Below are 57158 nucleotides of genomic sequence, written 5' to 3'. Positions count from 1 at the left end.
ATAAAAAAACAAACAGGCGTCGATCTGGTGACGAACACGGCCAAGGATGTTGTCGGTTTCACGACAAAACGCCAGAAGGCGTTGGGCCCCAGATGACGACGGATGGCAGCAGTTTTTGGACGAGCGGATCTGTTCCGCTCATTGAGCCTGAATTTCTCAGCAGCATAATCGCAGCCGCATCCGACATTGCGCTGGTCGTGTCGGCCGAGGGCATGATCCTGTCCGTGCTGTTGAACACACAGGACGACAGCTTTGGCAATCTCAAGCATTGGGAAGGGCGACCGGTCGTCGATTTCCTGACGCAGGAGAGCATCGAGAAGTTCCAGCTGGCCCATGATGCATACATGGCCGGGCAGTTGCCGAAAAAGCCGCTGGAGTTGAACCATTCCGACAATGCTGTCTGGCAGTATCCTGTCCGTTATACCTTTCACCGGTTCGGGCAAGAGAATGCTGTTCTGTTGCTCGGTCGTGACCTGCGCCCGATTGCCGAGACGCAGCAGCAGCTGGTGCAGGCGCAGATCGCGCTTGAGCAGGGGTACGAGGCGCGGCGGGAGTTCGATGCACGGTATCGCGTGGTTATGTCGAATGTCGATGATGCCGTGGTGTTCGTTTCGGTGCAGAGCGGCCGGATCGAAGATGCGAACAAGCAGGCGGCGGCAATGCTCGGGTTGAAGCCCGACGCGTTGACCGGCGTATCACTGGCCAGTCTGTTTTCGGATCGCTCGACGGCCGAGCTGACCGAGAGCCTGATGAATGCCACCCTGTCCGACGATGGCGCGGCTGTGACGGTCATGAGTGCGCGCACGCGGCAGGAGATTGTCCTCAATCCCGTTCTGTTTCGGGCGTCGGGCCAGCGGGTCATGATGTGTCGTCTGGTCAGTGCGAACGCGATCCCGGTTGCCTCGGGGACCAACAATCATCCGGCTGCGCTGTTCAAGGCGACGACGGACGCGGTTGTGTTCATGGATCCGCGCGGCACGACACTGTCCGTCAATGACGCGTTCATTGATCTGGTTGGGGCTACGCATCTATCCGATGTCGTGGGGCAGTCGCTGGCCGAATACCTGGCGCGCGGGCAGATTGATCTGGGTGTCTTGCTTGAGAATGCAGCCCGCAGTGGGCAGATGCGCGTCTATGCCACGCGGATGGTGAACGATCTGGGCGCGCGTGTGCCGGTCGAGGTGTCGGCCACGGCGCTTGAGGACGCCGAGAACCCGGCCGTGGCGCTAATCATCCGCGATGTCAGTCGTATGGAAGGGGTGCGCAAGGCCGACAGTGGCAATGCCAGCATGCCGGAGCCGGGGCGCAATGTGATGGATCTGGTCGGCTCCGCCTCACTGAAAGAGATTGTGGCTGAAACCACGGATGTGGTTGAGAAGATGTGTATTGAGACGGCTGTCAACCTGACCCGCAACAACCGGGTCGCGGCGGCCGAGATGTTGGGCCTGTCGCGGCAGTCGCTTTACGTCAAGCTGCGCAAGTATGGTCTGCTGAGCAAGAACGGGTAGCGACATCGCGCCACCCTTGCGCCGACTCAAAGTGTCAGCCATAGTTGACACATGGATGTCAGCCCTTCTTTACCTGCGCGCCGATTTCCCGAGCCTGCCGCCGCCCTGCGCCTGATCAAACCGATCACGTGGTTCCCGCCGATGTGGGCCTATGTCTGCGGTGTGATTTCGTCCGGGGCGTCGCCCGCGGGCCAGTGGCATCTTGTGCTTTTGGGTGTTCTGCTGGCCGGTCCCATCGTCTGCGGGATGAGCCAGGCCGCCAATGATTGGTGCGACCGGCATGTGGATGCCATCAACGAGCCTGACCGTCCGATCCCGTCGGGCCGCATTCCGGGCCGGTGGGGGCTGTGGATCGCGCTGGCGATGTCCGCCCTGTCCTTGTTCGTCGGCTGGCAGCTGGGCCCTTGGGGCTTTGCCGCGACGATTGCGGGTGTGCTGGCGGCCTGGGCCTATTCCGCCGAACCTGTGCGTTTGAAGCGGTCGGGCTGGTGGGGTCCGGGACTGGTTGGTCTGAGTTACGAGACGTTGCCGTGGATCACGGGGGCTGCCGTGCTGGCCGCCGGTGCGCTGCGGTGGGAGGTTCTGCTGGTGGCGCTGCTTTACGGGCTTGGTGCGCATGGCATTATGACCCTCAATGATTTCAAGGCTTTGGAGGGTGATCGGAAGATGGGTGTGAACTCACTGCCCGTCACCCTTGGTCCGCGCCGCGCGGCACAGGTGGCCTGTGTCGTGATGGCGGTGCCGCAGGCTGTGGTGATCGCTTTGCTGGCGCTTTGGGACCGGCCAGCGCATGCGGCGGGTGTTGCGATTGTCCTGTTGCTGCAGTTCTGGGCCATGACGATCATGTTCCGTGATCCGAAGGCGAAGGCGCCGTGGTACAACGGCACCGGCGTGCTGCTTTATGTCTCCGGGATGATGGTCGCCGCCTTTGCTCTGAGGGGGCTGGCATGACGGCGGGGTGGGGCATGTTGGTGCGGCTGTGCCTGGTGAATGCCGCCATCGGGGGCCTCGCGGCCTTGCCCGTGAACCTGTTCAACCGTTTGATGACGGTCGAGCTGGCCTTGCCTGCGTTGCTGCCCGGTTTGCTGGTGGCGCTGCATTACGGTGTGCAATTGACGCGGCCCGTTTGGGGGCATCGGTCGGATGTAAAGGGTGGGCGGACGCCGTTTATCCTCGGTGGTATCGCGCTGGTGGGTCTGGGTGTTCTGGGCGCGGCTTGGGGCATCCTGCTGGCTGAAACGTCTGTGACTATGGCGCTGACCGTTTGGGTGTTTGCCTATATCGCCATCGGGCTGGGCATTGGGGCTGCGGGTACGTCGTTCCTGGCGTTGCTCGCCTGCGTGACCGGTCCGCGCAAGGGTGCCGCGGCGACACTGGCGTGGCTTTTGCTGATTGCGGGGGCGATCTTTGCTTCGGTGGGCACGGGCATTGCGCTCGAACCCTACAGCCCCGAGCGGCTCGTTTGGGTGGTGGCCGCCGTGTGCTGTATTGCGTTCCTGCTGTGTGTCATCGCGACGATGGGTGTGGAAAGCCATGCGGAGTTCGAGCATGTGGTGGATGACACGCCGCTGGTGGCAGCGTTGAAGCATACATGGGCCGACCCGGTGGCGCGGCGGTTCACTGGATTTGTGTTCCTGTCGATCCTCGCCTTCTACCTGTCCGAACTGATCTTTGAACCCTTTGCCGGGCATGTGCATGGTCTGAGCCCTGAGGACAGCACCAAGCTGTCAGGCGGCAAGGATGGAGCGGCCCTAATGGGTATGATCGGGGCCGGGGTGCTGTCGCATCTGCGGATCGGCAGCTTGCGGTTCTGGGCGGTGACGGGCTGTGTGATTTCGGCGCTTGGGCTGCTCGGCCTTGGGGCCGGGATGCCGCTGGTCCCCTCGACGGTCGCTCTTGGCCTGGGCAACGGACTGTTTGTCGTGGGCGCTGTCGGGTCGATGATGCAGCTTGCGGCGGCGCATGCACGCTCGACCGGCGTGCGCATGGGTGTCTTTGGTGCAGCGCAGGCGATTGCTGCCGGTCTGGCCGGTCTGGTCGCCACCGGCATGCTGGACCTCACCCGCATGATCCTGCCCGATGCGGCGGCTTATGGCACGGTGTTTACGATCGAGGCGGCGCTGTTCCTGTGCGCGGCTATTGTTGCTTCCCGCGTGATGCGGGCGGCGGAGACTTCTGATGCAACCCTGGTTCCGGGAGAATGATCTGATGATGTATGACGTCGTTGTTGTGGGCGGAGGGCCGTCCGGCGCCACCGCTGCCGAAGATCTGGTGCGGTCGGGCCATAACGTCGCCCTGTTGGACCGGGAGGGGCGGATCAAGCCTTGTGGCGGAGCGATCCCGCCGCGGTTGATGCAGGACTTTCACATCGGTGAAGAGCAGTTGCTGACCAAGGTCACAACCGCCCGCATGATCTCGCCCACTGGGCGGCGCGTCGATATTCCGATCGAGAACGGCTATGTCGGGATGGTCGACCGCAAGGACTTTGATCCGTTCCTGCGCCAGCGCGCGGTCGATGCGGGGGCCGCGTATTTCACTGGCACTTTCGTGCGGATTGAGCGGCCAGATGGGCACCCGGTGGTGATCTACCGCGACAAGGCCACGCAAGAGGAACGCGAGCTGCCCTGCAAGCTGGTCATTGGGGCCGATGGTGCCAAGTCTCGCGTCGGACAGGCCGAGGTTGAGGGTGCCGACAAGGTACCGCTGGTCTTTGCCTATCACGAGATCATCAAGGCGCCCGAGGCCACCGATAGCTACGATCCGATGCGCTGCGATGTGATCTATGACGGCGCGATCTCGCCTGACTTTTATGGCTGGGTGTTCCCGCATGGCGGCACGACCAGCGTCGGGATGGGATCGGAGCAATCCTCGGTCAATTTGAAGGAAGCGACGGCGGCCTTGCGCGCGGCCTCGGGTCTGAGCGAGTGCGAGACGCTGCGGAAAGAGGGCGCGCCTATTCCGCTGAAACCCATGGACCGCTGGGACAACGGCAAGGATGTCGTGCTGGCCGGTGATGCGGCCGGTGTAGTTGCGCCATCCTCGGGCGAGGGCATTTACTATGCCATGGTCGGGGGCCGGGTCGCGGCAACGGCCTGTGCGGCGACGCTGGCGAGCGGTCGGGTTAAGGACCTGAAACTCGCCCGCAAGCTGTTCATGCGCGAGCACAAGACGGTGTTTCGTGTGCTGGCGTCCATGCAGAACGCCTACTACCGCAGCGACGACCGGCGCGAACGCTTTGTGTCACTATGTCACGACATTGATGTGCAGCGTCTGACCTTCGAGGCGTATATGAACAAGAAGTTGGTCAAGGCGCGGCCCATGGCGCACCTCAAGATCGGCATCAAGAACCTGGCGCATCTGACCGGGTTGGTGAAGGCGGAACACGTATGAGTATCATGATCCCCGCTTGGGTCGACGGCACGTTGACCCCGGTGGAAAAGCTGGAAGCGCATCAGCGCGGGCTGAAGCACAAGGCCGTGTCCGTCTTTTTGATCCGGGGCACCGAGGTGCTGATGCAGCAGCGCGCGATGGGAAAGTACCATACGCCCGGCCTGTGGGCGAACACGTGCTGCACCCATCCCGATTGGGATGAGGCGCCTTCGGTCTGTGCGGCCCGGCGTCTGAACGAAGAACTTGGGATCACCGGCGTGCCGCTTGAGCATCGTCACCACCTGGAATACCGCGCTGATGTCGGCAATGACCTGATCGAACACGAGGTGGTTGATGTTTATCTGGGCCATGTCCGCGGGACGCTGTCCATTGCGCCGAACCCGGATGAGGTGATGGCCCACGAGTGGGTCGATTATCATGACCTGATGGCGACGGTGCAGCGGCATCCCAAGCGCTTTACGCCGTGGCTGCGTATCTACCTGGCTGAGCATTCCGGCACGATCTTTGGCGCCGATCTGGCGCAGGCCGCGCGCGTGTGATGACCGAGGTCTATCTTGTCTATCTGGCCGCCGTCGCAGTGTTCTTTGCAACACCACCAGATACCAGCCAGCTTTTGATCATTGCAAATTCCATGAGACACGGGCTGCGCCGTAGCCTGTGGGTGGTCGCGGGTGATCTGAGTGCCAACGTGCTGCAAATGACTGCGGCGGCGTTCGGATTGGCCGCCGTGATTGCCACATCTGCCACTGCGTTCAGTGTCATCAAGTGGCTGGGCGTCGCCTATCTGGTCTGGATCGGGTTGAGGATGATGATGTCGCAAGGCACTTCGAGGCGCGGACAGACAGCGGCTGGACGGCCCGCGCGTCTGTTCCGTCTTGGCTTTGTCACGTCGATGACCAACCCCTTTGCTGTCGTGTTCTTTGCCGCGCTCTTTCCGCAGTTCATCGTGGTTGAGGCGCCTGTTCTGCCGCAACTTCTCATTCTCGGGGCGACATATCTGGTTGTAGACGGCGCGACCCTGCTGCTTTGGGGCTGGGCGGGGGACCGGGTGGCCGCGCGGTTGAACGCGTCGCTGGCCACCATCAATCGGATCTGTGGCGGGCTGATGATCGGTGCCGCCGCGCTGCTGGGCATCAAGGACATCACGCCGCAACGTTAACGCTAACGATTGATATGCTGCTACTATGCTTTTAAGACGTCCACGTATTGAACGCGGAGGACGCTGTATTGGCCGACGAAAAAGTCTTTGATCTGTTCGTGATTGGCGGCGGGATCAACGGTGCGGGGATCGCCCGCGATGCGTCTGGCCGGGGCCTGAGTGTCGCAATGGCCGAGGCCGGGGATCTGGGTGGTGCAACCTCTAGCGCGTCGACCAAGCTGTTTCACGGGGGGTTGCGCTATCTTGAGTTCTTTGAATTCGGCCTTGTGAAATCCGCGCTCAAAGAGCGTGAGGTGCTGCTGAAGGCTATGCCGCATATCAGCTGGCCCATGCGCTTTGTCCTGCCCTACGCCCCCGACATGCGGTTCGACAGTGATACGCCGACCTCGCGTCTGCTGCGCGTGACCATGCCCTGGATCGAGAAGGGGCGGCGGCCTGCATGGCTCGTGCGGTTGGGTCTGTTTCTTTATGACAATCTCGGCGGGCGCGAGATCCTGCCCGGGACCAAGACGCTGGATCTGACCAAAGCACCTGAGGGCGAGGGCCTGAAATCGCGTTTCAAGATGGCCTATGAATATAGTGACGCCTGGGTCGAGGATTCCCGGCTGGTGATGCTGAACGCCCGCGATGCGGAGGCGCGTGGTGCGACGATCTTGACGCGCTGTGCCGTAAAGGAAGCTTCGCGCGATGGCGATACCTGGCGGATTGAGACCGAGAAGGGCACGTTCCGCGCCAAGGCTCTGGTGAACGCAGGCGGCCCCTGGGTCGCTGATATTTTGACCGGGGTGATGCGCCAGAACTCGCAACACAACATCCGGCTGGTGCGTGGCTCGCATATCGTGACCAAGAAACTCTATGACCATGACAAGGCGTATTTCTTTCAGGGCACCGATGGGCGCATCATCTTTGCCATTCCATATGAGCAGGATTTCACCCTGATCGGGACCACGGATGCGGAACATACGGATGCGGATACAAAGCCTGCGATCACGAATGAAGAACGAGATTATCTGTGCGCCTTTGCGTCCGAGTATTTTGAAAAGCCTGTGACGGCGGAGGACGTTGTCTGGACCTATTCCGGTGTGCGCCCGCTTTACGACGATGGTGCGTCGTCGGCGACGGCGGCCACGCGCGACTATGTGCTGGCGCTGGATGAGAACGGCCCGCCGGTGCTGAGCGTCTTTGGTGGCAAGATCACCACCTATCGCAAGCTGGCAGAACAGGCGCTGGCCAAGATGGGTTTGGGTGAGGCTTGGACCGCAGGCGTCGCGCTGCCGGGTGGGGATTTCAAGGTGGCTGAGGTCGGGTCGCTGACCATGAAGCTGGCGGCGGATTATCCTTTTCTCGACGAAAAATGGGCCGGTCGCTTGATCCGGGCATACGGCACCGAAGCGTGGGAGGTGCTGGGTGATGCCAAGGCGGCCGATGACCTCGGCCCGGATTTTGGCGCCACATTGACCGGGGCGGAACTCAAATGGATGATGGCCCGCGAATACGCGGTGGCGGGCGATGACGCGCTGTGGCGGCGGACCAAGCTTGGTCTGCGCCTTAGCGCGGAAGAGCGTGGGGCCGTGGATACTTGGATGAAGGAACACGCCGCATGACCCATATTCTAGCCATCGATCAGGGCACCACGTCGTCCCGCGCGATTGTGTTTGACGGGAGCATGCAGCCGGTCGCCTCGGCGCAGGAAGAGTTTAAGCAGCATTTTCCAAACAGCGGCTGGGTCGAACATGAACCTGCGGACCTTTGGGCCACGGTGCAATCAACCTGCAAGGCGGCGATGGAGAAGGCCGGTTTGGGCGCAAGCGACATCGCGGCCATCGGTATCACCAACCAGCGCGAAACGACCGTGATCTGGGATGCAGAGACGGGCGCTCCGCTGCACAATGCCATCGTTTGGCAGGACCGCCGCACGGCCCAGATGTGCGAAGGCCTGCGCGCCGATGGCTATGGAGATCAGGTGACGACCATCACTGGTCTGTTGCTTGATCCCTACTTCTCGGCCACAAAGGTGAAGTGGATCCTTGATCAGAACGAAGGGTCACGCGACCGCGCGAAGGCAGGCAAGCTGCTGTTCGGCACTGTCGATAGCTTCCTGATCTGGCACATGACGGGGCGCGCGGCACATGTCACAGATGCGACGAATGCGGCGCGCACGATGTTGTATGACATCCACAAGGGCGCCTGGAGCCCCGAAATGTGCGCGATGCTCGACATCCCGATGGAGATGTTGCCCGAGGTGCGCGACTGCGCATCAGATTTCGGCGTGACCGACTTGCTGGGGGGCGAGACACCAATTTACGGCGTGGCGGGAGATCAGCAGGCGGCGACAATTGGGCAGGCCTGTTTTGCGCCGGGCATGTTGAAATCCACCTACGGCACCGGATGTTTTGCGCTGCTGAATACCGGGGATGCGCCTGTCACGTCCAACAATCGTTTGCTGACCACAGTCGCCTATCAGCTTGACGGTAAACCGACTTACGCGCTGGAAGGGTCGATTTTCATCGCAGGTGCGGTCGTGCAATGGCTGCGCGACGGGCTGGGTATCATCGCGAGCGCGGCTGAAACGCAAGCACTGGCAGAAAAGGGCAGCGGCAACGTGACCCTTGTGCCTGCGTTCACCGGCCTTGGTGCGCCTTATTGGAACCCTGATTGCCGTGGGGCAACCTTTGGTCTGACGCGTGATACGGGGCCGGCAGATATGGCGCGGGCCGCGCTGGAAAGCATCGGTTTCCAGACCCGCGATCTGTGGGAGGCCATGCGCGCTGACTGGCCGGATGGCGGCGACGCCGTTTTGCGCGTCGATGGCGGGCTGAGCGCCAATGACTGGGCCATGCAGTTTCTCTCGGACATGCTGGGCGCGCCGGTGGATCGTCCTGCGGGTCTTGAGACGACGGCCCTTGGCGCGGCATGGCTGGCTGGGATGCGCGCGGGTATCTACCCCGACATGGAGGGGTTTGCCGGGACCTGGGCGCGCGAGGCGCGGTTCGACCCACAGATGTCTGAAACTGACCGTGACGCCGGTTATGCCCGCTGGCAACGCGCCATCGCTGCAACCCAGGCTGTGTAGAGCAGCAACGCGTAGGCGGTAAGATACGCATTTTTACACGATATGGCTTTTCAAAAATTTACATAAGGATGCTTATCGCGCTCACGCATGCTGCGCTCAACCGCTTGCCTGCGGCCAGCTAGATCGGTCTATCCGGCACAACAAGGCGCGTGTGTCCCTGCACCATGGCGCCCTGCGCGATAAGGGCGCGGTGGTCCTGCCCCCGCAACACGACATCAATATGGTGGGCGCCGGGATCAAGCGGGCCGATGTCGATGACAGGGAAAAAGGCCGAGGCGACTTTCGCCCCATCCACATGGATATGCGCGTGCCCAATCGGTGCGGCTTCGGCCTCAAGGACGCAGATGTCGGTGAACGCGAAATTCCTCGTATCGAGGTACAGCCGATACCGTCCTCCGCCCAATGCATCGGCCCGCACCTGCACGGTTGGTGGGGCGATGATATCGGGCAGGACGAGGAAGACCGTGCGCGGCGGTCCTCCCTTGGCGTTCACGATGGGTGCTGCAATCACCAATGTGCCGAGCATAAGTGCAATGACACAGGGCGCCAGCCCCAGGCGGTTCAGAAATACACGCAACATCAGACAGCCCTCGCCCATTGAATGCCCGGCACACGGTGCGCAATGGGTACTGTGCGGCCTGCCAAAAGCACCACCAGCAACGCGCCGTATAGGTTGGCGTGAAACAGCGGCGTTTCGCCCAAGGTGATGGCCAGAAACGTGATCGCTCCGAGGATCGCCAGCGCCACCGGCCGCACAAGACGCCCCATGATCAGCAAGGCCCCGCATAGGATTTCGACACCAGTCATGATCAGAGCAATGACGGGCATCTGAATCCCGAAGGTTGGCATGTCTCCGCGTTCGAGGATCGCAATCAACAGTGTCGGCTGCATCAGCTTGTAGGCAAAGCCCAGATAGACAAAGCCCGCACCGATCAGGATGTGCGACATGCGCCACAGGATCTGGCGCAGCGGAGCGGCGGTATAGGCCCCGATATCAGTGTTCAGCACATGATCGCATGACAGCCGACCGGCACCCAACGCAACCAGGATCAGCCCAGGCGCCGCAAAATGCGGGGTATAGGACCAAAACGAGGGCCCAAAGATCACCGGACCTGCCAGTGACAGAGCGATCAGAATGACACCACAGGCACGGGTTGCCAGACCCGCGATCAAAAAGACCGCCAGCATCGCTTGCGCGCCGATCAGAATGCTTGCGCCGCTTACATCAGTGAGCTGCATATCCGGCACGAGAAAGGTTGAAACGGTCCACGCTTCGGTGCCGTGGCGCGGCAGACCTCCAAAGGCGGCAAGCAGCGTCATGGCCGCCAACCCAAGGCGCAGCACAAGCGGCCCGACATCTCCGTAGCGCTTCCAAATGGGCTGGATCGCGCGGTCTTCGAGACGGCCAAGCACCGGTTCAAGCCCGAGTGCTGCAAGCGTCAGCGCAAAGCCGACAGTGGCCGCAAGCCCAAGCCAGACCGGGCTGCGGAACAGTTCCGGCACGGGCGCTTGCGACAGCGCCTCGATCTCGGCCGGGCTGAGAAGCCATGCCTCATGGGCGTTGATCGGTGTGGATAGGAAAAAAAGGAGGGGCAGCGCGGCAGCGCACCGCGCCAGAAAAATATGGCGTTTCATTTTAATCTCCTGAGAGAAATCAATAGGTTTGTTCAAAATGCGAAGTGTCAGGGCCCGAAAAATCGGACCGGAAGGTCTTAAAATTGGTTCTTAATAATCGGGACCGCGGAAAATGACGCGTTGTCCTCGTCTTGTGTCACAAACATATGCTGCAGGTGCACAAACCCCAAGTCAGGAACTCCCTACCCCAAGTAGAAGTGGTTGGCGGATTGCCGCGCATGACAAAGGGCGTGCGCCGCCGCACCGAATGACTTGCCGTAACCCTGTCCCGCTGTCAGACTTCACCCAAACCGGAGGGATCCATGGCCCTGAAGACCACCGCCGCCGACATGGTCGCCGCCGCCCGCGCGCGGATCAAAGAGGTGGACACAGCCGATGCGATCAAGATGGTCGATGATCCGGATGTCGTGATCGTCGATATTCGGGATATCCGGGAACGCCAGCGCAGCGGGTACATCCCCGGATCCGTCCACGCGCCGCGCGGCATGATCGAGTTTTGGGTCGACCCGGACAGCCCGTATTTCAAGGACGTTTTCGGTCAGACGGGAAAGACCTATCTGTTTCACTGTGCCTCGGGCTGGCGATCGGCGCTGACCGTGGCCACATTGCAAGACATGGGATTTGATGCGGCCCATCTGCGCGAAGGGTTTTCGACCTGGGAAGCGCAGGGCGGGCCGGTTGAAAAGGAGGACAAGACGTGACCCCAGACATGACGTGCCATCCGATCGTGACGCCTTTCTTTGACGAACGGTCCAACACCATTTCCTACGTCGTGCAGGAGCCCAACGGACGGGCCTGCGCGGTGATCGACGCGGTCATGGATATCGACTACGCCGCCGGAGCGCTGAATTTTGATGGTGCGGACAAGATGATCGCGCATATCCGCGCCAATGACCTGCGGCTTGAGTGGATCATCGAGACCCACGTGCATGCCGATCACTTGTCCGGTGCGCCCTATATTCAGCAGGCGCTGGGGGGCAAGATCGGCATTGGCGCCAAGATCACAGAGGTGCAGGACACCTTCGGCAAGGTCTTTAACGAAGGTACCGAATTTCAGCGTGATGGCAGCCAGTTCGACGCGCTGTTCGAAGATGGCGACAGCTATGAGGTTGGCGCGATGACCTGCTTTGCCATGCATACGCCGGGCCACACGCCCGCCTGCATGGTACATGTGATCGGCGATGCCGCCTTTGTCGGCGACACGCTGTTCATGCCCGACGGCGGCTCGGCCCGCGCGGATTTTCCGGGCGGCGATGCGGGGCAACTTTACGACAGTATCATGCGTGTGCTGGCCCTGCCCGACGCGATGCGGTTGTTCATATGCCACGATTACGGCCCCGGTGGCCGCGCAATCGCGTGGGAAACCACGGTGGCCGAAGAGCGGGAAAAGAACATCCATGTCGGCGCAGGCAAGACACGCGAGGATTTCATCAAGTTCCGTACAGAACGGGACAAACAGCTTGCAATGCCCAGCCTGATCATCCCAGCACTTCAGGTGAACATGCGGGCCGGAGAAATCCCGCGCGACGACGCGGGCGACATGGCGCTGAAGGTGCCGCTTGGCAAACTGTAACGGTCTTTGACGCAAAGCCAGGCTGGAAATCCACGGGATGTCCTGCGTGTTGTGGCTTTCTGCGCCAGAAAGCCCACGGAGTTCGCGTAGAACTCCGTCTAGTCAGCCACCGGAACGTCGATATTGTCGATCAGTCGAACGCCCGCCATGTAAGCGGCGGCAAACAAGCGCGCAGGTTCTGTCGCCCTGTCGATCAAGCGGAGCGTATCTTTGGTTCGCATTTCAAGGTAGTCTATGTCCCCAAACCCGGCGGCTGCCAAACGGCCTTTGGCTTCGGGCAATAGGTCAGCGATGTCTTTACCTTGCCCGAGCGCCTCGGCCATCTCCTCCATCACATCATTCAGCGCGGCGGCGCGGCTGCGTGCCTTGTCCGAAAGCAGAAGATTGCGCGATGACATGGCGAGCCCGTCGATCTCGCGAATGGTGGGGCAGCCCACGACCTCGACCCCAAGGTCCAGATCGCGCGCTAGCCGTCGGACCACCTGTAATTGCTGGAAATCCTTTTCACCGAAAAACGCCAGATCGGCCGAGGTCTGGGTAAAAAGCTTCGTCACCACGGTCGCCACCCCGTCGAAGTGACCGGCTCGGTGCGCGCCGCACAAGACATTGGTCAGACCGTCGACACTGACGGTCGTTGCGAACCCGTCGGGATACATCTGCGGCCCGTCGGGAACATAGATCGCGTCGACGGCAAAGCGTTCCAGCTTGCGCGCATCTTCATGTTCGGTCCGTGGGTAATTCGCGAGATCCTCCGGGTTGTTGAACTGCTTGGGATTCACAAAGATCGTGACGATCACCCGGTCACTCATCTCCTTGGCGCGGGCGACAAGGCTCAGATGGCCATCATGCAGCGCGCCCATGGTCGGCACCACGCCAATGGTTTCGCCCGCCCGCTGCCAGCCGCGCGTCATTTGCCGCAACTCGGCCAAAGTATGCACGATAGGCGCGGTCATGCCTTGGCCCCAGGAACGGCATCCCCAAACACATGCTCCGGCCCCGGAAACCGGCGTGCGCGCACGTCTTCGGCATAGGCGGCGATGGCCGCCTCGCCTTCGTTGCCCAATTCGGCATAGCGTTTCACGAACTTCGCCTTGAACGCAGTGAACAGGCCCAGCATGTCGTCGACCACAAGGATCTGCCCATCGCAGCCTGCCGACGCCCCGATCCCGATGGTCGGGATGTCCACGGCCGCCGTGATGTCGTCGGCGAGGGTTTCCGGCACCTTCTCCAGCACCACGGCAAAGGCGCCGGCTTCGGCCACGGCCTGCGCATCAGCTTTCAACGCATCGCCGGCATCGCCGCGCCCCTGCACCTTGTAGCCACCCAGCGTGTTGATGGACTGCGGCGTCAAACCCACATGGGCCATCACCGGAATGCCGCGCGCGACCAGAAAGGCAATGGTATCGGCCATCGCAACCCCGCCTTCCAGCTTCACAGCCCCTGCGCCCGTCTCGGCCATCAGCCTTGCTGCATTGCGAAACGCCTGTTCCCGGCCTTCTTCGTAGGAGCCGAACGGCATGTCGATCACCAGCATCGCCGAAGACAGCCCCCGCGCAACCGCCTGCCCGTGCATCACCATCATGTCCATGGTCACACCCAGCGTGGATGGCAACCCGTGCAGCACCATGCCTACGCTGTCACCGACGAGGACAAAGTCGCAATGGGCATCCATCATTTGCGCCATCGGCGTCGTGTAGGCCGTGAGGCTGACAATCGGCGTGCCACCCTTCATGGCTCGAATGTCATCGGGCAAGGGGGCGGTCTTGCGGGCGGTGGCGCTCATCCTGGGGCCTTTCGCTGGTCGTGTCGCGGGGGCAGATACCAGCCCTGCGTCCCGTGCGCCACTGTACAAACCGCGCACCACCCTTGCACGACGCCACGTTTGCGGGAAAGCTGTAGTAAATCGCACCCATGGGGAGATGATTATGCTCAACCGACTGATGATGACCGCTGCGACTTTTGTCCTTGCCACAAGTGCCTGGGCCAAAACTGACATCACCGTGGCGATGCAGCTCGAACCCCCGCATCTCGATCCTACTTCGGGGGCGGCGGGCGCCATCGACTCGGTGCTTTATTCCAACGTGTTCGAGGGGCTGACGCGCTTCATGGGTGACGGGTCGGTCGTGCCGGGGCTGGCAGCAAGCTGGGAAATCTCGGATGATGGTCTGACCTACACCTTTGCGCTGCGCGAAGGGGTCACCTTTCACGACGGCACCGCCATGGACGCCGCAGACGTGAAATTCTCCTTCGACCGTATCCTGGCTGACGACAGCGCCAACGCGCAAAAGGCGCTCTATACCACGATCAGTGCGGTCGAGGTGGTCGACCCGCAGACCGTGCGCATGACCTTAAGCGAGCCCAACGGCAACCTGCTTTTCAACCTCGCATGGGGCGATGCGGTCATTGTCGCGCCAGAGAGCATCGAGACCATCAAACAGCAGCCCATCGGCACCGGCCCCTTCAAATTCGATGAATGGACGCAAGGCGACAGCATCCGGATCAGCCAATATGACGGCTACTGGGGCGAGGCCCCCGCGCTGACCGAAGCGACGTTCAAATTCATCTCGGACCCCACCGCTGCCTTTGCCGCCGTCATGGCCGAGGATGTGGACGTGTTCACCGGCTTCCCCGCGCCTGAGAACCTGCCGCAATTCGAAGCTGATCCACGGTTCCAGGTCCTCATCGGAAGCACCGAAGGCGAAACGATCCTGTCCACGAACAACGCGCAGGCCCCTTTTGACGATCTGCGCGTCCGGCAAGCGCTGGCCCACGCCATTGATCGGCAGGCGATCATTGACGGTGCGATGTTCGGTTACGGAACGCCCATCGGCACCCACTTCGCGCCGCACAACCCGGCCTATGTCGACCTGACAGGCGGATCCGATTACGATCCGGAAAAGGCGCGCGCCCTGCTGGCCGAGGCAGGTATGGAAAACGGGTTCGAGACGACACTGCACCTCCCACCCCCCTCCTACGCCCGTCGCGGGGGCGAGATCATCGCCGCTCAACTGGCCGAGGTCGGGATCCAAGCCGAGATCATCAATGTCGAATGGGCGCAATGGCTGGAAACCGTGTTTCGGGGCAAGAATTTCGGCCTGACCATCGTCAGCCATACCGAGCCGATGGACATCGGGATCTATGCCAACCCGGACTATTACTTCCAATACGACAACCCGGCCTTCCAAGAGTTGATAACGACACTCAACAGCACGACAGACCCCGACACGCGCACCAACCTGATGGCCAAGGCGCAAGAAATCATCGCCAATGATGCCGTCAACGGCTACCTCTTCCAGCTGGCGCAACTGTCGGTCGCCAAGGCAGGCGTGCAGGGCCTGTGGACCAATGCGCCGACCCAGGCCACGGACCTCACAGGCGTCAGCTGGGCCGAATAGGCGCAGGGGTCCAAACCTTCCCTGTTTCAAAAAAATCCTCCCCGAAGGGCCGATCTGCCACTCTGTCTTTCCGAGAGGACAACGCGCCACCGTATGACAAAGGACACGGATATGATCATCCACCCCGCAGGCAGCCGCCCCAGCGCACGTGCCAACCCCGACTACTTCACCGGAGACGTCTGGCAGGACCCCATCATTTCTGCCGAGGCACCCGCCCGTTTGCACGCACTTTCGGTGCATTTCGCTCCGGGCGCCCGCACCGCGTGGCACACACATCCGCTGGGTCAGACGCTGCACGTAACGCAGGGGTCAGGGCGTATCTGCCTGCGCGGAGAAAAACCGCAGACGATCCGGGCCGGTGACACAGTCTGGATCCCGCCCGGTGTCGAACATTGGCATGGCGCTGGTCCCGACACCGCAATGACGCACATCGCCATGCAAGAGGCGGAGGATGGGTCCGCGGCCACATGGATCGAACAGGTCAGCGACGCAGACTACGTAGGATAGGGTGGTTGGGGGCCAGCCCCCCGGCTGCGCCTCCCCCCGGAGTTTATCTGGCAAGATGAAGGATCCTTTCGAGGATCTCGTCCCGGATAGGGCCGTTTCGTGGAGTGTCCTGCAGGGTCGTGAACCAGTGGTCGGGCGGGTTCTTGCCCCGCCGGTTGCCGTCAAAGCGCAAGGCGCGCAGCACATCCTCTCCTGCGCCCTCGATACGACCGGGTACGTCATAGCCGTTTAGGGTCGCCCAGACCCCGGTCCAGAGCCTGCCGACAGACCAAGGGTTATAGCCACCCCCGCCCAGCACCAGCAGGCGCGGGGCCATGCCGATCAGGCCGCGCACCACAGCCCAATGCGCGTTGTTCGACAGCGACAGGTGCGCTTGCGGGTCTTCCTCCACTCCGTCGGCGCCGCACTGCAGGACGATGGCATCCGGTTTGAAATCCGCGATGCGCGGCAGGATCACCTGATCACGGATCAACGCCATCTCATCGTCATTCAAACCGCGCGGCACGGGCAGGTTGACGAGCGTGTCGGTGGTCCCCAACGGACCGGTGCGCGGCCACAACCCGTCCTCGTGAACCGAGATCATCATCACGTCAGGGTCATCGGCAAAGGCCACTTCCACCCCGTCCGGGTGATGCGCATCAATGTCCACATAGGCGATGCGATCCGCGCCGTTGCGACGCAGCGACAGGATGGCGAGCACCGGGTCGTTGAGATAGCAAAAGCCACCTGCTCGGTCCGGCATCGCATGATGCGTGCCTCCGGCCGGGTGATAGACAATGCCTCCATCTCGCAGCAGCTCGCCCGCCAGCAGCGATCCGCCTGCTGCCGTGGCAGGGCGACGGTACATTTCGGGAAAAACAGGGTTGTTTGATGAGCCGAGCCCGTGGCGCTGGCGCACGTCGTCCGATACGTATTGCGCAGCCTCGGCGGCGTGCAGGGCCGACAAATAGTCGGGGGTGTGCCAGATGGTCAACGCGTTCGGTTTGGCGCGCGGGCTGGGGACATACACTTCACTCGGCAACCACCCCATCGCCCGGCTGAGGTCGATCACGGTCGAGACACGCGGCACCCGCAGAGGGTGCCACGCGCCATAGGAGGATCCTCGGTAGATCTCCGATCCGATAAACAGAGGGCGGTGCAGCATCGCCCTAACATAGGTGCAACACCCTGCATGACGAGGGGATCACGCCGCCGCGGCCCCCATGCTTTCTGCACGTGACAGCCAGCGCGCGATCTTTTCCGGCTTGGCCAGTTTGACCGACCCGAACAACACGACGTTGCGCGGCTTCACTCCGACAAATTTCATCACCTGGTTGCGCATCACCCGGCGCCCGGGGCTGCGATACAGCAGCGTGTCCAACCAGGTGGGCGTGTCCGCCGTGATGATCGCGTCTCCTGTCCGCCCGTCAAGCAGCTTGTCCCAACCGAGGCCTCGCCCGTGATACTTGTAAGCAAAACCCGACTGCAGACCGGCATCCATCACCGCTTTGGCCTGCGCGGGCATCGCGCCCCACCAATAGGGGTGGACGATCATCACGTGATCGGCCCAGCTTATGTTGTCCTGCCAGACCTGGATGTCGGGCGAGAGGTCCTGCCCCTCGCTGTAGCCAGCCTCCGGCGCCATGTCCGCCAGGTGCATAATCCGCACGTCAGCTCCCTTGGCCCGTGCGCCCTTTGCATAGCGTTCCGCCAGTGCTGCGTTCAGCGATCCAGCCTTGGGATGCGCCACCCAGATAAAAATACGTTTGGTCATTGCTTCGTCTCCATCGCTTGCTTGACACAGTGTCAATTGACAACGTGTCAAGTATGTGCTTCTTGACAGCATGTCAAGCGAAACAATCGACACCCCGACCAAGATCGTTCAGGCCACGCTGGGACTGCTCGAACGACCAAACGCCAAGCTGCCCACGATGACCGACATCGCGCGGGCCACGGGCATCAGCCGACAGGCGGTATATCTGCATTTCCCCAGCCGCACCGATTTGCTGGTCGCCGCCACGCGCTACCAGGATCAGCAAAACCAGGTAGATGCCGCCCTCGCCCCCAGCCGTGGCGCGCGGTCAGGTGCCGAACGGCTCGACGCCTTTGTCACCGCCTGGGGCAACTATATCCCCAAGATCTACGGTGTGGCGCGGGCCATCATGGCAGTCACGGACACAGATGCCGAAGCCGCCGCGGCCTGGAACACCCGCATGCAGGATATGCGCGAGGGCTGCGCTGCCGCTGTCAACGCGCTGGCCGAAGACGGGTCTCTGCCCCCCAACACCGACATCGAACAGGCAACCGACCTTCTGTGGACGCTGCTGTCAGTGCGCAATTGGGAGAATCTGACCCAAACCTGCGGCTGGTCGCAAGACTGCTACATCTCAACCATCCGGGGCCTCGCCATGGCCACGATCGCCCGCGATCTGGGCGCGCTCACGGACGTGCTTGCCTGCACGGAACCGCCCGCCTAGCCTGCGGGCAATATGCTGCGCTACACCTTCAAACGGCTCCTGTCTCTGATCGTCAGCCTCGCCATCGCGTCGCTGGTCATCTTCGCAGTGATCGAGGTGGCGCCTGGCGATCCGGCCTCTTTCATGCTGGGGATCAACGCGGCGGAAGACACGCTTGCCGCCCTGCGCGCTGAACTGGGGCTCGATCAACCGAAATGGCAGCGGTACCTCGCTTGGGTCGGGGGGATGATGCAGGGCGATTTCGGCACCTCCTATCAGTACCGCACACCAGTGTCGGAGATGATTGCCGACCGGCTCTGGGTGTCGCTACCACTTGCACTCTATGCGCTGACGCTGTCGACGCTCATCGCATTTCCGGCAGGCATCTACGCCGCGTCGCGCCGGGGCAAGGCGGGCGATGTCAGCGTGATGGGCGCCACGCAAATAGGCGTCGCAATCCCGAATTTCTGGTTCGCAATGATCCTGGTGCTGATCTTTGCCATCAATCTGCGCTGGTTCAGCGCGGGTGGCTTTACCGGTTGGGACGAAGGGGTCTGGGCGGCCATGAAATCCCTCACCCTGCCCGCCATCGCTCTTGCCTTGCCACAAGCGGCGATCCTCGCCCGCGTCATGCGATCCGCCCTGCTGGATGTGCTGGACGAGGATTTCATGCGCACAGCGCGGGCCAAGGGGCTAAGCCGCGCGCAGGCCCTGCGCCGCCACGGGCTGCGCAACGCCATGATCCCGGTGCTGACGATCCTGGGCCTGCAATTCTCGTTCCTGCTTGCCGGGGGCATCATCATCGAACAGGTGTTCTACCTCCCCGGTCTTGGGCGGCTGATTTTTCAAAGCATCTCAGCCCGCGACCTTATCGTGGTGGAGTCGGTCACGATGCTCCTCGTCTTTGCCGTGATCACGGTCAATTTCCTGGTCGATCTGGCATACGCTGCCGTCGACCCACGGCTGAGGGCGCGCACTTGAACCGGACGCTGATCATCGGTGGGATACTATCCGCCCTGATGCTGGTCGCCGCGCTCGCGTCCTTTGTCTGGACCCCCTTCGACCACAGCGCGATGAACATCCCCGAACGGCTGCAAACGCCCAACGGCACGCACTGGTTCGGCACCGATCACTTCGGCCGAGACCTCTTTTCGATGATCATGGTGGGCGCGCGCACGTCCATCGCAGTGGCCTGCGTCGCCGTGGGCATCGGCATCGGGCTCGGCGTACCCTTGGGCCTGTGGGCCGCGGCGCGACAAGGTGGTTGGGTGGACGAGGTGATCATGCGCGGCAACGACCTGATCTTTGCCTTCCCGAGCCTCGTGATCGCCATCCTGATCACCGCCATCTTCGGCGCAGGCGCGATCAACGCGATCATCGCCATCGGCATCTTCAACATCCCCGTCTTCGCCCGTGTCACGCGCGGCGGCGCCCTGCCGCTCTGGGCGCGCGAGTTCATCCTTGCCGCGCGCGTGGCAGGCAAGGGCGCGGCGCGGATCAGCGTCGAACACATCCTGCCCAATATCGCGAACCTGCTGATTGTGCAGGCAACGATCCAATTCAGCCTCGGTATTCTGGCCGAAGCAGCGCTGTCCTATGTCGGCCTTGGCGCGCAGCCCCCGACGCCAAGCTGGGGCCGGATGCTGGCCGATGCACAAACGCTGGTCAGCATCGCACCGCACATGGCGCTGGTGCCGGGCTTCGCGATCATCCTGACGGTGCTGGGCTTGAACCTGCTCGGCGACGGGCTGCGCGACGCGCTTGATCCGAAACTGCGGGTGACGCGGGTATGAGCCTGCTCGACATCCGGAACCTGTCGCTCTCCATCACGGGCACGCTTATCCTGCAGGATGTATCGCTGACGCTTGAGGCAGGCGAGGTGGTGGCCGTCACCGGTGAAAGCGGCTCGGGCAAGTCGATGACGGCGCTGGCGGTCATGCAACTGCTGCCAAGCGGAGCGGAGGCGACTGGCCGGATCACCCTGGACGGCCATGACCTCCTGATGCTGGACGAGGCGACGCTCTGCACTCTACGCGGCGATCTGGTCGGCATGGTGTTCCAGGAGCCGATGACTGCGCTGAATCCGGTGCAGACCATCGGTGCGCAAGTCTCTGAAACCGTCAGACTACACCGCCCGGACCTCGACTCGCTGAAACGAGCACGTGACGTGCTGGACCGTGTTGGCCTGCAAGCGATCCCCCTCACCCGCTACCCGCACGAACTGTCCGGTGGCCAGCGCCAGCGGGTTGTCATCGCTATCGCAATCGCCTGTGGGCCAAAGCTGCTGATCGCGGACGAGCCGACAACTGCGCTGGATGTCACCACCCAAGCGCAAATCCTCGATCTGCTCAAACAACTCGCCGCCGAGGATGGCATGGGCCTTCTGATGATCACCCACGACCTCGCCGTCGTCGCCGAGATAGCGGATCGGATCACCGTCATGCGCGGCGGCAAGGTCGTCGAGGCGGGCGACACGCCCGCCTTACTGGCGGCCCCAAAACACCCCTACACCCAAGCCCTGCTCGCAGCCTCCAACCACCGCGTCGATCTGCCAGACAGTAACAAAGACACACCGCTGTTGCAGGTCAAGAATGTGGTGCGCGACTACACCCTGCCCCGCACGCGCCTGTTTGCCCCCGCGGGGACACATCGGGCGGTGGATCACGTCAGCTTTGACATCCGGCGCGGCGAGCGGGTCGGTCTGGTGGGCGAAAGCGGCTGCGGCAAGTCCACCCTGACGCGCGCCATCCTCGGGCTGGAGCCGGTGCAGGGCGGCTCCATCACCCTGGACGGCACACCCGTCACCGACTCATCCGTGCGCCGCAAGATGCAGGTTGTGTTTCAGGATCCCTACGGCAGTTTCAACCCTCGTCACCTGGTGGCCCGGCTGATTTCCGAACCCTTCCACCTGCTGGATACGCCGCCCAAGGATCGTGATGCGCGCATCGCAGCCGCCCTCAACGATGTCGGCTTGTCGCCCGAAGATGCGCAGAAGTACCCGCACCAATTCTCCGGTGGGCAGCGCCAACGGCTCGCCATTGCGCGCGCGCTGATCATCCGGCCAGAACTGGTGATCTTTGACGAGGCGGTGAGTGCGCTCGACGTGTCGGTGCGCGCGCAAATCCTCGACCTGATCGCCGATCTGTGTCGCCAATACGACCTGACCTATCTCTTTATATCTCACGACCTGAGCGTGGTTCGCACGATCACCGACCGCGTGATGGTGATGCAGCGCGGCAGGATCGTGGAACAAGGCGAGACGGAAGCCGTTTTTGGCGCGGCACAACACCCCTACACCCGCCAACTGATCGATGCCGCTCCCACCTTACCGGAGGCCATCACATGACACTCGCCCACCTGTCCATAGATGCTCAGAACCCGCAGCATGTCGCGGGCATTCTCGCAAGGATCATGGACGGTGACGCCCTGCCGTTCACACCCTGCCCCGATGCCTTCATTGCTTTTGATGCCGCAGATGGTGGCACTGCAATCGAAGTGTATCCCCAGGGAACGGAGGTGCAGTGCGGCGCCGATCAGATCACCTTTGTCCAAGGCAGGTCCGACGCACGTCCAGTGGCAACGCATGTGTGCCTGACCTCACGCCTTTTAAAATAACAGCTCCTCGACATCGGGGCCGAGAACGGCTGGACGGCACGCATCTGCAATCGGGGACCGTTTGACTGCGTCGAGATATGGCTGGAAAACCGCGTGCTGATCGAGGCCCTCGACCCCGGGATGACGGCGGATTACCGTCGCAACATGAGCGCGCAGAAATGGCGTTCCATGTTCGGCTTGCCAAAGGAGTAGATGACCATGACCGCCCCGCTCTGGTTCGATCCGGCCTGCATGTTGATCCGCGGCGCGTGGCGGACGGCTGCTGACACCTTGCAACTGATCAATCCCTCTGATGGCACAGACTTGGCGAATATCGCGCGCGGCGGTGCCGCCGACATCGACGCCGCGGTTGTCGCTGCTCACGACGCGCGGGCCGGAGCATGGGGTCGCATGACCGCCACTGAACGGGGCCGTATACTGACCGAAATCGGACGCAAAGTGTTGGAGCGCGTCGAAGACCTCGCCACGCTCGAAGCGATGGACGTCGGCAAACCGCTCAGCCAAGCCCGTGCCGACGCCATGGCGCTCGCCCGCTACATGGAATTCTACGGCGGCGCAGCAGATAAGGTGATGGGCGAGACGATCCCCTATCTCGACGGCTACACTGTCTACACCCTGCGCGAACCACACGGCGTTACCGGCCATATCGTGCCGTGGAACTACCCCATGCAAATCATCGGGCGTAGCGTCGGTGCATCGCTTGCCATGGGCAATGCTTGCGTGCTGAAACCGGCGGAGGAGGCATGCCTGACCGCCCTGGCCTTTGCCCATATCGCGGCGGACGCAGGCTTGCCTGACGGCGCGCTGAACGTGGTGCCGGGGCTGGGGTCAGAGGCCGGCGCGGCCCTCGCTGCGCATCCCGGCGTGCAGCATATCAGTTTCACCGGATCGGTTCGCACGGGCGCTTTGGTGCAACAGGCGGCGGGCGCAAATGTAGTGCCGGTGACGCTGGAACTGGGCGGAAAGTCCCCGCAACTTGTGTTTGACGACGCGGACATCGACGCGGCCCTGCCCTTCCTCGTGAACGCAGGCATTCAGAACGCCGGGCAGACCTGCTCTGCCTCCTCACGGATCCTCGTGCAGCGGGGCGCTTATGGAGAAGTACGTGACCGTATGGCCGCCGAATATGCGGACCTGACCGTTGGACCTGCGCTGGACGACTTGCGGGTCGGCCCGCTGATCTCAAAACGCCAGCAAGAGATCGTCCAAGGCTTTCTTACCCAAGGCTCGGACCTGACCATCGCCGCCCAGGGTCACCCGCAGAACGCGCCCGAAACTGGCGCTTACGTCCTGCCGACGCTCTTCGACAACGTCCCGCCGGACCACGCCCTCGCCCGCGACGAAATCTTCGGCCCGGTCCAGGTGCTGATCCCCTTCGACACCGAAGAAGACGCATTGCGTATCGCCAACGGCACCGACTACGGGCTGGTGGCCAGCGTCTGGACCCGCGAAGGCGCGCGGCAAATGCGGCTGTCCAAGGGGCTGCGCGCGGGCCAGGTCTTTATCAACAACTACGGCGCGGGCGGCGGGGTCGAACTGCCCTTTGGCGGCGTTGGCAAGTCCGGCCATGGCCGCGAAAAGGGGTTCCAGGCGCTTTACGGCTTTTCCACGCTCAAAACGGTGGCAACGCACCATGGATGACGACCTGAACACAATGGACCGCACCGCACTGGTGGCCGACGTCAAACGCCTGCGCGCGGGCATACGTTCCCATCGCGACAGTTCCGGCCATGACCTGTGCTGATTTCACCCCGACCTGTGGGGCCTCCTGCCGGAAACGAACGCAGCGGACATCGCCGTACCCCCCTGGGATCAGTTCATGCGCGGCTGCATCGCCTATCGGCGCAGTCTTGACTGCCAAGCGCCGGACGCACCGATACATGACGCAGAATACGATGAGGGCACGGAATGATCTTCGAAAACCGATTTCACGGGCGCAAGGCCGTCGTTACAGGCGGCGCCGCAGGGCTTGGTCACGGCATTGCGCAACGGATCACGGCCGAGGGCGGCACGGTCGAGGTCTGGGACATCAATGCCGAAGCACTTGCCGCGCTCGACATGGGCACGCGTCTGATCGACGTGACCAACGCAGAGGCGGTTGCCAATGCCATGGCGGAGGCCGATCCCGACATCCTCGTCTGCTCTGCCGGGATCACCGGGCCCAACACGACCACCTGGGACTATCCCATCGACGACTGGCTGAAAGTCCACAATCTCAACCTCAACGCCGTCTTTTACTGCAACCGCGCCGCCGCCCCGATCATGCGGGACAAGGGCTGGGGCCGGATAGTCAACATCGCCTCCATCGCCGGGAAAGAGGGGAACCCGAATGCGCCGGCCTATTCCGCCTCCAAGGCAGGTGTGATCGGCCTGACGAAATCGCTGGGCAAGGAACTGGCAACCAGCGGTGTGACTTGCAACGCCATCGCCCCGGCGGCGGTACGCACGGCAATCTTCGACCAGATGACCCAAGAACACATCGACTTCATGCAATCCAAGATCCCCATGGGCCGCTTCGGCACCGTGGACGAAATCGCCAGCATGGCCTGCTGGCTCGCCTCGGACGAGGCCAGCTTCACCACCGGGTTCTGTTTCGACCAGTCGGGCGGAAGGGCCACGGCATAATGCGGATCGAGGTGAACGGCGTCCGTCTCTATGTCGACATCGAAGGTGCTGGCCTTGTCCCAGATGGTCCGCTCATGCGGGAAAAGCCGACACTCATCGCCCTGCACGGCGGGCCGGGCGCGGATCATTCCATCTACAAACCGCATCTGGGCCAACTCACTGACCTGTGCCAGATCCTCTATGTCGATCATCGCGGCAACGGGCGGTCCGACGATGGCGACCCCGCCACCTGGACCCTCGCCCAATGGGGCGATGACATCGCGGGTCTGTGCGATGTGCTGGGGATCGAACGGCCCATCATCTATGGCGCGTCCTTTGGCGGCTATGTCGCGCAATCCTTTGCCACCCGGCACCCCGACCGGCTGTCCGGTCTCATCCTGTCGGTGACCGCAGCCAAGGTGGATTTCGAAGCGGTCTTCGCCGCCTTCGCCCGCATCGGAGGTGACAAAGCCGGCGATGTGGCACGCACCTACTGGTCCGACCCAACGCCAGAGCGCCGCCAAGCCTATTTCGACACGTGCCTGCCGCTCTATTCCGTCACGGGGCTGAACCCCGACATGATGGCCCGCATGATCGTCAAGAACCCCGTGGCCATGCACTTCAACGGCCCCAGAAACGAGCATGGGCGCTTTGACTTCCGCAGGGCTCTTGCCGATGTTCCCTGCCCCGCCCTCGTCATTGCAGGCGAAAAGGACCCGATCATGCCCCACACCTTGGGCGCGGAGATCGCCAGGCACCTGCCCGACGCCCGCTACCATCTGCTGGAAAACGCAGGCCACACGGTCGACTTTGACGCGACTGATGCGTTCTATACCCTCATGCGCAATTTTATAGGGGAGGTGTCGGATGCAGCTTGAGGGCAAGACGGCCATAGTCACAGGTGGCGCCAGCGGCTTTGGTGAAGGGATCGCCCGAGCCTTTGCCGCCCAAGGCGCGCGCGTCATGGTGGCGGACATCAATGGCGATGGCGCAGAAGCCATCGCAAGCAACATCGGCGGCTTACCGGCCCAAGTTGACGTCTCCGACAACACTTCGGTCCAGAAGCTGGCCAACCATGCGATCAACACTTTCGGCCATCTCGACATCCTCGTGAACAACGCCGGGATCACGCACCTGCCGCAAGCTATGGAGGACGTCACCGAAGACGATTTCGACCGCGTACTCGCCGTGAATGCCAAGTCGGTCTACCTCACCGCGCGCCACCTCGTGCCGCATTTCAAGGAGCGCGGGGCGGGTGCCATCCTGAACGTCGCCTCAACAGCGGGCGTCAGCCCCCGGCCCCGGCTCAACTGGTACAACGCCTCCAAGGGCTGGATGATCACCGCAACCAAGGCGATGGCGGTCGAGCTTGCCCCACACGGCGTGCGCGTGAACGCCATCAACCCGGTCGCGGGCGAAACGCCCCTGCTCAAGAGTTTCATGGGCGAGGACACACCCGAAACCCGCGAAAAGTTCCTGTCCACTATCCCGCTCGGGCGCTTCTCGACCCCACAGGATATGGGAGCTGCGGCAACATTCCTCTGTTCCGACGCGGCATCGATGATCACGGGCGTGGCAATGGAAGTGGACGGCGGGCGCTGCATCTAGGAAAGGTACGGCCATGTTTCTGCATCTAAACGGCGCGCGGATCTTCTTCGACACGGTTGGTCCGCGCTTGCAGCCCGAGGGCGACCACATGGTCGAACGGCCCACACTGCTTGTTCTGCACGGTGGTCCGGGCTTTGACCACAGCACATTGCGCCCCTATTTCGACCGGTTCGCCGATGCGTTCCAGGTGGTCTTCCTTGACCACCGCGGCTGTGGCCGATCCGACGCCCCGCAAAACACATGGCATCTCGACCAGTGGGCCGACGATATTGCCGACTTCTGCACAGCCCTCGGCATCGAAAAACCACTTGTCTTCGGCCAGTCCTTTGGCGGCATGGTGGCCATGCACTACGCCGCCCGCCACCCCGATCACCCGGCGCGGCTGATCCTGTCCTCGACCGCCGCGCGGTTCCTGCTGGAAGACACCGTCGCCAAAGCCACCGAACTCGGCGGCCCGGAAGCTGGGCAGATCGCGCATGACTTCTTCTCCAACCCGACCCTCGACGGCTACAAACGTTATGGCGAGGTCTGCCTCCCACTCTACTCCCGCACCATCCCGACCGATGGCGCATCCTTCCGCAACCGCGCCATCGAAAAACCCGAGGTCAACATCCACTTCTTCGCCAACGAAATGATGGGCATGGACCTGCGGCCCCAACTCGCCGCCATCTCCTGCCCCACCCTTGTGCTGGGTGGGGTAGAAGATCCGGTCACCCCAACCCGTTGCTCGGAAGAAATCGCCGCCGCCATAGGCGCCAACGCCCGGCTCGAACTATTCGAAAACTGCGGCCACGGCGTCCATCGCGATGACCCGGAGGGCGCCGAACGCATGATGCGCGCCTTCCTCACCGGTTGAAGTGCCACTCTTGAGACCGGCGATCTTTCAGGAATGATAACCCCGACCGAACCGGAGACAGCAATGCAGCCCATCAACCTCACCGACAAATTTGCTCAGTTCTCAACCCACTGGGACCCGCATGTGGTGGCCGATTACAACGACAACGACGTCATGGTGGTGAAATTCCAGGGCGAGTTCCCCTTCCACCTGCACGAGGACACCGATGACTTCTTCCTCGTGCTCGAGGGCGAAATGGTGATGGACATCAATGACCAAAGCCACGCTGTCAAAGCCGGAGAGCTCTTTGTCGTGCCCAAGGGCATCACCCACCGCCCCCGTGCGGAACACGAATGCAAGGTGCTGCTGATCGAACCCAAGGGTGTCCCCAACACAGGAGATCCGGCTACAGCAGCTCCAAAACCCCGCATCTGATCCTTCTTCATTTCGCCAAGTAAACCGCCGCCGGAGGCACGAAATCTCAATGACCCCAGGCCCGCAAAACGCGATCACGGATATTGCCGGGCTCAAGGTCGGCCACGCGCAGGACGACACCCTCAAATCCGGCGTCACCGTGCTGACGGCCGACACGCCATTCACGGCCTCGGTCGCGGTGCAAGGCGGCGCGCCGGGCACGCGGGAAACCGACCTGCTGGCGCCCGACAAGTCCGTCGCACAGGTCGACGCTCTGGTGCTGGCCGGTGGGTCGGCTTACGGGCTCGATGCCTGCTCTGGCGTCGTAGCGGGTCTGCGGGCGCGGGGGCGCGGCTACCGCGTGGGCAATGCGATCATCCCGCTTGTGCCGGGGGCCATCATCTTTGACCTGTTGTCGGGCGGCGACCAGTCGTGGACGGACACACCCTACCCCGCACTTGGCCGCGCGGCGTATGACGCAGCAACCGACAACACGCCGATCGGCACGGTGGGCGCGGGCACAGGCGCAATGACGGCGATGATGAAGGGCGGGCTGGGCACCGCCTCCCTCACCCTCGACAACGGCATTACGGTGGGCGCCCTAGTGGCCGCCAATCCCATGGGAAGCGTGACAACACCCGGCGACAAACACTTCTGGGCCGCCCCGTTCGAGATCGACGAAGAATTCGGCGGGCTCGGCGCTGATCCGGCATCGGGCCTTGGCCAGCCTCAGGACAGCCGCAAGCTCACCGCGATGATGGAACGGGCCAACACCACCATCGCCATCGTCTCCACCGACGCCACACTGGACAAGGCGCAGTGCCAGCGAGTCGCCATCGCGGCCCATGATGGCATCGCACGCGCCTGCGTGCCGGCGCACAGCCCCGGCGACGGCGACCTCGTGTTCAGCGTCTCGACCAGCGCCAATCCGCTGTCATCGCCGATGGATCTGAGCATGATCGGCCACGCCGCCGCCCTCTGCCTCAGCCGGGCCATCGCCCGCGGTGTCTACGCCGCGACGCCCGCCCCGAACGACCTGCTGCCAACCTGGAGCCAGCTCAATGCCGACGTTTGAGAGGGACGACATCGCGCTCCATTACGAGGCGACGGGCAACGGCCCACCGCTGCTGATGATCGCGGGCTTCATGTCGGATCATGCAAGCTGGACACCGCTCGTCCCGCTTTTGCAGGAGCATTTCACCTGCATCATGCCCGACAACCGCACAACGGGACAGACAACGCCATGGGACGCGCCCGTCAGCATTGACCTGATGTGCAAGGACGCGCTGGCGCTCATGTCCCATCTCGGCCACGACCGCTACCACACCATCGGGCATTCCATGGGCGGGATCATCGCCCTGCACATGGCCCAAGAAGTGCCCGACCGCATGGCCTCGACCCATATCGCGGCCTCCGCTCCCGTGCGCCTGCCCCGCAACACAGCGCTCTTCGCGACGCTCATCGCGATCCGCCGCAGCAACGCGCCCGAAGACACATGGCTGCGCGCCCTCTTCCCCTGGCTCTTCAACCCCCGCGTCTACCACGATCCAGCAGCGGTGGATCAGGCTGTGGCCGACAGCCTCGCCTACCCATACGCGCAATCCGCCGACGCAATGGAGCATCAACTCACCGCCCTGCGCGGGTTCGATGGGACGGCCCTTGCCAGCCCCACATGCCCCACCCAGGTGCTGATCGGGGCGCTCGACCTGATCGTGCCGCCGGACCACATCCTCGCGGTGCTCAGCCACCTACCGCACCATATCCTCGAAGGGGCCGGGCACTCGATCCACTGGGATGCGCCCGACCAGGTGGCTGAGCTCCTGCGCGCCTACGCCGCCAAACACCCGATCTGAAGGGGGCATCATGCAAGATCTCTTTGGCCTGCCCATCACCTGCGACAGCGACGCAACCCGCCAAGGCATCGACGACTTCGTGCACGGCTTCATCAGCTTCCAGACCAAGGCGGTGAACATCCTGAAGGCGGCCAAGGCTGACCCCACAAACGGCCTCGCCAACGCCTACGCCGCGATCCTCTACATGCTGCTCGAAGCGCCCTCTGCGCCAGACCTGGCGAACCCGTTCCTTGACAACGCGCAGGCCGCCACAGGCCTCACCCCGCGCGAGGAGGCCGCCGTCGAAGCCGCCCGCCTCTTCGTCGCGGGCGACATTCCGAAACTGATCGAACTCTGCGAGGCGACTGTCAGCGCCTACCCCCGCGACATGGTCATGCTGAAACTGGGGCAGTACCACACGTTCAACATCGGCGACTTCCCCGCCATGCTGCGCATCGCACAAAAAGCGCAACCCGAAGCGGCCGACATCCCCTACGCGCACGGCATGCTCGCCTTCGGGTTCGAAGAATGCCACCTGCTCGACGATGCAGAAGCTGCCGCGCGGTACGCGCTCACACTCGACGAAAGCGAACCGTGGGCGCACCACGCGCTCGCCCACATATACCTCACACGTGGCCAGGTGGCCGAGGGCACAGCGTTCCTTGAGTCGGTCGCGCACCACTGGGCCGACCTCAACAGCTTCATGCACAGCCACAACTGGTGGCACCTGGCGCTGTTCTACATCTCCGCAGGGCGCACGAACGACCTGCTTGCGGCCTACGACACCCACGTTTGGAACCAGAACAGGGACTACAGCCAAGATCAGGTGGGCGCCGTATCCCTGCTGGCGCGCATCGAATTTGCGGGCATCAACGTGGGCGACCGCTGGCAGGATGTAGCGGACCACATTGCCAAACGCGGCGCCGACACGACCAGCCCTTTCCTGACACTGCAGTACCTCTATGCCCTCGGTCGCACCCAACGACCCGAGGGCGAAGACCTCTTGAAAGCCATCGAGGCCCGCGCAGAAGACGAAACAAAACACGACTGGCCCGTATGGCGCGACGTGGCCCTCTGGGCCGCGCACGGCATCGCTGCTCATGCCGCCAAAGACTATGACGACTGCATCCGTTTCCTGGGTAAAGCCCTGCCCCGCCTCGCCGAATGCGGCGGCAGCCACGCCCAACGGGACCTCTTTGAACAAATCCACCTCGACGCGCTGATCCGCGCGGGCCGGACGAGCCAAGCGCAGCAGGTTCTGGAAATGCGCCGCACCTTCGACCCCGACGGGGTTCCGCTCAACACGATGCTGGCCGATGTCTACGAGAAGTCAGGGCTTCCAGCCCAAGCCGCCAACGCACGCGCGCGTGTTTCTTCTGACTGAAAATACGACCGCCGGAGGCTCCTACATCAGATGTCGGAGCCTCCGGCGGGGATTTATTAAAACAGGGAAGAAGGGACCACTTCGCCAAATGTGACGGCGGCGCGCTATTCACCTGCGATCAGATCAACCACGTTCGTCTCGATTCGCCGCATCGCCTGCCGCACCGTATTCGCTATGTCTTCGGCTGTGAGGCCCGCATCCGCATACATCTCATCCGGGTTCGCCTGATCAATGAAACGGTCTGGCAGATGCATCGTGCGCACTTTGAGGCCCTGATCCAGCAGCCCCTCCGACGCCATCGCCTGTAGCACCATGGCGCCAAAGCCGCCCATGGCGCCCTGTTCCACCGTAACCAGCAGATCATGCCGCGCTGCCAGATCGCGGATCAGTTCCATGTCGAGCGGCTTGGCAAAGCGGGCATCGGCGATTGACACCGACAGCCCCTCGGCCTCCAGCCGGGCGGCCGCACGTTCGCAGGCATCGAGATGCGTGCCAAGCGACAAAAGCGCCACGTCTTCGCCCTCCTGGATCATCCGACCCTTGCCGATCTCCAGCACCTCGCCCTGTTGCGGCATCTCGACCCCGCGCCCATTGCCCCGCGGGTAGCGGAAAGCGATAGGGCCGGTGTCATGGGCGGCGGCGGTTGTGACCATGTGGACCAGTTCCGCCTCATCCGCAGCAGCCATCACGACGATGCCCGGCAGCGACGCGAGGTACCCGATGTCGAACGAGCCCGCATGGGTCGCGCCATCGGCACCGACCAACCCGGCCCGGTCGATGGCAAAACGCACGGGAAGACCCTGCAGCACCACGTCGTGCACCACCTGGTCATAGCCGCGCTGCAAAAAGGTCGAGTAGATCGCACAGAACGGCTTGAGCCCCGACGCCGCCATCCCGGCGGCAAAGGTCACGCCATGTTGTTCGGCGATGCCCACGTCAAAGACGCGGGCCGGGAAGCGGTCAGCCATCTTGTTGACGCCGGTGCCAGACGGCATTGCGGCAGTGACGGCGACGATGGACGGGTCCTTGGACGCCAGATCGGTCAGCGTCTCGCCAAAGACCGATGTATAGGAGGGCGCGTTGCTCTTGCCCTTCGACTGTTCTCCCGTCTCAACATCGAACTTGGACACGCCGTGATACTTGTCCGCCGACCCCTCGGCGGGGGCATAACCCTTGCCCTTGACCGTGCAGGCATGGATCAGAACAGGGCCGGTCGCGCGAGTCTTTGCCGCGCGCAGGACACCCAGCACCTGCTCCATGTCATGGCCGTCGATAGGCCCGATATAGTCAAACCCCAGCTCTTCAAAGAAGGTGCCCCGGCTCTCTACGCCAGTGACCATTTCACGTGCACGGCGGGCGCCGTCGCGCATGGGTTTGGGCAGGGCAGCCTCCATCCCCTCGGCAATGGCGTGCAGCGGGGCAAAGGGCGAGTTACGAGAGAGGTTCGACAGGTATGTGCTCATGGCCCCTGTGGGCGGCGCAATCGACATCTCATTGTCGTTTAGGATCACGAACAGCCGCCGCCCCTCGTGCCCCGCATTGTTCAGCGCCTCATAGGCCATACCGGCAGAGATCGACCCATCGCCGATCACAGCGACCGCGTCGCCCGTGGGCATGCCCATGTCACGGCCCACAGTGAAGCCAAGCGCAGCCGAAATCGAGGTCGAGGAATGCGCCGCCCCAAAGGGATCGAAATCACTCTCAGCCCGCTTGGTGAACCCGCTCAAGCCGTCCTTCTGGCGCAAAGTCCCCATGCGATGACGGCGGCCCGTCAGGATCTTGTGCGGATAGCACTGGTGCCCGACATCCCAGATCAGCTTGTCGCGTGGGGTGTCGAACACGGCGTGAATGCCCACCGTCAACTCAACGACGCCAAGGGACGACCCCAGATGCCCGCCCGTCCGGCTGACAGCATCAATCACGTCAGCGCGCAGCTCATGCGCCAACTGCCCCAACTCCGCATCGTTCAGCCGTTTCAAATCCGCCGGCCCAGCAACCGTATCCAGCAGCGGTGTCTTAGTCATCGAATGGGTCATTGCGCACATCCTCCTCATGCCGCCCCGCCCGCCTTGCCGCGCGGACCCCTGGGGCAAAAAGGCGTCGTGCCTGAGGGTTCAAGCACGACGCCAGGTTCCTGTAGCCAACAGGAAGGGAACCGGGATCAAACGATCCCGCACGTGGGTCAAGGAAGCCGATGACCCGCGCCTGGCGTCGCGGGGACGGCGCAAACCGCCCACGCCACATCTTGCTGCGCCCGCACCGGGGCGAAAATCGTAAGGCGGGCGTGTCGCCCGCCAAACCCATCACTCGTAAACAGGCGCACCCGTCGTCGCCAGTTCCGGCCAGTCGGCAATCACGTTCATGCCCTGCAGCGGCCGCTGATAGCCCTTGTGGCAGGTCCGGCACGCCGCCTTGGGCGCATCGGCAAAGATCGGACCCAGACGTTCCGGCGGATACGTATCCTTCAGTGGGATCAGGTACTCCTGGTTCATCTCGATCACCATCTGACGACCCAGCTGCGCGATCCCCCATTGCGGCGTGTATTGCGCAGGGTCATAGAAGGCGCGGCTGTTGTGGCAGAACACACAGTTCACACCCAGCGAGTTCGAGAAGTAATTCATCAGCGAATAGGTCATCTCGGTCTTCTGGATTGTATGGACCTCGTCATCGAGACCTGGAACACCGGCCACACGACTGTCCAGATCATGGACATTCACCTGGCTGTCATAGTCCGTCAGATAAACCTCCAAGGCCGAAGACGGCAGCGAGGTCGAGGACGACATCGCCGTGGCACGGTTCTGATCCGCAGCCCACCCGCTGACATTCTCGTTCACCGGCGTGACGTTGAACCAGATGTCGCTCGGCACATGCTCACCGCGGTGGCAGGTGTAGCAGTTCACACCGACCTCCTCGATCGCATTGACGTGCCCGGCCCAGTTCTCGTTGAGGTTCTGGGTCATCTGGATCATGCGGCGGCTGACGACCTTGGTGTAAAGGTCATCTGCGCCGTATTCCGAGATATCGACATCACCGTGGCAATAGGCGCAACCCTCTTCCGGTGACACCCACTGCGTGATGGCCAGCATCACACGGTTGAAGTTGTCCTCGGTCAGATCACCCAGCACCTGGACATTCTCGTAGATGTCCTTGGCCAGCTCCTCACCCCCTTCCGGGATGTAAGGCGCTTCGGTGTAGTAGTTTTCGATATCCGGGTCTGGTGCCAGGCGTGACACGTTGTACTCCGGCACCGACATGCCCGTGCCGCGTGGGCCCGTCTGCATGCTCTCGGTCTGGTACGGATTGCCCCATGTCACCACCAGCGCGGCGACAAAGACAGCACTGCCCACGATACCGATGGCGATGGCGGGCCCGAAGACATTGGTCGGGTTTTCCCTGTTCCAGTCTGTAAACCACTTGGGTAGCATGATCAGTCCTCCTGCCCGATAAAGGCTTCGTAGGAGCCATAGTCTTCGTAGCCATAGGCGCCGTCATACATCGGAGCAAAGTTGTGCTCCTGCGCCCAGATGAACCAGTTGTCCACGACCGTCCCGGTCAGCAGGATGCCAATACCGCCCGTGATGGGTGTCAGCACGGCAAACCACCAGGCCCATCGGTGGATCCCCTCCATGGTCGCGTTGAACCCCATGGTCCAGCGCCAGAACAGGGCCGCCCGCTCCGTCGCCGTGCCGCGGTCATAGATCTGCTCCAACTCGCGGTCGCCGCCATAGCGGGTAACCGCCAGAATGGTGCCGCCATGCATGCAGAACAGCAGGACAGAGCCATACAGGAACACGATCGAAAGACAGTGGAACGGGTTGTAGTAAAGGTTGCCGTAGCGGATCGAGAACGCCGTGGTCCAATCAAGGTGCGGGAAGATACCGTAAGGCACGGCCTCGCTCCACGATCCCATCAGAACCGGACGGAACAGACCCAGCACGAGGAACAGCCACACGGCGGACGCAAAGGCCCAGAACACGTGCTTGCCCATCTTGTGCTCGGCCGCCAGCAGGTAAGACCGCAGCAGCCACGTCATCACCGACACCAACAGAAAGAAGCTGGCGATGATGTACCAGCCACCCTCATCAAGCGGCGGCATGCTTAGGCCGTATTCCGGCGATGGCGGTTCAAGCGCCAGCCAGAACAGTTGCCGGATGAACTCGGGGATCGAGTAGCCGACCTGGCTCAGCATCGAGATGCCGACCATCACGAACCAGATCAGGCCTGTGGCCAGCGACACCATACCGGTCCAACCCAGATAGATCGGTCCGATCTGCGCATTGCCCAGCCAACCGGCGAGGGTCGAGAACCAGGGGCGCCCAACGCGCTCCTTCGTCATCTCGCCGCTGTCGTCCATGCCCCATTCGGGGTTCCCCTGAACTTGGACCTGGGTGAAGATGTTTTGATATTCAACAGCCATGATCTTAGCCCCCAAATCCGGATTGATAGACAGGCAGCGGATCGGCGCCCCAGATGGGCAGGTTCAGCCACCAGTTCCACCATTCGGGCCAGCCAGCGGTCCAGACCGGGCCGGAGATGATGATGCAGATCGCACTCCAGAACCCGGCGTTGATCGCCAGCAGCCAGCCAAGGCGGTGAATGCCCAAGGTGCCGATAGAATAGCCAATGAAGTCACGGAAGAACGTGTCCTCGTGATCGGGAGTCTTGGCCAGCTCGCCTTCCTCGGGGTTGGCAGCGGACAGGATCAGCGCGCCGTGCAGCGCCAGCGCCAGCGTGGTCGTGAAGAACAGCGTGACCGCCAGCATGTGCGCCGGGTTGTAGTGGAAGTGCAGATAGGCGTAGCCCGTGTTGCTCACCCAATCGAGGTGGCTGAAGATCCCGTACGGGAACCCATGCCCCCACGCGCCCATCAGAAGCGGGCGGAAGATCACCAGCGTCACATAGGCAAAGATCGCAAAGGCAAAGCCGATGGGCACATGGTAGCCCATGCCCAGCTTGCGGCAGATCTCAACCTCGCGCAGCGCCCATGAGATGAACGCACCGGTCGCACAGATCGTTATGATCTGCCACAGCCCGCCTTCCAGCAGCGGCGCCATGCCCAGACCGTAGCTCAGGTCCGGTGGTGCGATGTTGATAAGCCAGGGGTTGAATGTGCCCTGCTGCGATGCACCCCAGAAAATCAGGATGGTGCCCAGCAATGAGAAAAAGGCAGTCGTGACCCCGAAAAAGCCCACGTAGAATGGGCCGACCCAGAAGTCGAACAGATCGCCGCCGATCAGCGTCCCTCCGCGGACGCGATACTTTCGTTCGAAGGATAGCAGTGCCATCTCGTACGTCTCCGCGTTTGGCGGCGCGGGCCCCCTCTGGGCACGTCAGCCGTCTTTTGTCGTCAGAATTGATTTGCTGCGGGCAGGCAGGGGCGCACTTTATGCCCCGCCCGCAGCGCTGTCTTGGATCCCTTCGGACCAGTGCTTACTGGGCGGTTTGCGCCGCCAGTTCGAACCAGTTGAAGTGTTCCGTGCTCAGCAGGACGAGGTGAATCATCGCTGCCAGCAGGAACAGAAAGACGCCTTGCGCAACGAACACGCGGCGGGGATCAAAAATGAGCCAGATCTTGTAGAACTTTGCCATGTCTTGTCCCTACCAACCGTTCGCGAACCAGGGACGCCAGATGTACGTTGCCAAGTGAGCGACAACGGCCACGGCTGTGAAAAGCCAGAGCCCGCTCATGTAGACAGCGTGCAGCTCTTGCGCCTGCTCGTCTGTGAGACCTGTGAAAGACAGGTTTTCAGCCATAGGAATTCCTCCGGAATTTTAAGCTGACGCCGCGCACCCCGCGGCCGGGTCCATCGGGGTTGCCCCCTCCGGGCTCTGTCCACCTGTTGCCAGGCGTCCAGTCTCGTGTCTCGGCAGGCGCACATAAGCCGAGAATTCGATGATATGTATCGGTGCAGGTCACGCGTTGAAGATCATCGGCGTGATGATCCGCGCCTGAGTCCAGGCCCTGGCCATCGGCCCTTTTTCGGTGAAGCTGCGCGACTTGATCGCGGCCAGTGCCCAGGTCAGGCAGGCCAGCGGCAGGGTCGCCACAAAGATGATCGCGAAATAGACCATGAACTCGGTCCGCTCGCCATTGCGCTTTTTCGCATGGGTCTCGGTGACCACGTTCGATGTCATGTCAGTCATGCTGTTCCTCCTTCGGAAACGTTGTCTGACGACCCGGCCAAAGCCGGGTCTAAGGCGCGCACGGTCTCGATCACGACCCGGTCCGCGCCTTGGGCGAGGGCTGCTTGCTCAGCCGCATCGCGCAGGGTCTTGGCCGCGGAAATCCGGGTCAGGATGGGGTGCTGCTCGACAATCTTGTCGAGCATGGCCTGCGCATCGGCATCCCAGGGGAAGTCACGGCGCAGGGTCGTCGGTGTCGCCTCGGCCGCGTCCATATCGGTGGCCAAGGGCAGAATGTGGAACAGCGCGTCAAAGAGGCCGTTACAAACCTCCTGAATGACGTAAGTAGCGCCCGCATAACCCATGAACGGCGTCCCCGTGGCCCGCCGGATCGCGGCACCGGGGAAGCTGGCGGGAATGAACGCAGGGCTGGGGCCATGCCCACCCTTCATCTCGGCCAGATACATCTTCTCGTTGATGGACCCGAACACGACCAAGGGCCGCTTCTGCCCCATCCAGGCGCGCACTTCCTCGTTGTTGGTCTTCTTGCCCGCCACCCGCGCCGTCGCGAATGCGCAAGGCAGGCCCATGTCATCCTCAAGGAACAAGCGCAGCCCACGGGCATAGGTCTCGTTCGCCACCACGGCAAAGCTGGCCGTGGCAAAGAAATCCTGCGTCACGGACCGCCACAGGTCCCACACAGGCTTCAGCGTCGAATGCTTTTCGCGCTGGATAAAAGGTTCGGGGTCGAGGCCGACCAAGGTCCCCAGTGCGCGCAGGAACTTGGTCGTACTCTCGACCCCTATCGGGGCTTGCAGGTATGGCTTGGCAAGAAGCTCACACAATCCGCGCCCGAACTCGCGGTACATGCAGATGTTCACATCCGCATTCACCAGATTTCGCATTTCGGCCACATGGGCGCCCAGTGGCATAACCATGTTGACCTCGCACCCGATGCCTTCAACAAGGCGCCGGATCTCCGCCAGGTCCGACGGCATGTTGAACGTGCCGTACATCGGACCCAGGATGTTGACACGAGGCTTCGCACTTTCCTCCCGCTTGGCCTCGCGGGGCATCCGACCCTTGGTCATACCGAACTCGGTAAAGATCCAGGTCATGGCCCGGTCTGCTGCTTCCCACTGATCTTCGTCGATGGTGCGTGGCAGAAATCTCTGAATGTTGGTGCCTTGGGGCGTGACACCGCCCCCGATCATCTCGGCGATGGAGCCGGTGACAACAACGGCAGGCAGCGCCGGATCAAGCGTGCCCCAGGCCCGCTTCATCGCGCCCTCGGTCCCATCCCGGCCCAGCTCTTCCTCGCCCAGACCTGTGGTGACAATCGGCAACTCATGCGGCGGCAAGGCGTCGGTGTAGTGCAGCACAGAGGTCACCGGCAGGTTCTCGCACCCCACAGGCCCGTCAATCACACACTGCAGACCCTTCACGGCACAGAACGCATAGACCGCGCCCCAATACCCACCGGCCCTGTCGTGGTCCATGATCAGCATGGGGAACGCCCCCTCTGCTTCATTTCGCCAGATAAACCGCGGGGAGTGTGAGGGGCTGGCCCCTCGCTCCAGGAATATGTCACCCGCGCCAACATCAGATCATCTCCGCCGCCTTCGCGGCCTTGGCCTGACGTTCCAGTTTCTTGGCGTTCTGCGCACGGAAATCGGGCCGCACATTCGGATCGCCTTCCCAGACGCCAGCGGTGTCGCCCTCGCCAACACCCTCAAAGAACTCCCGCATGTGATCCATGCGCCCCTTGTTGGCGATGGCCGCATTGATGACCTGCGCCAGCGATCCAGCGCCCGCAGGTCCCATCAAGGGCCGCGCTGAAATCAGGTTGGTGAAATACAAGCCCGGAACACCCAGCTCCTTGGCCTTCTGCACCACGGGGGTGGTACCGATGGCGAGGTCGGGCTTCACAGCCTCCATTGCCGCACAATCATCTTCCAGAGACGCGCGGAACTTGACCTTCACGCCCTTGGCCTCAAGCCACGCCTGATCCTCGGCATTCCAAGGCGTGCGCGGACAGGCCGTGCCCACATAAGGCACCTCCGCTCCACTCTCGATCAGCAGACGGGCGACCAGCAATTCGGACCCTTCATAGCCCGACAGCGTAATGGTCCCCTTGATCGGCATCGCACCGAGCGCACCGGAAATCGCAGGCAACATCGCATTCTGCGCCTCGGCAATCTGCTCGGCCGAACAGCCATGCGCCTCGCCAATGGCTTTCAACCACGCCGCCGTGCCATCACGACCCACAGGGGCCGAGCCAACAATAGGCCGACCAGCCGCCTCAAACTCACGCACAGCCGCCGTGTAGAACGGATGCACCGCCGCCACGACCGCACTGTCCAAAGCCGCGTATAGCTCGCGCCACTCGCGACATGGCACAACCGGCCCCGCCGCAAGTCCCAAAGGCGCCAGCATCTGCCCGATCATCATGGGGTCCGCCGGGAACATCTCGCCCAGCAGCGCCACGGTCGGGCGATCGGATTTCCCACCCACGGGAGCAGCCACCGGCCCCGCCTCCACTTCGGCGCGGGCATAGTTCAACATCGCTCCAGCCAGAACATCCTTGGCTTCAGCATGAGTGGGAATACCAAATCCGGGCACGTCGATCCCGACGATCCGGACACCATTGATCTCGTTGGGCAACAGCCGCAACGGCACGCCGGATGCGGTCGGAACACACAGGTTCGTCACGACAATGGCGTCGTATTTCTCGGGATCGGCCAGGTCGTGAACGCTCTCGCGAATGTCCTCGAACAGCTTGCCGGTCACCAGCGTTTCCGAGTTGAAGGGCACATAGCCCACAGACCGCCGCGCCCCATAGAAATGGGACACAAAGGTCAGGCCATAGACACAGCAGGCCGACCCGCTCAGCACAGTGGCGGTGCGACGCATCCGCAGCCCCACGCGCAACGAGCCAAAGGCAGGGCACATGCTCTGCGGTTTGTCATGCGGCCCTTGCGGATAGTCTTCGGCAAACTTGTCCAGCATCTCGGAGTTGCCCGCCATCCGCGCAGCCTTCTCCATCTCGGACCCGGAATGACATCCCAGCCCGTCGACAGGCGCCTCGCCACGCGGCATCTCTGCCTCGCGCGGGTGGCCTTCGGTCACCACAACCTCTTCCGAGGCGTCATATGTGACCTTGGTGCTCAAGATTGCCCCGCCCATTGGCGCAGCGTCGGATGCAGAACATCGGCACCCAGGCACTCATAGCCCAACTCTTCGCGCAACCGTTCCGCCACGGCGCACGCCTGTTGCGACATGACAATCGCTTCCATGCTCGACCGCATCAACGCATCGCTGCGCGCGACCAGGGCGACACTGTTGAAAACCGGATCAGGCGTCGTCATAAATCACCTCCAGGCTTTCCTTGGGCTTCGCGTTCTTGCCGCGCATATCCGTATCGGTCGCGGGCTGCAGAACCACGCCCGCGCCGGTGTCTGACCCATCAAAGAGTTCCAACAATCCATCTTGCGTAAGAGGGGTCGGCCGCACCGGCGGGGCATCGGCCACGTTCAGACCCAGTTCAGCGAACAACGCACCCCACTGGCTCTCTGCCGTGCCGACAATCTGATAGTTGGCGGATTTCTTGCGCAGGTCATCGTCCTGCGGAATGCTGGCCAGCACCGGGATGTCGACGGCCTTGGCAAAGGCTTGCGCCTCACCCGACCCGTCATCCTTGTTGATGACCAGCCCGGCCACGCCCACATTACCGCCCAGCTTGCGGAAATACTCCACCGCCGAACACACATTGTTGGCCACATAGAGCGACTGCAGGTCATTGGACCCGACCAGGATCACTTTCTGAGCCATGTCCCGCGCGATCGGAAGGCCGAAACCGCCACAGACCACATCTCCGAGAAAATCCAGGAGGACATAGTCAAAATCCCAATCGTGGAAGCCAAGTTTTTCGAGGAGTTCAAAGCCATGGATAATCCCCCGGCCACCGCAGCCGCGACCCACTTCGGGCCCGCCCAGCTCCATTGCAAACACACCGCCGCGCTTGAAGCACACATCGCCAATGGCAACCTCTTCCCCGGCCAGCTTCTTCTTCGTCGATGTCTCGATGATGGTCGGGCACGCCTTACCGCCAAAGAGCAGGCTGGTGGTGTCCGACTTCGGATCACAGCCGATCAGCAGCACACGCTTGCCCTGCTCCGCCATCATATGGCTCAGGTTCGCGAGGGTGAACGACTTGCCAATCCCGCCCTTGCCGTAGATCGCGATGATCTGCGTCTTCTTCGTCGCCTCCTGCGGCAGCACGTCAGCCAGGTCTTCGTTGGCCTCGTCCCGCAGACGCTGATCGAAATCCTTCAGATTAGGTACTTCGTCTTTCATAGGCTCAGTGCTCCCAATCCAAAATCATCTTCAGGCAGGCACCATCATTGAACGCCTGTTCGTAAGCCGCGCGCGCATCCGCCGCGGGCCGTGTATGTGTGATAAGGCCATCCAGCCGCAGCGCCCCGCACTCGACCAGCGCACGTGTCGCCGCCAAGTCTTCGCGCGTCCATTCAGCCGCCACCCGAAACCGCGCCTCTTTCATAAAGGCGGGCGGGAAGGCAAAGCTCAGCGGCGCGGTGTAGAACCCGGCCAGCACGATCTCGCCACCCTTGGCGATGCGCCCCACCAGATCATTCAGCAGATCACCGCGACCCGAGGCGTCATAGATCGACCGGTAATCGCGGCGCTCATCATCATCGGGGTGTATGACCTCATAGCCCTGCGCGCCATCGCGACGGGCGGGGTCAATCTCCCACACCATCGGCGCAGGCGCGCCCGAGGCAATCGTCAGCCGCGCCAGCAGCCGACCCAGAACACCGTGACCCACAATCAGGTCCGGCACAGCCTTGTTCATCCCGGCCATCGCATGACGCGCCGTTGCGGCCAGCGCGAGCAGCGCGCCCTCGGCACCCAGCTCGGGATCAATGCGGGTCACCCGCGCGCTGTCGGTGATCAGAGTCTTCGCCGCCCCACCGAACAGGCCAAAGGCACCCTCGAAACAATTCGACCCCGGCACAAAGACACGGTCCCCGGGCTTGAAGCCCGTCAGCGGCCCGGCCTCGACCACCTCACCGGCGGCCTCGTAGCCAGGCACCAGCGGATAGCCCATGCCGGGAAAAGGGGGCATCTCGCCCGTCCAGAACAGTTTCTCCGTCCCGGTCGAAATTCCCGAATGCGTGACATCAACAACCAGATCACCCGCACCCGGCGCGGTCAGCGCAAGCGTGTCCACGTCCAGATCCTTGGGACCTTTGAGAAGGACGGCAGAGGTGTCCACGGATGTCTCCCTTTCGTTGGCACTGCACGGTCCTGATTCCGGTGTCACAGACTCAGGGCGGCAGTTTGTCGCTAACTGTCATTCTAGTTAGACAACCATATGTGTCAATCAGATTAGACACATTGACAAAGATCAATCGTCAAACAGGAAAAATCGGGGGTCATTCAGGACGCACAGCCGTCACAACCCGCGTCACGTAAGACCGGGCAGGCGCACGGCTGCGAATGTCGGCAAACCCCGCCTCGGCCAAAAGCGCCCCGATCTCGGCCGCCGACCGCGCACGGCCCGTCTGCATGGCCATTGTATAGAAGGCGAAATAGACATCCCCGGCCCGATCCGGCCGCGCACCTCCGCCCATCGGCTCGGACACGATCAGCCGCCCGCCGGGGGGCAGCGCGTCGTGCACCTTGGCCAGCAAATCACGCACCGTGTCGTCGGCATGATCGTAAAGCACACGGATCAACGAAATCGCATCGGCGCCTTCGGGCAACGCATCCTCACGAAATGATCCCGGCGCAATCGTCACCCGGTCCACCATCCCGGCCGCATCGAATCGCGCCTGCGCGTCGGGCACCACGGGCGGCAGATCAAACAGGGTCATCTGCATGGACCGGTTCGCCTGCCCCGCTGCCTCCAGAAACGCACCCGTCCCGCCGCCAATGTCCAAGAGATGCTGCACACCCTTCAACGACACCGCGCGCAACGTATCCTCAGCCACCAACCGCTGAGACTGTGCCATCAGGTCCGAATAAATCGCAGCGTCACCCTCATCGACGCTGCCCCCGAACACGTAAGGCCAGAACTGGCTCAACTGCGTCTCTTCGGGTTTGCGCAGCAACGCCACGGGATCACGCAGATCATCATAGAACGCTTTGTGATGCCGGATCATCGCTTCCAGCCCCGGCACACCCATCAGCGCGGCACCCTTCCGGGCCAAGGCAAACTTATCCCGCTTCCGCTTCAGCAACCCCAGGGCCGCCCCAGCCTGCAACAGCACCTGCATCCGCTCGGCAGGCACATCACAGGCCCGGCCCAGCACCTCGGCACTCTGCGGCCCAGCCCGCAACCGCCGGAACAGATCCAACTCGACCAGCGCCATCAGCACCTGACTTTGGACAAAGCCCTGCACCACATCGAACAGCGCGGCCCCATCGGCCCGCGCCCGTGATCGTGTCAGAGGAAACTTGCTGGCCCAGCTTTGAAAGCCGGGCTTGGCCACCAACCGGTTCAGCCACCCGCCCCGCCATGCGGGCAGGTCATGCGCCTCGGCGCTCATTCACCCGGCACACGGCTTGGTGACACAACGGGCGTCAGCCGCTCCGCATACATCCGCACCATCTCGGCCAGTTGCGCCTCACCGGGACAGCTTGGGATCGAGGCAATCGCCCCGCCCAGAATATCCTTCAGCCGCCCGATGGCGCCCTGCACGCCCAGCTGCGTCACCGCATTGGGCCGCCCATGCAAATCATCCTGCCCCGCAGGCTTGCCAAGCGTTGCCTCATCATACAGCGCATCGCGCAGATCGTCGGCCACCTGAAACGCCTCGCCAATCCGGTCACCCAATTCAAACCAAGGCTCCGCCTCCTGCCCCGCGGCCACGGCTCCCATCTGAGTCGCCGCAATAAACAAGGCACCCGTTTTGGCCTGATGGTAAGCGGACAGGTCGACCTGCTCCTCGCTCTCCCATCCCTGCCCCGCACAGATGCCACCCGGCATCCCGGTCCGCTGGGCCAGAGTCATGATCAACTGAGTCACCCGCTCGGGCGCTTGCCCCGACTGCCGGGCCAAGGTCTCGAAGGCGAGGACAATCAAACTATCCCCCGCCAGCACCGCCAGAGGCTCCGAGAACGCCCGATGGACCGAAGGTTTCCCCCGCCGCACATCCGCATCATCAAAGCAAGGCAGATCATCATGAACCAGCGATGCGCAATGGATCATCTCCAGCGCCGCCGCTGCGGCATTGGAGACCGCAGGGCGATCATCGCCGCAAGCCATGGCAACCGACATCAGAATGGTGGGACGAATGCGCGCCCCGCCCGGCGCCGTCGCATAATGCAGCGCCTCCGCCAGCTTTGGCGGCGTCGCGCGCCCGGCCCCCTGACCCACGGCAACAGCCTCCGCTATCGCCGCCTCGATCCGTGTGCTCAGGCCCATCTGCCGCTCTCCTTCCGGATAAATGTCACGATGGCGATACACCAAAGTGTAAACCATACTGGACATATGCGGTATCACGAGTCAACATGTCCGCCCATGACTCATGTCAATGCGCCTGCCCCCCAACGTGCTGTCATCATCGGCGCGGGCATCGCAGGTCTGGCCTGCGCGGTCAGACTGCGGGCAGCAGGATTTGCGGTGACACTCCTGGAACGACACGGAACAGTTGGCGGCAAGATCCGCACGATCCCCTCAGACGCGGGCCCCATCGACGCGGGCCCCACGGTGCTGACGATGCGCCACGTCTTCGACGACCTCTTCGCCCAACTGGGCACACGGGTCGAAGACCACGTGACACTCATCAAACAGAACGAACTGGCCCGCCACTTCTGGCCCGACGGCAGCACACTCAGTCTCTACGCAGACGAAGAGCGCACCGTCGGCGCTCTCCGCACCTTCGGCGGACCCGAAGCCGTCGCCGACTTCCTCAAGTTCACCAAACGCACGCGCCAGCTCTTTTCCGCCTTCGACGCCCCCATGATGCAGGCGCCCGAACCCAAGCTGGCCGCACTCACCAAACACGTCCTGCGCCAACCCCACCTGATCCCGGCGATGGCCCCGCTCTCGACACTCAAAACCCTGCTCAAACGCAGCTTCCGCGATCCGCGCTTGCGGCAACTCTTTGGCCGCTACGCCACCTATGTCGGCGGCAGCCCAACCCACGCCCCCGCCATCCTGTCCCTGATCTGGCAGGCCGAAGCGAACGGCGTCTGGGTGGTCAAGAGCGGGATGCACAAGCTGACGCAAGCGCTCGGGCGCCTGCTCGACGCACACGGCGTCGAAACCCACACGAACGCCCATGTGGACCGCATCGAAACCCAAAACGGCCACGCCAAAGCCGTCCACCTCGCAAACGGCACCCATATCCCCTGCGACGTCCTCATCCACGCCGGTGACCCCCGCGCACTGGCAACAGGCGCCCTCGGCCCCGCCACAACCCACATCGCCAAGCAAACGGCGAAGGCCAAACGCAGCTTCTCTGCCCGCGTCCTCAGCTTCGCCGCCGCACCTCACGGCCCGGACCTCGCCCACCACAACGTCTTCTTCGCCGAAGACGCCCAATCCGAATTCAACGACCTCATGGCAGGCCGCATCCCGGCCCACCCGTCTTTCTACATCTGCGCCCTCGACCGCGGCCACGGCAAGCACACGCCGCAGCTCGAACGGTTCGAAATCATCACGAACGCCCCGGCGACCGCCGACGACAAAGTGGAGGACCTCTCCCCATGGCTTCATCAGATCACGCGCCAGATGGCGCAACACGGGATCAGCTTCAGCCCGACCCCGGACACGACAACGATAACGACGCCCCAAGCCTTCGCGCAGATGTTTCCCGCGACACAGGGCGCGCTCTACGGGCAGACGCCGCACGGGCTGACAGCCGCCCTGCAACGCCCCACAGCCCGGACCAAGATCCCCAACCTCTACCTGGCGGGGGGCGGGACGCACCCGGGGGCGGGTGTGCCCATGGCCACCCTCTCCGCCCGGCACGCGGTCGAGGCGATCTTGAGCGACCAAATTTCAACATCTCGGTCGGCCCCAACGGCTACGCGTGGTGGTATGTCGACGGCCTGAGCGATTGCGGCACCCGCGCCGTATCGGTCATCGGCTTCATCGGCTCCGTCTTCTCGCCCTGGTACCGCTGGTCCGGGCGCAGGAATCCGCAAAACCACGTCTGCATAAACGTTGCCACCTACGGGCGCGGCGGCCGCTTCACGATGACCGACCGGGGCACCTCCGCCCTGCGCCAAACGGCCTCAAGGTTCGAGGTCGGCCCCTCCATGATGCGCTGGGAAGACGACACGCTGATCATCGACATCGACGAAATCTCATCCCCCCCGCTCATCTCCCGGATCAAGGGGCAAATCCGCGTCATCCCCTCCGCCCTCACCAACGTCGAACTGGCCCTCACCGACGATAACGCCCACATCTGGCGCCCCTTCGCCCCGCGCAGCCGCATCGAAGTCGACATCGACCGCCCCGGCTGGCAATGGTCGGGCGAAGGCTACTTCGACGCCAATTTCGGCACCCGAGCACTGGAAGAGGACTTCAGCTACTGGACCTGGGGCCGCTACCCTACCGGCGACGGCGCCACCTGCTTCTACGACGCCACCCGGCTCGACGGCAGTGAACTCGCCGCCGCCTTCCACTTCGACGAACAGGGCCAGGCCACCGACATCCCCCTGCCCCCCAAAGCGCCCATGCGCCGCTCCCTCTGGGCGGTGCGCCGCGAAACCCGCGGCGACGCCGGGGCACAAGCGCGGCAGGTCCAAAACATGCTCGACGCGCCCTTCTACTCCCGCTCAGCCGTCGAAACGACTCTCAACGGAGAACGCACCAAAGGCGTCCACGAAGCACTAGACCTGAGGCGCTTCCGCTCGCCCCTGATCAAACCGATGTTGGCCGTCCGGGTGCCACGACGCGCCAAATGGACCTTCTCGTGATCCCGTAGGGTGCGCATTCACTGCGCACCAACTTCCTCACGGCGACACACTCCGCCGTCCCGATGCAGGTCACCATAGTTCCAAATTTCGTTCTCAAAATTGCCCCGATTCTCTCGTTGGTTGAGACATCACAGTCATGCCGATCCGCCACGCACGCCGCACAGCATCAGGGGTCGGGACATTCTGAGGGGTACAGACCATGAAATCTCGACTGATCGGCGCAGCCGTGATCGCCGCACTCACCTTCGTGGTCGTCAATCATCTCAATCCAACCTCGCAAAAGGACCTGGCGCAGATGCTTGCCGCACCAAGCGCACAGGCAGACCTTCCGCCAAAAAGTCGGGCGTTGCTCGACAAGGTCGCACCCGAAGCAGCACCAGAAGAACTGGTCGACTGCACCGACATGGGCAAACCCGGCGTCATCATTGGCCGGTTCTGTCGCCACTTCGACTCTTACAGCGTGAACCTGAGGTTTTCCGATACGATCCCCGTCAGAGCCTTGCGTCAATTGCCCAATTTGACCGAAATAGACGCACAAAATGCGCGTTGGGCCAATCTGGACCCACTCGTCGAATTTCCGGGTCTGACGTCTCTCAATCTCCAGGACGCCAAAGTCAAAGATGTCTCTAACCTGGCCTCTTTTCCACAACTCGAGACGCTCAACCTAGCCAATACAGGTATCACCGATCTTGCATCGATTGCCGAATTGTCTCAGCTCAAGGCTCTATCGCTGACCGGGTTGCAGATCGCTGATCTGACACCCTTGCAAGGCATGACCAGCCTGCAAGAACTGTATCTGCGCGGAACGCCGGTGACCGACCTTTCGCCACTGGCGAGTATGATCAATCTGAGGGTGCTTGATCTTCGCGACACAGCGGCAAGCGACATCACGCCCGTAGCTGCCATTGAAGGTATATCAATCAGGCAATAACCGATGTCATCGATGCGAAACCCGGCATCCATCACATCGTGCAAGTGATCTGAAATCGGGCCGGGCCGGACCGGTTCAACGCTCACTCTGCAGCCACAGACCCCTTAGCCGCCTCACCACGGTTCAACCGCCACACCTCGGCGTTCAACGCCGCCGCAATGGTTACCCACACCAGATACGGCACAAAGAGCATCCCGGCCAGCGTATCGACCTGCCACAAGGCCAACAGCGCGCTCAGCACCGTCACCCACAAAACGCCAATGATCGCCATCCCCAGCCGGATATTCTTCAACCCGAAAAACACCGGGGTCCACAGCCCGTTGAACGCGATCTGCATGGCCCAAAACGCCATCGCAATCGCGTTGTCCTCGGCCATCGCCGCCCGCGCACCCGCCACAGCCATACAGACATAAAGCACCATCCAGGTGACCGGAAACACCCAGTCCGGCGGCGTCCATGTCGGCTTGTTCAGATCGCGATACCACTGACCCGGCGGAAACAACCCACCGGTCACGCCAGCACCCAGACAGGCGGCAAAGAAAATGCAGAAAAGCAGCCAAAACATGACTGTCAGGTAGCGCGCGCCCGAGAGCCAATCAAGGTGGCGCGGTCTGCCCGTCGTTTTGCCTCCAGTGCCGCCAGCGCTTCAAACAGGCTGTCGCTCCGGCTTGCCCGCGCGCCTTTGGCCGCCGCATCCACCAGAAACTGAACCTCCGGCAGCGGCTTGGCATACAGCACAGCCGATTGCGGCATGACAGACGTGGTCGCACTCGCCGCAACGGATTGCGCGAGCCACCCAAGCTTCTGTGCTTTGCTGGTCCGCGCACGGGCCGAGATGCTGTCATAGCCCATCCCAGTCAACCGCCCGCCAATACCCGCATAGATAAACCGCGCCGCATAAATGCCCGGCCGACAGGATGCTGGAAGCGCCGCAATCCCGGCTTCTGAGCGGTAATAGAGCCTGTTTGCCTCCATCACCAACCGCTTGGTCATCGCCCGCACCGCTTTGGTCGGGCGCGGATCGGCAAAGAAGCTCTCGGGCGTCATCCCCGCCTCCGCCAGCCAGTCGGTCGGCAAGTACAGCCGCCTCTCCAGCGCATCCTCGCCCACATCACGCGCGATATTGGTCAGCTGCATAGCGACGCCCAGATCACACGCCCGCGCCAACGCATCCGCATCGCGCACCCCCATCAGCACGCACATCATCGCACCGACAGCCGACGCCACCCGCGCCGAGTAATCCTTGACCCCGGACAGCGTGGCATAAGTCCGCCCCTCGGCATCCCACGCTAGACCCTCCAACAGCGCATCCGGCAACGCTCGCGGCATGTCAAACTGCTCAACAACGGCAGCAAAGGCCCGATCAGCCGCCGCATCCTTCGGCGTACCGGCATAGACCAGATCCAACCGGTCCCGCAGGCGCAACACCGCCTCCACCTTCTCCGCCTTCAGATCGACCTCATCATCGGCCAACCGGCAAAACGCATAGAGCGCCAACGCCGGATCCCGCACCCGCTTCGGCAACAGTTTCGAGGCCGCATGAAACGACAGCGACCCATGCCGGATCGCCTCGGTGCACGCCTCAAGGTCCCTAGGATCAATCATGGCACATCTCCCGTAGGGTTCGCGCTGTGCGCGCACCGCACCTCACGCCACCGCATCCGGCACCAACTGCGCCAGAACCTCCGCCGTCGAAATCACGCCCGGCACACCGGCCCCCGGATGCGTCCCGGCGCCCACCAGGTACAGCCCCTCGGCCTCCTCACTGATGTTGTGCGGGCGAAACCAGGCCGACTGCAAAATCCTCGGCTCAATCGAAAACCCCGCCCCATATGGCGACAAATACCGATCCCGAAACGTCTCTGGCGTAAACACCTGCTCGGTCGAGATTTTCGACCCTAACCCGGGCAAAAGCTGGTCCTCCAGCACGGCTAGCACCTTCGCCTTGTAGGCCTCGGCTTCCGTGCTCCAATCCACCCCGCCATGGCCCAGATGCGGCACGGGCGAGAGCACATAAAACGTATCATCCCCCTCCGGCGCCACACTCGGGTCCGTCACCGAAGGCCGATGCACATACAGGCTCATGTCATCCGACAGCTTGCCCTTCATGAAGATGTCATGCAGCAACCCGGTATAGCGCGGCCCGTTCAGAATGGTGTGATGCCCCACATCGGCCCAATCACCGCACGTGCCCTTGGTCCCGAAATACCAGACAAACAGGCTCATCGAATAGCGCGTCCGCTTCAACTTGGCGGGCGTCCACCGCTTCTTGGGCGCCGCCCGCATCAACCGATCATAGGTGTGGCCCGCATCCGCATTGCTGACAACCACATCGGCCCCCAGCTCCAACCCGCTCTCCAGCCGGACACCACGCACACGACCGCCCTCAACGACAATCTCATCGACGGTAGTATCCATCAGCAGCGTCCCGCCCTGATCCTCCACCACATCCGCCATCTTCCGCGCCATCCCGGCCAGACCACCAATGGCGTAATGCACACCAAACTGCTTCTCGAGGTAGCTGACCAGAATATACATGCTGGTTACATGGGTCGGGTCCCCACCGATAAAAAGCGGATGAAACGAAAACGCCATCCGCAGCTTCTCATTGATAAAGCGCCGCTTGGCGTGGGCGTAGACGGACCGATCCGCCCGCAACATCCCAAAGGTGGGCAACACCTTCACCAACTCCCAAAGCTGGTGCATGGACCGACGGCCCAAATCCTCAAAGCCAAACCAGTACCGCTTCGCCGAATCCTCCAGAAACCGATCGAAGCCCGCCACATCGCGCGGCTCGATCTTGGCAACTTCGGCCCGCATCGCCTCAGTATCATGCTGAGCGACAAATTTCGTCCCGTCCGGCCACCGGATCTCATAGAACGGATCAAGCGGCCGCAGCTCCACATCATCCTCAAAAGACCGCCCACAGGCCGCCCACAACTCCTTGTACAGCTGCGGCACCGTGACAATCGTCGGCCCCAGATCAAACCGATGCCCGTCCTGCCAAATGGCCGACCCACGGCCCCCCGGCACGTCCAGCTTGTCGATGATAGTAACGGTATAGCCCTTGGCCCCCAGGCGCATGGCAGCCGCCAAGCCGCCCAGCCCCGCACCAATCACAATGGCGCGGTTGCCCACACGGGCCTTCGATTCGATGGGATCAAGGCGTGTCATCTCCTACCAACAATAAGAGTGTCTAGTTTAGTTGACAATTTCTTTTCGAAGGATAGGCTGAAAACCGTGCCATTGTGCACGCTGCCAGTGCGAAATGATGAACCAGACAACCACCATATCCTTCTTCCGCTTCCCGCGGTGGCGCGACCGGGCATGGGCGCTCACGATGATGGGCGGCGCTCGGCTGGCGATGTCCCGCGTGCCCGACCTCGGCTTCTGGAAACTCTGCGGCTCCGGCACGGGCGAAGGGTTCACACCGGTCCCCAACACGGCCGTCTACGCCATCCTTTGCACCTGGCCGGACGAAGCCACCGCCCGCAAACGCATCGAAATCACACGTATCTTCCAACGCTACCGCGCCCGCGCGTCCGAGCACTGGACAATCTACCTCTCCCCCACCTCCGCCCGCGGCGCATGGAGCGGGAAAACCCCGTTTTCCCCTGTATCAGAGCCGAAAACCGGCCCCCTCGCCGCCCTCACCCGCGCCACAGTCAAACCCCGCGTGGCCGCAAAATTCTGGAACCGCGTCCCCGACATCTCCACAATGATCGGCAGCGATCCCAACGTGGTGTTCAAGATCGGCATCGGCGAGGTCCCCATGCTCCACCAGGTCACATTCTCCATCTGGCCAGGCGCGCAGGAAATGGCCCAATTCGCCCGCCACAACGGCCCCCACGCCGAAGCCATCAAGGCCGTCCGCGACGGCGCATGGTTTCGGGAAGAGCTTTACGCCCGCTTCACCATCCTCGGCGACAGCGGCACATGGGGCGGCGCCAGCCCGCTCGAAGGACTGCAATTGCAATGACGAAAACCCCGTTCCCCTTCTCTGCCATCGTCGGCCAGGACGACATGAAACGGGCGATGATCCTGACGGCAATCGACCCTGGCATCGGCGGCGTTCTGGTGTTCGGCGACCGGGGCACAGGCAAATCCACCGCCGTCCGCGCGCTGGCCGCCCTCCTGCCCCCGATCACGGCCGTGCAAGGCTGCCCAATCAACGCGGAATCCCACGCAGAATGCCCCGATTGGGCCAATGTAGAGACGAAAAAGACCCAAAAAATCCCCACGCCCGTCATCGACCTGCCGTTGGGCGCTACCGAAGACCGCGTGGTCGGTGCCCTCGACATCGAACGCGCTCTCACCCGCGGCGAAAAGGCGTTTGAGCCGGGCCTCCTCGCCCGCGCCAACCGCGGCTACCTCTATATCGACGAGGTCAACCTGCTCGAAGACCACATCGTCGACCTCCTCCTCGACGTCGCCCAATCCGGCGAAAACGTGGTCGAACGCGAAGGACTGAGCATCCGCCACCCCGCCCGCTTCGTCCTCGTGGGCTCCGGCAACCCGGAAGAAGGCGAATTGCGCCCCCAACTCCTCGACCGTTTCGGCCTGTCCGTCGAAGTGCGCAGCCCCAACGACGTGGCCGAGCGCATCGAGGTCATCAAACGCCGCGACGCTTTTGAGTCGGACTTCAAAGCCTTCATGGACAAATACACCAAGGAAGACGCCAAGATCCGGCGCAAGATCCTCGCCGCCCGCAAACTCCTGCCCCAGATCGAGACGCCAGACGACATCCTGCACGACTGCGCCGAGCTGTGCATCGCCCTCGGCAGCGACGGCCTGCGCGGCGAACTGACCCTTCTCCGCGCCGCCCGCGCCCTCGCCGCCTACGACAAAGCCAAGGTGCTCACCCGCGACCACCTCAAACGGATCGCCCCCATCGCCCTCTCCCACCGCCTCCGCCGCGACCCGCTGGACGAAGCCGGCAGCACCACTCGCGTCACCCGCACGGTCGACGCCGTCCTCGCATGACACGCGGGGCGGAGGACACCTCCGCCTTACGATTGCCTCCACGCCGTAGGGCGGGGTTCACCCCGCCATTCACTCCGCGGTTCCTAAAACCCACCCTCACAAAACCCCGTAAGGCGGACGTGTCGTCCGCCAACCCGCCCAAATGACCGCAGAAACCTGGCATAACGCGGCCCTCGCCCTCAAACTCCTGGCCCTCGACCCCCAGGGCCTCGGCGGCGCCGTCATCCGCATGCGCGCCAGCCCCGACCGCGACGCCTTGCTCGCAGGCTTCACCCCTGCCCTCCCCATCCGAAAACTCCCAATAACCATCCCCGACGACCAACTCTTCGGCGGCATCGACCTCACCGCAACACTCCGCTCCGCACAACTTATTGAAAATAAATCATTTTTCAATGATCCAGTCATCGCCCAAATCCCCATGGCCGAACGCTGCCCCCCAGCACTCGCTGCCAAACTCGCTCATGCCGCAGATCAGTCTCTAACACAGGGTTTTTTGCTTCTCGACGAAGGCATAGAACCCGACGAACGCACCCCCGACCCCCTCGCCGACCGCTGCGCCTTCCACCTCGAACCACAGGGCCGAAACGCACTTGTCCCCGCGGGGACAACCCAATCTGTCCCCGCGGGGACACGTATCGAAACCGGCGACGCAATCACCCAACTTACCCTCCTCGCCGCCCGCTTCGGCATCACCACCCTCCGCGCCCCAACACTCGCCCTCCGCACCGCCCGCGCGCATGCCGAACTCATGGGCCGAGACCACCTCACCGACACCGACCTCGAGATCGCCGCGACCCTCGTCTACCCCCACCGCGCCACGATCATTCCCGAGGAAATCGAGGAGCCAGAAAGCCCCCCTCCCCCACCGGAAGATGATGGTTGTCCCCGCGGGGACACATCGGAAAGCGACACGATCCCAGACGCCGAAATACTGGTCGAAGCCGTCAAATCCGCCCTGCCTCCGGACCTCCTGAACGGACTTGTCCCCGCGGGGACAACCCGAAAATCCGGCGACGCAGGTGCGGGAAAAAAACGCATTTCCAACCGCCGTGGACGCCCCCTGCCCGCCCGTCCCGGACGCCTAGACGGCACGTCTCGCATCGACCTCATCTCAACCCTCCGCGCCGCCGCCCCGTGGCAGCCTCTACGTCGGCAGCAGCAGCCGGATCGCAAAGGCCTTCTCATCCGCCCGTCCGACATCCGACTCAAGCGCTACGCGGAACAATCCGACCGCCTCCTAATCTTCGCCGTCGACGCCTCCGGCTCCGCCGCGATGTCCCGCCTGAACGAGGCCAAGGGCGCTATCGAACTCCTGCTCGCAGACGCCTACGCCAGCCGAGACCACGTCGCCCTCATCGCCTTCCGCGGCACCGCAGCCGAAACGCTCCTGCCGCCAACCCGCTCACTCGTCCAAACCAAACGGCGCCTCTCCGCCCTGCCCGGCGGTGGCGGCACACCGCTCGCCTCGGGCCTCCAGCACGCCCTGATCCTCGCACAGCAAAGCGGCGCCAAAGGGCTTACTCCCACAATCATCCTGATCACCGACGGGCGCAGCAACATCGCCCTCGATAGCAGCGCCAACCGCGCTCAGGCGGCTGAGGATGCGACAGCCATGGCCACCGCCATCCGCGCCGCCGGCATAGCCGCTCTGGTCATCGACATGTCCAACCGCCCGCAACGTGCGCTGCAGGACCTCAGCCGCGCTCTGGACGCGCCTTACGTCCCCTTGCCTCGTGCCGATGCAAAGCGTCTGAGTGGAGCCGTGACCTCAGCGCTGGATGTCTGAACAATGGACTGGGCACAGATCGACACCTGGCCAAACGCCCACCTGTCCCGGCGGGGACAGGGGCCCGTCCACCGTTGGCACATCCAGGAAGCGGGACGGGGTGAGACCCTGCTGTTGCTGCATGGCGCAGGCGCCTCATCGCACAGCTACCGCGACGTGATCCCCCAACTCGCGAAAGACTTCCACGTCGTCGCCCTCGACCTGCCCGGCCACGGCTTCACCCAACTGGGCGCACGGCATCGCTGTGGGCTGGACGCCATGGCGCAGGACATCGCCAAGCTGTGCGCGCACGAAGGATGGACCCCCGCAGCGATCATCGGCCATTCGGCGGGCGGCGCGGTGTCGCTCAGGCTCGCCGAAGGTGATCTGTCCCCGCGGGGACAGGCCCCTGTCGTGATCGGAATCAATGCAGCCTTGGAGCCGTTCAAGGGTCTCGCTGGGATGATGTTTCCGGCAATGGCGAAAGCTCTCGCGGCGGTTCCATTTACTGCTGCGCTTTTCTCAGGAACGTCTTCAAAACCGGACCGGATCAAGGCGCTGATCAGCGCGTCGGGATCGCAGCTGGACGCCGAGGGTCTGGACCTGTACCGCCGCCTTGTAGCCGATCGAAACCACGTCGACGGCACGCTTTTGATGATGGCGCAATGGCAGTTGAACCCGCTGCTTAAGCGGCTGGGGGATCATCCGTCGCGGATGCACTTCATCATTGGGGACAGGGACAAGACGGTGCGCCCGGATGTGTCCGTCAAAGCTGCTGCGCTATTAACTAGCGCGCAGGTGCATCAACTGCCGGGTCTGGGACACCTAGCGCATGAGGAGCAGCCGGCAGAAACTGCCGCGCTGATCCGGGATATTCTGCAGAGACAGTAGTGTGAAAGATGGTTTGTCCCCGCGGGGACAAACGGTTTGCGACACGAAAAAGCCCGCCGGATTGGCGGGCTTTTCTTGTTTGTCCCCGCGGGGACAGACCAGAATTCAGAGGTCGAGTTGGTCCAGCAAGGCACGCACGGCAGCTTCCAGTTTGCGTGGATCGACGGCGCCGAAGTCGCGGTTCATTTGGAGTTCGATCTTGCCTTTCGAGCCGATGACCTTCGCCGCGCCGGACTTGCGGTTGAGCTTGATGGTGGTCTTGGAGGACGTGGAAGGTGCGGCCTGTTCACCGACCGGTTTAGGGGCGACGACCTTGTTCAGGACGGCGAGTTCGGCAACGGCGTCGTTGGGCTTTTGATGCTCAAGTAGGGCGCTCAGGTGCTGGGCGGCGCGGGGTTGGTCTTCGAGCGTTTTGACCAGCTTCAGGCCGAGGGCGCGCGGGATGGCTTCGGGGTATTGGAGCAGATGGCCGAGCTTGTCCATCAAGAGACTGAAATTGCCTATGTAGTTACGCTTTTGCCGTCCGGCGGAGGCGAAGAGAACGGCGATGGCGTCGTTGACTTCGAGGTCCATCTGGCGGGCGTAACTGGCGGCGAGTTGACCCATCTCGGCAAAGGAGATGTCGCGCCGGACCATGTTTTCGTCGACCATGCGGCGATAGAGCTTTTCCAGAGCCTCGCCCTTGGCCACGAGCACGGCGGGGATGGTGGCGTAACGCTCGTCGCCGGTTTCCTTGAGCAGGGATTTGTAGGCGCTGAGGCGGCGGAAGCCCTGGATGAGTTCGTAGCCGTCGCCGGTGTCTTCGACCTGGATCGGGTTGGACAGGCCCAGATCGCGGATCGAGGTCTTGAGTTCTTCAAGGTCCGGGTCGCGATTGGTGCTGCGGTCGCGGGTGAGTTTCCGCATGGCGACGTCCCCGAGGGGAACGCGGGCAACGATGGCACCATCCCTTTTTAGAGACACATATTCGTGGGCGAGCCGGTCGTTTTCGGCACGAATTTCCGCCTCGGCCGATTGGCGTTCGGTGAGCGCATCGGCATTTTCCGAGATGGCCGCCGCCATGGGACCTCGTCGGGTCTCGGGGGCAGGCGCCTGTTCTGTTTCCGGCCCGGGACCCGCGTCGGGTTCGAAGTCGATGTCGAATACGCGGCGCTTGCTCATGCCTCATCCTCCAGTTTGTCCCAGGCTTCGCCCAGATTTGTTTTGAATTCTTCGTAGGCCCGATCGAAGGACGCGCGGGCGCGGCGCCAGGTTTCGCGGGTCATATCTCGATAATCTATTTCGTAGATGCTGCTGAGGAATCGCCCGGATTGTTCGACGGCGCGGGTCATTTCGATGGGGTGTTCGCAGACGCGGTCACCGAAGACTTTTTGGAAGGCGCCTTGCATGGCGCGGTGCAGGTCATTGCCCGGCTCGAACCGGGTGAGCAGGAAGCGGAGGTCGAGGAAGGATTTGGGGAGCGTCATTGTCCCCGCGGGGACAAGTCCGTTGAAGCGGGAAAGATCTTCGAGTGCTTCGGAGAGTTGGCCGATAAAGGACGTGGT

The 57158-nt window shown here is 62.8% G+C and carries 58 protein-coding genes and 1 pseudogene (1 of these 59 running past the window's edge); 34 read left to right on the top strand and 25 right to left on the bottom strand.

Annotation, left to right across the window (positions count from 1 at the left end):
* From FD715_RS18545 to glpK, 9 genes are all read left to right on the top strand, one after another.
* Positions 1-96: the final stretch of a cobalamin-dependent protein gene (locus FD715_RS18545; RefSeq protein WP_147113461.1), read on the top strand. 687 nt of this gene lie to the left of the window's left edge; the window shows 96 of its 783 coding nt (coding positions 688-783); the start codon falls outside the window, past its left edge; its stop codon occupies positions 94-96.
* The gene (gene ppsR, locus FD715_RS18540) at positions 93-1508 is read left to right on the top strand and encodes a transcriptional regulator PpsR (RefSeq protein ID WP_147113458.1); all 1416 of its coding nucleotides are present in this window, start codon (positions 93-95) and stop codon (positions 1506-1508) included. Before FD715_RS18545 ends, ppsR begins: the two co-directional genes overlap by 4 nt.
* 51 nt (positions 1509-1559) lie before the next feature.
* Positions 1560-2459, top strand: a complete 900-nt coding sequence (chlG, locus tag FD715_RS18535) for a chlorophyll synthase ChlG (protein WP_147113456.1) — start codon at positions 1560-1562, stop codon at positions 2457-2459.
* The gene (locus FD715_RS18530; protein ID WP_147113454.1) at positions 2456-3712 is read left to right on the top strand and encodes a PucC family protein; all 1257 of its coding nucleotides are present in this window, start codon (positions 2456-2458) and stop codon (positions 3710-3712) included. The genes chlG and FD715_RS18530 overlap by 4 nt, the downstream gene beginning before the upstream one ends.
* A 7-nt stretch (positions 3713-3719) precedes the next feature.
* Entirely contained in the window at positions 3720-4898 is a 1179-nt protein-coding gene (locus FD715_RS18525) for a geranylgeranyl diphosphate reductase (protein ID WP_147113539.1), read from the top strand.
* Entirely contained in the window at positions 4895-5437 is a 543-nt protein-coding gene (gene idi / locus FD715_RS18520; protein WP_147113451.1) for an isopentenyl-diphosphate delta-isomerase, read from the top strand. The genes FD715_RS18525 and idi overlap by 4 nt, the downstream gene beginning before the upstream one ends.
* Positions 5437-6057: a LysE family translocator gene (locus FD715_RS18515; RefSeq protein ID WP_147113448.1), complete on the top strand. Its 621-nt coding sequence runs from the start codon at positions 5437-5439 to the stop codon at positions 6055-6057. The genes idi and FD715_RS18515 overlap by 1 nt, the downstream gene beginning before the upstream one ends.
* A 68-nt stretch (positions 6058-6125) precedes the next feature.
* Positions 6126-7661, top strand: coding sequence for a glycerol-3-phosphate dehydrogenase (gene glpD / locus FD715_RS18510; RefSeq protein WP_147113446.1), 1536 nt, complete (start codon positions 6126-6128; stop codon positions 7659-7661).
* Positions 7658-9130: a glycerol kinase GlpK gene (gene glpK, locus FD715_RS18505; RefSeq protein ID WP_147113444.1), complete on the top strand. Its 1473-nt coding sequence runs from the start codon at positions 7658-7660 to the stop codon at positions 9128-9130. Before glpD ends, glpK begins: the two co-directional genes overlap by 4 nt.
* Positions 9131-9248: 118 nt before the next feature.
* On the opposite strand, the gene FD715_RS18500 is transcribed toward glpK, so the two are convergent.
* Positions 9249-9710 (bottom strand): hypothetical protein, encoded by a 462-nt coding sequence (locus tag FD715_RS18500; protein WP_147113441.1) that lies wholly within the window; start codon positions 9708-9710, stop codon positions 9249-9251.
* The gene (locus FD715_RS18495) at positions 9710-10765 is read right to left on the bottom strand and encodes a hypothetical protein (RefSeq protein ID WP_147113439.1); all 1056 of its coding nucleotides are present in this window, start codon (positions 10763-10765) and stop codon (positions 9710-9712) included. The genes FD715_RS18500 and FD715_RS18495 overlap by 1 nt, the downstream gene beginning before the upstream one ends.
* A 302-nt stretch (positions 10766-11067) precedes the next feature.
* Here FD715_RS18495 and FD715_RS18490 point away from each other — a divergent pair, with 302 nt between their 5' ends.
* Together FD715_RS18490 and FD715_RS18485 are read left to right on the top strand one after the other, a co-directional pair.
* Positions 11068-11466: a rhodanese-like domain-containing protein gene (locus tag FD715_RS18490; protein WP_147113436.1), complete on the top strand. Its 399-nt coding sequence runs from the start codon at positions 11068-11070 to the stop codon at positions 11464-11466.
* An 8-nt stretch (positions 11467-11474) separates the two neighbouring features.
* A complete protein-coding gene (locus tag FD715_RS18485) occupies positions 11475-12338 on the top strand; it encodes an MBL fold metallo-hydrolase (RefSeq protein WP_147113536.1) in 864 nt (287 codons plus the stop codon).
* Positions 12339-12436: 98 nt separating this feature from the next.
* On the opposite strand, the gene panC is transcribed toward FD715_RS18485, so the two are convergent.
* Complete coding sequence (gene panC / locus FD715_RS18480; RefSeq protein WP_147113433.1) at positions 12437-13291, bottom strand: pantoate--beta-alanine ligase; 855 nt, start codon at positions 13289-13291, stop codon at positions 12437-12439.
* Positions 13288-14121: a 3-methyl-2-oxobutanoate hydroxymethyltransferase gene (gene panB / locus FD715_RS18475; RefSeq protein ID WP_147113431.1), complete on the bottom strand. Its 834-nt coding sequence runs from the start codon at positions 14119-14121 to the stop codon at positions 13288-13290. The genes panC and panB overlap by 4 nt, the downstream gene beginning before the upstream one ends.
* 157 nt (positions 14122-14278) lie before the next feature.
* On the opposite strand from panB, the gene FD715_RS18470 reads away from it, so the two are divergent.
* Entirely contained in the window at positions 14279-15733 is a 1455-nt protein-coding gene (locus tag FD715_RS18470; RefSeq protein WP_370455424.1) for an ABC transporter substrate-binding protein, read from the top strand.
* 111 nt (positions 15734-15844) lie between these two features.
* Complete coding sequence (locus FD715_RS18465) at positions 15845-16240, top strand: cupin domain-containing protein (RefSeq protein ID WP_147113425.1); 396 nt, start codon at positions 15845-15847, stop codon at positions 16238-16240.
* 43 nt (positions 16241-16283) lie between these two features.
* Here the strand turns inward: FD715_RS18465 and FD715_RS18460 are convergent, their stop codons facing one another.
* Both FD715_RS18460 and FD715_RS18455 read right to left on the bottom strand, forming a co-directional pair.
* Positions 16284-17384: an acetoin utilization protein AcuC gene (locus tag FD715_RS18460; protein ID WP_147113422.1), complete on the bottom strand. Its 1101-nt coding sequence runs from the start codon at positions 17382-17384 to the stop codon at positions 16284-16286.
* Between the two features lie 39 nt (positions 17385-17423).
* Complete coding sequence (locus FD715_RS18455) at positions 17424-17993, bottom strand: NAD(P)H-dependent oxidoreductase (protein WP_189799551.1); 570 nt, start codon at positions 17991-17993, stop codon at positions 17424-17426.
* A gap of 70 nt (positions 17994-18063) precedes the next feature.
* On the opposite strand from FD715_RS18455, the gene FD715_RS18450 reads away from it, so the two are divergent.
* The 14 genes from FD715_RS18450 to FD715_RS18380 all read left to right on the top strand — a co-directional run bounded on the left by FD715_RS18450 (position 18064) and on the right by FD715_RS18380 (position 30967).
* Positions 18064-18696: a TetR/AcrR family transcriptional regulator gene (locus tag FD715_RS18450; RefSeq protein WP_147113417.1), complete on the top strand. Its 633-nt coding sequence runs from the start codon at positions 18064-18066 to the stop codon at positions 18694-18696.
* A 12-nt stretch (positions 18697-18708) separates the two neighbouring features.
* On the top strand, positions 18709-19656 hold the full coding sequence (locus FD715_RS18445; RefSeq protein WP_147113414.1) for an ABC transporter permease: 948 nt from the start codon (positions 18709-18711) through the stop codon (positions 19654-19656).
* Positions 19653-20468 carry an ABC transporter permease gene (locus tag FD715_RS18440; protein WP_147113410.1) on the top strand — a complete coding sequence of 272 codons (816 nt, stop codon included), beginning with the start codon at positions 19653-19655 and terminating at the stop codon, positions 20466-20468. Before FD715_RS18445 ends, FD715_RS18440 begins: the two co-directional genes overlap by 4 nt.
* Entirely contained in the window at positions 20465-22021 is a 1557-nt protein-coding gene (locus tag FD715_RS18435) for an ABC transporter ATP-binding protein (protein ID WP_147113406.1), read from the top strand. Before FD715_RS18440 ends, FD715_RS18435 begins: the two co-directional genes overlap by 4 nt.
* A complete protein-coding gene (locus FD715_RS18430; RefSeq protein WP_147113403.1) occupies positions 22018-22290 on the top strand; it encodes a hypothetical protein in 273 nt (90 codons plus the stop codon). Before FD715_RS18435 ends, FD715_RS18430 begins: the two co-directional genes overlap by 4 nt.
* A gap of 192 nt (positions 22291-22482) precedes the next feature.
* Positions 22483-23931, top strand: coding sequence for an aldehyde dehydrogenase family protein (locus FD715_RS18425; protein ID WP_147113400.1), 1449 nt, complete (start codon positions 22483-22485; stop codon positions 23929-23931).
* A 267-nt stretch (positions 23932-24198) separates the two neighbouring features.
* Positions 24199-24915, top strand: a complete 717-nt coding sequence (locus tag FD715_RS18415) for an SDR family NAD(P)-dependent oxidoreductase (protein WP_147113397.1) — start codon at positions 24199-24201, stop codon at positions 24913-24915.
* Positions 24915-25772, top strand: a complete 858-nt coding sequence (locus tag FD715_RS18410; RefSeq protein ID WP_147113393.1) for an alpha/beta fold hydrolase — start codon at positions 24915-24917, stop codon at positions 25770-25772. The genes FD715_RS18415 and FD715_RS18410 overlap by 1 nt, the downstream gene beginning before the upstream one ends.
* Positions 25762-26502 carry an SDR family oxidoreductase gene (locus FD715_RS18405; RefSeq protein WP_147113390.1) on the top strand — a complete coding sequence of 247 codons (741 nt, stop codon included), beginning with the start codon at positions 25762-25764 and terminating at the stop codon, positions 26500-26502. The genes FD715_RS18410 and FD715_RS18405 overlap by 11 nt, the downstream gene beginning before the upstream one ends.
* Before the next feature lie 13 nt (positions 26503-26515).
* Positions 26516-27358 carry an alpha/beta fold hydrolase gene (locus tag FD715_RS18400; RefSeq protein ID WP_147113387.1) on the top strand — a complete coding sequence of 281 codons (843 nt, stop codon included), beginning with the start codon at positions 26516-26518 and terminating at the stop codon, positions 27356-27358.
* Between the two features lie 63 nt (positions 27359-27421).
* Positions 27422-27772 carry a cupin domain-containing protein gene (locus FD715_RS18395; protein WP_147113533.1) on the top strand — a complete coding sequence of 117 codons (351 nt, stop codon included), beginning with the start codon at positions 27422-27424 and terminating at the stop codon, positions 27770-27772.
* 49 nt (positions 27773-27821) lie between these two features.
* The gene (locus FD715_RS18390) at positions 27822-28826 is read left to right on the top strand and encodes a P1 family peptidase (protein ID WP_147113384.1); all 1005 of its coding nucleotides are present in this window, start codon (positions 27822-27824) and stop codon (positions 28824-28826) included.
* Positions 28813-29604 (top strand): alpha/beta fold hydrolase, encoded by a 792-nt coding sequence (locus tag FD715_RS18385; protein ID WP_147113381.1) that lies wholly within the window; start codon positions 28813-28815, stop codon positions 29602-29604. The genes FD715_RS18390 and FD715_RS18385 overlap by 14 nt, the downstream gene beginning before the upstream one ends.
* Positions 29605-29614: 10 nt before the next feature.
* Positions 29615-30967 carry a tetratricopeptide repeat protein gene (locus tag FD715_RS18380; RefSeq protein WP_147113377.1) on the top strand — a complete coding sequence of 451 codons (1353 nt, stop codon included), beginning with the start codon at positions 29615-29617 and terminating at the stop codon, positions 30965-30967.
* Between the two features lie 104 nt (positions 30968-31071).
* Here FD715_RS18380 and dxs read toward each other — a convergent pair whose 3' ends face one another.
* The 14 genes from dxs to FD715_RS18310 all read right to left on the bottom strand — a co-directional run bounded on the left by dxs (position 31072) and on the right by FD715_RS18310 (position 44540).
* Entirely contained in the window at positions 31072-33003 is a 1932-nt protein-coding gene (dxs, locus tag FD715_RS18375) for a 1-deoxy-D-xylulose-5-phosphate synthase (RefSeq protein WP_147113374.1), read from the bottom strand.
* 267 nt (positions 33004-33270) lie between these two features.
* Positions 33271-34392 carry a photosynthetic reaction center cytochrome PufC gene (pufC, locus tag FD715_RS18370; protein ID WP_147113371.1) on the bottom strand — a complete coding sequence of 374 codons (1122 nt, stop codon included), beginning with the start codon at positions 34390-34392 and terminating at the stop codon, positions 33271-33273.
* 2 nt (positions 34393-34394) lie between these two features.
* A complete protein-coding gene (pufM, locus tag FD715_RS18365; RefSeq protein WP_189799550.1) occupies positions 34395-35384 on the bottom strand; it encodes a photosynthetic reaction center subunit M in 990 nt (329 codons plus the stop codon).
* A gap of 4 nt (positions 35385-35388) precedes the next feature.
* Entirely contained in the window at positions 35389-36252 is an 864-nt protein-coding gene (gene pufL, locus FD715_RS18360; protein ID WP_147113367.1) for a photosynthetic reaction center subunit L, read from the bottom strand.
* 145 nt (positions 36253-36397) lie between these two features.
* Complete coding sequence (pufA, locus tag FD715_RS18355) at positions 36398-36556, bottom strand: light-harvesting antenna LH1, alpha subunit (RefSeq protein WP_039688972.1); 159 nt, start codon at positions 36554-36556, stop codon at positions 36398-36400.
* A gap of 9 nt (positions 36557-36565) precedes the next feature.
* Positions 36566-36721, bottom strand: a complete 156-nt coding sequence (gene pufB / locus FD715_RS18350) for a light-harvesting antenna LH1, beta subunit (protein WP_039688894.1) — start codon at positions 36719-36721, stop codon at positions 36566-36568.
* Between the two features lie 159 nt (positions 36722-36880).
* Positions 36881-37111 carry a cytochrome PufQ gene (gene pufQ / locus FD715_RS18345; RefSeq protein WP_147113364.1) on the bottom strand — a complete coding sequence of 77 codons (231 nt, stop codon included), beginning with the start codon at positions 37109-37111 and terminating at the stop codon, positions 36881-36883.
* Positions 37108-38598: a chlorophyllide a reductase subunit Z gene (gene bchZ, locus FD715_RS18340; RefSeq protein ID WP_147113361.1), complete on the bottom strand. Its 1491-nt coding sequence runs from the start codon at positions 38596-38598 to the stop codon at positions 37108-37110. Before bchZ ends, pufQ begins: the two co-directional genes overlap by 4 nt.
* 94 nt (positions 38599-38692) lie before the next feature.
* Positions 38693-40261, bottom strand: a complete 1569-nt coding sequence (gene bchY, locus FD715_RS18335; protein WP_370455422.1) for a chlorophyllide a reductase subunit Y — start codon at positions 40259-40261, stop codon at positions 38693-38695.
* Complete coding sequence (locus tag FD715_RS18330) at positions 40258-40458, bottom strand: hypothetical protein (RefSeq protein WP_147113355.1); 201 nt, start codon at positions 40456-40458, stop codon at positions 40258-40260. The genes bchY and FD715_RS18330 overlap by 4 nt, the downstream gene beginning before the upstream one ends.
* Positions 40445-41446, bottom strand: coding sequence for a chlorophyllide a reductase iron protein subunit X (locus tag FD715_RS18325; RefSeq protein ID WP_147113351.1), 1002 nt, complete (start codon positions 41444-41446; stop codon positions 40445-40447). The genes FD715_RS18330 and FD715_RS18325 overlap by 14 nt, the downstream gene beginning before the upstream one ends.
* A 4-nt stretch (positions 41447-41450) precedes the next feature.
* A complete protein-coding gene (gene bchC / locus FD715_RS18320) occupies positions 41451-42386 on the bottom strand; it encodes a chlorophyll synthesis pathway protein BchC (protein WP_147113348.1) in 936 nt (311 codons plus the stop codon).
* Between the two features lie 160 nt (positions 42387-42546).
* Positions 42547-43662, bottom strand: coding sequence for a methyltransferase (locus FD715_RS18315; protein ID WP_189799549.1), 1116 nt, complete (start codon positions 43660-43662; stop codon positions 42547-42549).
* Positions 43659-44540, bottom strand: a complete 882-nt coding sequence (locus FD715_RS18310; RefSeq protein WP_147113345.1) for a polyprenyl synthetase family protein — start codon at positions 44538-44540, stop codon at positions 43659-43661. Before FD715_RS18310 ends, FD715_RS18315 begins: the two co-directional genes overlap by 4 nt.
* A 96-nt stretch (positions 44541-44636) precedes the next feature.
* On the opposite strand from FD715_RS18310, the gene crtD reads away from it, so the two are divergent.
* From crtD to FD715_RS18295, 3 genes are all read left to right on the top strand, one after another.
* The gene (gene crtD / locus FD715_RS18305) at positions 44637-46175 is read left to right on the top strand and encodes a 1-hydroxycarotenoid 3,4-desaturase CrtD (RefSeq protein WP_147113342.1); all 1539 of its coding nucleotides are present in this window, start codon (positions 44637-44639) and stop codon (positions 46173-46175) included.
* Positions 46172-47044 (top strand): carotenoid 1,2-hydratase, encoded by an 873-nt coding sequence (gene crtC / locus FD715_RS18300; protein WP_147113524.1) that lies wholly within the window; start codon positions 46172-46174, stop codon positions 47042-47044. The genes crtD and crtC overlap by 4 nt, the downstream gene beginning before the upstream one ends.
* Positions 47045-47243: 199 nt before the next feature.
* Positions 47244-47975 (top strand): leucine-rich repeat domain-containing protein, encoded by a 732-nt coding sequence (locus FD715_RS18295; protein WP_147113340.1) that lies wholly within the window; start codon positions 47244-47246, stop codon positions 47973-47975.
* 82 nt (positions 47976-48057) lie between these two features.
* On the opposite strand, the gene FD715_RS18290 is transcribed toward FD715_RS18295, so the two are convergent.
* From FD715_RS18290 to FD715_RS18280, 3 genes are read right to left on the bottom strand one after another with little or no spacing between them, the layout of a single operon-like run.
* The gene (locus FD715_RS18290; RefSeq protein WP_147113337.1) at positions 48058-48540 is read right to left on the bottom strand and encodes a TspO/MBR family protein; all 483 of its coding nucleotides are present in this window, start codon (positions 48538-48540) and stop codon (positions 48058-48060) included.
* 5 nt (positions 48541-48545) lie between these two features.
* Positions 48546-49580 carry a 15-cis-phytoene synthase gene (crtB, locus tag FD715_RS18285; RefSeq protein WP_147113334.1) on the bottom strand — a complete coding sequence of 345 codons (1035 nt, stop codon included), beginning with the start codon at positions 49578-49580 and terminating at the stop codon, positions 48546-48548.
* A 42-nt stretch (positions 49581-49622) separates the two neighbouring features.
* Entirely contained in the window at positions 49623-51149 is a 1527-nt protein-coding gene (locus FD715_RS18280; RefSeq protein ID WP_147113331.1) for a phytoene desaturase, read from the bottom strand.
* 97 nt (positions 51150-51246) lie between these two features.
* On the opposite strand from FD715_RS18280, the gene crtA reads away from it, so the two are divergent.
* The 4 genes from crtA (at position 51247) to bchO (ending at position 55614) form a co-directional block, all read left to right on the top strand.
* Positions 51247-51954, top strand: coding sequence for a spheroidene monooxygenase (gene crtA / locus FD715_RS18275; protein WP_147113520.1), 708 nt, complete (start codon positions 51247-51249; stop codon positions 51952-51954).
* Entirely contained in the window at positions 51951-52958 is a 1008-nt protein-coding gene (gene bchI / locus FD715_RS18270) for a magnesium chelatase ATPase subunit I (protein ID WP_147113328.1), read from the top strand. Before crtA ends, bchI begins: the two co-directional genes overlap by 4 nt.
* A gap of 142 nt (positions 52959-53100) precedes the next feature.
* Entirely contained in the window at positions 53101-54744 is a 1644-nt protein-coding gene (locus FD715_RS18265) for a magnesium chelatase subunit D (RefSeq protein WP_147113325.1), read from the top strand.
* A gap of 3 nt (positions 54745-54747) precedes the next feature.
* A complete protein-coding gene (bchO, locus tag FD715_RS18260) occupies positions 54748-55614 on the top strand; it encodes an alpha/beta fold hydrolase BchO (RefSeq protein ID WP_147113322.1) in 867 nt (288 codons plus the stop codon).
* Positions 55615-55719: 105 nt separating this feature from the next.
* Here the strand turns inward: bchO and FD715_RS18255 are convergent, their stop codons facing one another.
* The gene (locus FD715_RS18255; protein ID WP_147113319.1) at positions 55720-56775 is read right to left on the bottom strand and encodes a ParB N-terminal domain-containing protein; all 1056 of its coding nucleotides are present in this window, start codon (positions 56773-56775) and stop codon (positions 55720-55722) included.
* Positions 56772-57158 (bottom strand): annotated as a pseudogene (locus FD715_RS18250) (chromosome partitioning protein ParA); the annotation flags it as partial. The pseudogene FD715_RS18250 and the gene FD715_RS18255, both read right to left, overlap by 4 nt.

The sequence above is a fragment of the Tateyamaria sp. syn59 genome, from assembly GCF_007995245.1.
Classification (GTDB): Bacteria; Pseudomonadota; Alphaproteobacteria; order Rhodobacterales; family Rhodobacteraceae; genus Tateyamaria.
The sequence above is the reverse complement of the archived record's forward strand: the minus strand, read 5'-3'. Positions and strand labels throughout refer to the sequence as shown.

Coding starts and splice junctions, on each gene's coding strand:
- FD715_RS18490 (WP_147113436.1), top strand. CDS start 11,068: ATGGCCCTGAAGACCACCGCCGCCGACATGGTCGCCGCCGCCCGCGCG.
- FD715_RS18405 (WP_147113390.1), top strand. CDS start 25,762: ATGCAGCTTGAGGGCAAGACGGCCATAGTCACAGGTGGCGCCAGCGGC.
- FD715_RS18525 (WP_147113539.1), top strand. CDS start 3,720: ATGTATGACGTCGTTGTTGTGGGCGGAGGGCCGTCCGGCGCCACCGCT.
- FD715_RS18265 (WP_147113325.1), top strand. CDS start 53,101: ATGACCGCAGAAACCTGGCATAACGCGGCCCTCGCCCTCAAACTCCTG.
- FD715_RS18410 (WP_147113393.1), top strand. CDS start 24,915: ATGCGGATCGAGGTGAACGGCGTCCGTCTCTATGTCGACATCGAAGGT.
- bchZ (WP_147113361.1), bottom strand. CDS start 38,598: ATGCTGATCATGGACCACGACAGGGCCGGTGGGTATTGGGGCGCGGTC.
- FD715_RS18395 (WP_147113533.1), top strand. CDS start 27,422: ATGCAGCCCATCAACCTCACCGACAAATTTGCTCAGTTCTCAACCCAC.
- panC (WP_147113433.1), bottom strand. CDS start 13,291: ATGACCGCGCCTATCGTGCATACTTTGGCCGAGTTGCGGCAAATGACG.
- FD715_RS18530 (WP_147113454.1), top strand. CDS start 2,456: ATGACGGCGGGGTGGGGCATGTTGGTGCGGCTGTGCCTGGTGAATGCC.
- pufL (WP_147113367.1), bottom strand. CDS start 36,252: ATGGCACTGCTATCCTTCGAACGAAAGTATCGCGTCCGCGGAGGGACG.
- FD715_RS18280 (WP_147113331.1), bottom strand. CDS start 51,149: ATGACACGCCTTGATCCCATCGAATCGAAGGCCCGTGTGGGCAACCGC.
- dxs (WP_147113374.1), bottom strand. CDS start 33,003: ATGACCCATTCGATGACTAAGACACCGCTGCTGGATACGGTTGCTGGG.
- pufC (WP_147113371.1), bottom strand. CDS start 34,392: ATGCTACCCAAGTGGTTTACAGACTGGAACAGGGAAAACCCGACCAAT.
- glpK (WP_147113444.1), top strand. CDS start 7,658: ATGACCCATATTCTAGCCATCGATCAGGGCACCACGTCGTCCCGCGCG.
- FD715_RS18390 (WP_147113384.1), top strand. CDS start 27,822: ATGACCCCAGGCCCGCAAAACGCGATCACGGATATTGCCGGGCTCAAG.
- FD715_RS18415 (WP_147113397.1), top strand. CDS start 24,199: ATGATCTTCGAAAACCGATTTCACGGGCGCAAGGCCGTCGTTACAGGC.
- crtB (WP_147113334.1), bottom strand. CDS start 49,580: ATGATTGATCCTAGGGACCTTGAGGCGTGCACCGAGGCGATCCGGCAT.
- FD715_RS18485 (WP_147113536.1), top strand. CDS start 11,475: ATGACGTGCCATCCGATCGTGACGCCTTTCTTTGACGAACGGTCCAAC.
- FD715_RS18500 (WP_147113441.1), bottom strand. CDS start 9,710: ATGTTGCGTGTATTTCTGAACCGCCTGGGGCTGGCGCCCTGTGTCATT.
- FD715_RS18380 (WP_147113377.1), top strand. CDS start 29,615: ATGCAAGATCTCTTTGGCCTGCCCATCACCTGCGACAGCGACGCAACC.
- bchO (WP_147113322.1), top strand. CDS start 54,748: ATGGACTGGGCACAGATCGACACCTGGCCAAACGCCCACCTGTCCCGG.
- FD715_RS18290 (WP_147113337.1), bottom strand. CDS start 48,540: ATGTTTTGGCTGCTTTTCTGCATTTTCTTTGCCGCCTGTCTGGGTGCT.
- FD715_RS18330 (WP_147113355.1), bottom strand. CDS start 40,458: ATGACGACGCCTGATCCGGTTTTCAACAGTGTCGCCCTGGTCGCGCGC.
- FD715_RS18470 (WP_370455424.1), top strand. CDS start 14,279: ATGATGACCGCTGCGACTTTTGTCCTTGCCACAAGTGCCTGGGCCAAA.
- FD715_RS18445 (WP_147113414.1), top strand. CDS start 18,709: ATGCTGCGCTACACCTTCAAACGGCTCCTGTCTCTGATCGTCAGCCTC.
- bchI (WP_147113328.1), top strand. CDS start 51,951: ATGACGAAAACCCCGTTCCCCTTCTCTGCCATCGTCGGCCAGGACGAC.
- FD715_RS18455 (WP_189799551.1), bottom strand. CDS start 17,993: ATGACCAAACGTATTTTTATCTGGGTGGCGCATCCCAAGGCTGGATCG.
- pufA (WP_039688972.1), bottom strand. CDS start 36,556: ATGGCAAAGTTCTACAAGATCTGGCTCATTTTTGATCCCCGCCGCGTG.
- panB (WP_147113431.1), bottom strand. CDS start 14,121: ATGAGCGCCACCGCCCGCAAGACCGCCCCCTTGCCCGATGACATTCGA.
- pufB (WP_039688894.1), bottom strand. CDS start 36,721: ATGGCTGAAAACCTGTCTTTCACAGGTCTCACAGACGAGCAGGCGCAA.
- ppsR (WP_147113458.1), top strand. CDS start 93: ATGACGACGGATGGCAGCAGTTTTTGGACGAGCGGATCTGTTCCGCTC.
- FD715_RS18450 (WP_147113417.1), top strand. CDS start 18,064: ATGTCAAGCGAAACAATCGACACCCCGACCAAGATCGTTCAGGCCACG.
- idi (WP_147113451.1), top strand. CDS start 4,895: ATGAGTATCATGATCCCCGCTTGGGTCGACGGCACGTTGACCCCGGTG.
- FD715_RS18495 (WP_147113439.1), bottom strand. CDS start 10,765: ATGAAACGCCATATTTTTCTGGCGCGGTGCGCTGCCGCGCTGCCCCTC.
- pufQ (WP_147113364.1), bottom strand. CDS start 37,111: ATGACTGACATGACATCGAACGTGGTCACCGAGACCCATGCGAAAAAG.
- chlG (WP_147113456.1), top strand. CDS start 1,560: ATGGATGTCAGCCCTTCTTTACCTGCGCGCCGATTTCCCGAGCCTGCC.
- FD715_RS18465 (WP_147113425.1), top strand. CDS start 15,845: ATGATCATCCACCCCGCAGGCAGCCGCCCCAGCGCACGTGCCAACCCC.
- FD715_RS18255 (WP_147113319.1), bottom strand. CDS start 56,775: ATGAGCAAGCGCCGCGTATTCGACATCGACTTCGAACCCGACGCGGGT.
- FD715_RS18325 (WP_147113351.1), bottom strand. CDS start 41,446: ATGAAAGACGAAGTACCTAATCTGAAGGATTTCGATCAGCGTCTGCGG.
- crtD (WP_147113342.1), top strand. CDS start 44,637: ATGACTCATGTCAATGCGCCTGCCCCCCAACGTGCTGTCATCATCGGC.
- FD715_RS18430 (WP_147113403.1), top strand. CDS start 22,018: ATGACACTCGCCCACCTGTCCATAGATGCTCAGAACCCGCAGCATGTC.
- FD715_RS18400 (WP_147113387.1), top strand. CDS start 26,516: ATGTTTCTGCATCTAAACGGCGCGCGGATCTTCTTCGACACGGTTGGT.
- FD715_RS18315 (WP_189799549.1), bottom strand. CDS start 43,662: ATGAGCGCCGAGGCGCATGACCTGCCCGCATGGCGGGGCGGGTGGCTG.
- FD715_RS18435 (WP_147113406.1), top strand. CDS start 20,465: ATGAGCCTGCTCGACATCCGGAACCTGTCGCTCTCCATCACGGGCACG.
- FD715_RS18515 (WP_147113448.1), top strand. CDS start 5,437: ATGACCGAGGTCTATCTTGTCTATCTGGCCGCCGTCGCAGTGTTCTTT.
- crtA (WP_147113520.1), top strand. CDS start 51,247: ATGAACCAGACAACCACCATATCCTTCTTCCGCTTCCCGCGGTGGCGC.
- FD715_RS18295 (WP_147113340.1), top strand. CDS start 47,244: ATGAAATCTCGACTGATCGGCGCAGCCGTGATCGCCGCACTCACCTTC.
- FD715_RS18460 (WP_147113422.1), bottom strand. CDS start 17,384: ATGCTGCACCGCCCTCTGTTTATCGGATCGGAGATCTACCGAGGATCC.
- FD715_RS18425 (WP_147113400.1), top strand. CDS start 22,483: ATGACCATGACCGCCCCGCTCTGGTTCGATCCGGCCTGCATGTTGATC.
- FD715_RS18310 (WP_147113345.1), bottom strand. CDS start 44,540: ATGGGCCTGAGCACACGGATCGAGGCGGCGATAGCGGAGGCTGTTGCC.
- pufM (WP_189799550.1), bottom strand. CDS start 35,384: ATGGCTGTTGAATATCAAAACATCTTCACCCAGGTCCAAGTTCAGGGG.
- FD715_RS18385 (WP_147113381.1), top strand. CDS start 28,813: ATGCCGACGTTTGAGAGGGACGACATCGCGCTCCATTACGAGGCGACG.